At 37.3% G+C, this 57,671-nt stretch carries 41 protein-coding genes and 1 pseudogene (2 of these 42 running past the window's edge); 32 read left to right on the top strand and 10 right to left on the bottom strand.

The window, feature by feature from the left end; translation table 11 throughout:
• The 9 genes from BUA89_RS17360 to BUA89_RS17320 form a co-directional block, all read left to right on the top strand.
• On the top strand, positions 1-968 hold the 3' portion of the coding sequence (locus tag BUA89_RS17360; protein ID WP_072961239.1) for an alginate export family protein. 418 nt of this gene lie to the left of the window's left edge; only the last 968 of its 1,386 coding nucleotides appear in the window; the start codon falls outside the window, past its left edge; it ends in the stop codon at positions 966-968.
• A 442-nt stretch (positions 969-1,410) separates the two neighbouring features.
• Positions 1,411-2,154, top strand: a complete 744-nt coding sequence (locus BUA89_RS17355) for a M17 family peptidase N-terminal domain-containing protein (RefSeq protein ID WP_072961237.1) — start codon at positions 1,411-1,413, stop codon at positions 2,152-2,154.
• The gene (locus BUA89_RS17350) at positions 2,154-4,046 is read left to right on the top strand and encodes an amidohydrolase (RefSeq protein ID WP_228420608.1); all 1,893 of its coding nucleotides are present in this window, start codon (positions 2,154-2,156) and stop codon (positions 4,044-4,046) included. Before BUA89_RS17355 ends, BUA89_RS17350 begins: the two co-directional genes overlap by 1 nt.
• A gap of 10 nt (positions 4,047-4,056) precedes the next feature.
• Positions 4,057-4,482 (top strand): DoxX family protein, encoded by a 426-nt coding sequence (locus BUA89_RS17345; RefSeq protein ID WP_072961234.1) that lies wholly within the window; start codon positions 4,057-4,059, stop codon positions 4,480-4,482.
• A gap of 1 nt (position 4,483) precedes the next feature.
• Positions 4,484-4,957 (top strand): Dps family protein, encoded by a 474-nt coding sequence (locus tag BUA89_RS17340; RefSeq protein WP_072961232.1) that lies wholly within the window; start codon positions 4,484-4,486, stop codon positions 4,955-4,957.
• Between the two features lie 4 nt (positions 4,958-4,961).
• Entirely contained in the window at positions 4,962-5,627 is a 666-nt protein-coding gene (locus BUA89_RS17335; protein ID WP_072961229.1) for a YoaK family protein, read from the top strand.
• Between the two features lie 111 nt (positions 5,628-5,738).
• Positions 5,739-7,943, top strand: a complete 2,205-nt coding sequence (locus BUA89_RS17330; RefSeq protein WP_072961226.1) for a tetratricopeptide repeat-containing sensor histidine kinase — start codon at positions 5,739-5,741, stop codon at positions 7,941-7,943.
• Positions 7,944-7,963: 20 nt separating this feature from the next.
• Positions 7,964-9,313 (top strand): sigma-54-dependent transcriptional regulator, encoded by a 1,350-nt coding sequence (locus tag BUA89_RS17325; RefSeq protein WP_072961223.1) that lies wholly within the window; start codon positions 7,964-7,966, stop codon positions 9,311-9,313.
• Between the two features lie 295 nt (positions 9,314-9,608).
• Positions 9,609-10,229 (top strand): TMEM175 family protein, encoded by a 621-nt coding sequence (locus BUA89_RS17320; protein WP_072961221.1) that lies wholly within the window; start codon positions 9,609-9,611, stop codon positions 10,227-10,229.
• A gap of 132 nt (positions 10,230-10,361) precedes the next feature.
• Here the strand turns inward: BUA89_RS17320 and BUA89_RS17315 are convergent, their stop codons facing one another.
• On the bottom strand, positions 10,362-11,915 hold the full coding sequence (locus tag BUA89_RS17315) for a sigma-54 interaction domain-containing protein (RefSeq protein WP_072961218.1): 1,554 nt from the start codon (positions 11,913-11,915) through the stop codon (positions 10,362-10,364).
• Between the two features lie 117 nt (positions 11,916-12,032).
• On the opposite strand from BUA89_RS17315, the gene BUA89_RS17310 reads away from it, so the two are divergent.
• The 8 genes from BUA89_RS17310 (at position 12,033) to BUA89_RS17275 (ending at position 19,872) form a co-directional block, all read left to right on the top strand.
• The gene (locus BUA89_RS17310) at positions 12,033-12,911 is read left to right on the top strand and encodes a helix-turn-helix domain-containing protein (protein ID WP_072961215.1); all 879 of its coding nucleotides are present in this window, start codon (positions 12,033-12,035) and stop codon (positions 12,909-12,911) included.
• 85 nt (positions 12,912-12,996) lie between these two features.
• The gene (locus BUA89_RS17305) at positions 12,997-14,052 is read left to right on the top strand and encodes an alpha/beta hydrolase (protein WP_072961213.1); all 1,056 of its coding nucleotides are present in this window, start codon (positions 12,997-12,999) and stop codon (positions 14,050-14,052) included.
• A gap of 75 nt (positions 14,053-14,127) precedes the next feature.
• Positions 14,128-14,694, top strand: a complete 567-nt coding sequence (locus BUA89_RS17300; RefSeq protein WP_228420607.1) for a DapH/DapD/GlmU-related protein — start codon at positions 14,128-14,130, stop codon at positions 14,692-14,694.
• Entirely contained in the window at positions 14,684-15,883 is a 1,200-nt protein-coding gene (locus BUA89_RS17295; protein WP_228420606.1) for an NAD(P)-dependent alcohol dehydrogenase, read from the top strand. The genes BUA89_RS17300 and BUA89_RS17295 overlap by 11 nt, the downstream gene beginning before the upstream one ends.
• Before the next feature lie 212 nt (positions 15,884-16,095).
• On the top strand, positions 16,096-16,845 hold the full coding sequence (locus tag BUA89_RS17290; RefSeq protein ID WP_072961210.1) for an SDR family NAD(P)-dependent oxidoreductase: 750 nt from the start codon (positions 16,096-16,098) through the stop codon (positions 16,843-16,845).
• A 241-nt stretch (positions 16,846-17,086) separates the two neighbouring features.
• Positions 17,087-17,506, top strand: a complete 420-nt coding sequence (locus BUA89_RS17285) for a cupin domain-containing protein (RefSeq protein WP_083531720.1) — start codon at positions 17,087-17,089, stop codon at positions 17,504-17,506.
• A 153-nt stretch (positions 17,507-17,659) separates the two neighbouring features.
• Positions 17,660-18,724, top strand: coding sequence for a carboxymuconolactone decarboxylase family protein (locus tag BUA89_RS23330; RefSeq protein ID WP_228420604.1), 1,065 nt, complete (start codon positions 17,660-17,662; stop codon positions 18,722-18,724).
• Positions 18,725-19,101: 377 nt separating this feature from the next.
• On the top strand, positions 19,102-19,872 hold the full coding sequence (locus BUA89_RS17275) for a hypothetical protein (protein ID WP_228420603.1): 771 nt from the start codon (positions 19,102-19,104) through the stop codon (positions 19,870-19,872).
• Between the two features lie 63 nt (positions 19,873-19,935).
• On the opposite strand, the gene BUA89_RS17270 is transcribed toward BUA89_RS17275, so the two are convergent.
• A complete protein-coding gene (locus BUA89_RS17270) occupies positions 19,936-21,675 on the bottom strand; it encodes a RagB/SusD family nutrient uptake outer membrane protein (protein WP_072961202.1) in 1,740 nt (579 codons plus the stop codon).
• Between the two features lie 23 nt (positions 21,676-21,698).
• Complete coding sequence (locus BUA89_RS17265) at positions 21,699-24,464, bottom strand: SusC/RagA family TonB-linked outer membrane protein (RefSeq protein ID WP_083531719.1); 2,766 nt, start codon at positions 24,462-24,464, stop codon at positions 21,699-21,701.
• A gap of 282 nt (positions 24,465-24,746) precedes the next feature.
• Here BUA89_RS17265 and BUA89_RS17260 point away from each other — a divergent pair, with 282 nt between their 5' ends.
• The gene (locus BUA89_RS17260; protein WP_083531718.1) at positions 24,747-25,874 is read left to right on the top strand and encodes an alkaline phosphatase; all 1,128 of its coding nucleotides are present in this window, start codon (positions 24,747-24,749) and stop codon (positions 25,872-25,874) included.
• 2 nt (positions 25,875-25,876) lie between these two features.
• Entirely contained in the window at positions 25,877-27,664 is a 1,788-nt protein-coding gene (locus tag BUA89_RS17255; protein ID WP_228420601.1) for an alkaline phosphatase, read from the top strand.
• Positions 27,665-27,983: 319 nt separating this feature from the next.
• Here BUA89_RS17255 and BUA89_RS17250 read toward each other — a convergent pair whose 3' ends face one another.
• A complete protein-coding gene (locus BUA89_RS17250; RefSeq protein ID WP_072961193.1) occupies positions 27,984-30,803 on the bottom strand; it encodes a T9SS type B sorting domain-containing protein in 2,820 nt (939 codons plus the stop codon).
• A 497-nt stretch (positions 30,804-31,300) separates the two neighbouring features.
• Complete coding sequence (locus tag BUA89_RS17245; RefSeq protein ID WP_072961190.1) at positions 31,301-32,620, bottom strand: aspartate kinase; 1,320 nt, start codon at positions 32,618-32,620, stop codon at positions 31,301-31,303.
• Between the two features lie 374 nt (positions 32,621-32,994).
• On the opposite strand from BUA89_RS17245, the gene BUA89_RS17240 reads away from it, so the two are divergent.
• The 3 genes from BUA89_RS17240 (at position 32,995) to BUA89_RS17230 (ending at position 39,079) form a co-directional block, all read left to right on the top strand.
• Complete coding sequence (locus BUA89_RS17240; RefSeq protein WP_072961186.1) at positions 32,995-33,327, top strand: DUF6660 family protein; 333 nt, start codon at positions 32,995-32,997, stop codon at positions 33,325-33,327.
• A 155-nt stretch (positions 33,328-33,482) separates the two neighbouring features.
• On the top strand, positions 33,483-37,847 hold the full coding sequence (locus BUA89_RS17235) for a CusA/CzcA family heavy metal efflux RND transporter (protein ID WP_072961183.1): 4,365 nt from the start codon (positions 33,483-33,485) through the stop codon (positions 37,845-37,847).
• Positions 37,848-37,849: 2 nt separating this feature from the next.
• Positions 37,850-39,079 carry an efflux RND transporter periplasmic adaptor subunit gene (locus BUA89_RS17230; RefSeq protein ID WP_072961181.1) on the top strand — a complete coding sequence of 410 codons (1,230 nt, stop codon included), beginning with the start codon at positions 37,850-37,852 and terminating at the stop codon, positions 39,077-39,079.
• 615 nt (positions 39,080-39,694) lie between these two features.
• On the opposite strand, the gene BUA89_RS17225 is transcribed toward BUA89_RS17230, so the two are convergent.
• Together BUA89_RS17225 and BUA89_RS17220 are read right to left on the bottom strand one after the other, a co-directional pair.
• Positions 39,695-41,569: a T9SS type A sorting domain-containing protein gene (locus BUA89_RS17225; protein ID WP_072961178.1), complete on the bottom strand. Its 1,875-nt coding sequence runs from the start codon at positions 41,567-41,569 to the stop codon at positions 39,695-39,697.
• A gap of 107 nt (positions 41,570-41,676) precedes the next feature.
• A complete protein-coding gene (locus BUA89_RS17220) occupies positions 41,677-46,596 on the bottom strand; it encodes a PKD domain-containing protein (protein ID WP_083531717.1) in 4,920 nt (1,639 codons plus the stop codon).
• Positions 46,597-46,916: 320 nt separating this feature from the next.
• Here BUA89_RS17220 and BUA89_RS17215 point away from each other — a divergent pair, with 320 nt between their 5' ends.
• A complete protein-coding gene (locus BUA89_RS17215; protein ID WP_072961171.1) occupies positions 46,917-47,666 on the top strand; it encodes a response regulator transcription factor in 750 nt (249 codons plus the stop codon).
• 19 nt (positions 47,667-47,685) lie between these two features.
• Here the strand turns inward: BUA89_RS17215 and BUA89_RS22775 are convergent.
• Positions 47,686-48,434, bottom strand: a pseudogene (locus tag BUA89_RS22775) (transposase).
• A 192-nt stretch (positions 48,435-48,626) separates the two neighbouring features.
• Here BUA89_RS22775 and BUA89_RS17210 point away from each other — a divergent pair.
• From BUA89_RS17210 to BUA89_RS17190, 6 genes are all read left to right on the top strand, one after another.
• Positions 48,627-49,430, top strand: a complete 804-nt coding sequence (locus BUA89_RS17210; protein ID WP_072961168.1) for an enoyl-CoA hydratase/isomerase family protein — start codon at positions 48,627-48,629, stop codon at positions 49,428-49,430.
• Positions 49,431-49,434: 4 nt separating this feature from the next.
• Positions 49,435-50,001 carry an NAD(P)H-dependent oxidoreductase gene (locus BUA89_RS17205; RefSeq protein ID WP_178362470.1) on the top strand — a complete coding sequence of 189 codons (567 nt, stop codon included), beginning with the start codon at positions 49,435-49,437 and terminating at the stop codon, positions 49,999-50,001.
• A gap of 352 nt (positions 50,002-50,353) precedes the next feature.
• On the top strand, positions 50,354-51,175 hold the full coding sequence (locus tag BUA89_RS17200; protein ID WP_072961165.1) for an SDR family NAD(P)-dependent oxidoreductase: 822 nt from the start codon (positions 50,354-50,356) through the stop codon (positions 51,173-51,175).
• Between the two features lie 98 nt (positions 51,176-51,273).
• Positions 51,274-51,522, top strand: a complete 249-nt coding sequence (locus tag BUA89_RS22770; RefSeq protein ID WP_083531715.1) for a hypothetical protein — start codon at positions 51,274-51,276, stop codon at positions 51,520-51,522.
• Positions 51,435-52,499 (top strand): MFS transporter, encoded by a 1,065-nt coding sequence (locus BUA89_RS17195; RefSeq protein WP_083531714.1) that lies wholly within the window; start codon positions 51,435-51,437, stop codon positions 52,497-52,499. The genes BUA89_RS22770 and BUA89_RS17195 overlap by 88 nt, the downstream gene beginning before the upstream one ends.
• Before the next feature lie 57 nt (positions 52,500-52,556).
• Positions 52,557-53,465 carry a helix-turn-helix domain-containing protein gene (locus BUA89_RS17190; protein WP_083531713.1) on the top strand — a complete coding sequence of 303 codons (909 nt, stop codon included), beginning with the start codon at positions 52,557-52,559 and terminating at the stop codon, positions 53,463-53,465.
• A gap of 11 nt (positions 53,466-53,476) precedes the next feature.
• Here the strand turns inward: BUA89_RS17190 and BUA89_RS17185 are convergent, their stop codons facing one another.
• Together BUA89_RS17185 and BUA89_RS17180 are read right to left on the bottom strand one after the other, a co-directional pair.
• Positions 53,477-54,394 carry a helix-turn-helix domain-containing protein gene (locus BUA89_RS17185; protein WP_072961162.1) on the bottom strand — a complete coding sequence of 306 codons (918 nt, stop codon included), beginning with the start codon at positions 54,392-54,394 and terminating at the stop codon, positions 53,477-53,479.
• Between the two features lie 203 nt (positions 54,395-54,597).
• A complete protein-coding gene (locus tag BUA89_RS17180; protein ID WP_072961159.1) occupies positions 54,598-55,401 on the bottom strand; it encodes an SDR family oxidoreductase in 804 nt (267 codons plus the stop codon).
• Between the two features lie 212 nt (positions 55,402-55,613).
• On the opposite strand from BUA89_RS17180, the gene BUA89_RS17175 reads away from it, so the two are divergent.
• The 3 genes from BUA89_RS17175 to BUA89_RS17165 all read left to right on the top strand — a co-directional run.
• Entirely contained in the window at positions 55,614-56,348 is a 735-nt protein-coding gene (locus BUA89_RS17175) for a hypothetical protein (protein ID WP_072961155.1), read from the top strand.
• Positions 56,349-56,378: 30 nt separating this feature from the next.
• The gene (locus tag BUA89_RS17170) at positions 56,379-56,918 is read left to right on the top strand and encodes a carboxymuconolactone decarboxylase family protein (protein WP_072961153.1); all 540 of its coding nucleotides are present in this window, start codon (positions 56,379-56,381) and stop codon (positions 56,916-56,918) included.
• A gap of 189 nt (positions 56,919-57,107) precedes the next feature.
• Positions 57,108-57,671, top strand: partial view of an SDR family NAD(P)-dependent oxidoreductase gene (locus BUA89_RS17165; protein ID WP_072961150.1) — the 5' portion only. Its footprint extends 261 nt past the window's final position; 564 of the gene's 825 nt are visible here — the first part of the coding sequence; the start codon lies at positions 57,108-57,110; its stop codon lies off the right edge, out of view.

Here is a 57,671-nt window from a genome sequence, read left to right as displayed (position 1 = left end):
ATCTTTTTATTGATGTCGATGTCTTAAAAAATCAAAACAGAAAACTGACGGCCAGAATCGGAAGACAGGAATTGGACTACGGCTCAGGAAGACTGATTTCCGTAAGGGAAGGTCCCAACGCAAGGCTTTCTTTTACAGGAGCTAAATTGATGTATGCTCAGAAAAATATCTCGGTCGATGCTTTTGCGATGATGGCAGACAGCATCAATGTTGGAGTTTTTGATAATAAAATGTCAAAGCAGCTTAATCTGTGGGGATTATATTCAAAAATTATTTTTCCAAAAGCGGGAAATTTGGATGTTTATTACATCGGAATCCGAAGAGATGAATCCCAATTTGAAGTTGGAACAGCTAAAGAAAAACGCCACACCATCGGCGGAAGATTCTGGAAATACGGGGGCGGATTTATCTATAACCTGGAAGCAGCCTATCAGTTCGGGACTTTTGGAGAAGATCAGATCAGCGCGTGGACAGGTTCTGTGGATATTGGATATTTATTTGAAAATGTAAAATTCAAACCGAGCATCAATCTTCGAAACGATTATATTTCCGGTGATAAAGGGAAAGACGACGGAAAGCTCCAGACTTTCAATCCTCTGTATCCGAAAGGAGGTTATTTTGGCTTCAGTCCGCAAATCGGACCTGTCAATTTAATCGATATTCATCCTTATATCACGCTGGATTTGACTTCAAAACTCAAAATGCAGATGGATGCCGTGTTCAACTGGCGATATTCCCTGAATGATGGTGTTTACCGACCAAGCGGAGTATTGAACCGTCCCGGAAGCAGCTCAGACAAAAGATATATCGGAACAGCCTATTTAACCAATTTCACATACAGTTTCAGTAGATATATCTCTTTGGTGAGCGGTATTCAGTATTTCAATAAGGGTGCTTTTATCGAAGATATCATCCCGAATGCTAAAAGTGGAGTTTTCTATAATATCCGGCTAGGATTTAAATTTTAATCATTAAAAAATGTAACATTCAAATCTAAAATCCAAAAACACTTTCACTCAAAAACTTATAAGGAGCTTAATCCCGCTTTCCGCACTCGCTATTTTCGTTTGTTTCGGCTCAGCGGCGAAGCCGCCGAGCCGAAACAAACGAAAATGAGCTCAAACAAATGCTGCAATCGGGGCTAGGATGAAAGTCTTCCATTTGAACATCAGCTTCCTGAATGTGAAAACCTCCGTCAGTTCGAGTGTTTTTCGTAATAAAATGAAGAAAAATTTATCGAGAACACTAAACAAAACTTTTCGATACTGTTTTTGCAAAACCTACTCGAAGTGACGACAGTTTATCAATAGAATTTATCGCAGATAAAATCCTTGCGCCTTAAAAACATAATCATTTAAAATAACCTTGCGCCTTTGCGATAAACCAACAAGGCAACAAAAATAATTTATCATGCAACAATCAATTTCAAAATACATTAATTGGTCAAAAACAATGCTAACCGCATTGATTTTAACTACTTCAGCAACGAATTTCGTTTCTGCACAGACAACGGAAACAAAGACAGCGATCGGAACTACCACAACTTGGGGAACCGTTGACGGAGTTTCAATCATAGGGCTTGTTCAGGGACCATCTGCAGCAGTGGCAGACTTGCAGATTGCCTGCGTTTTCGAATATACTGACGGCGATATTTTCAATCCACCCGCTTTGCCCAAAGAACTCAACGGAATGGTTCATTTGGATGATGCTTTAAAAGGAGCGATTACGGATGTCAGAAAAACAGGAAAATTCAAAGGTCATGCCTTGGAAACATTATTAATTGCGCCACCAAAAGGAAGTTTATCCTCTAAGAAATTATTGTTAATCGGCTTAGGAAACAGAAATTCCTTTGATGCTGAATTGATGAAAGAAGTCGGAAGCGTGGCGATGAGAGAAGCCCTAAGACTAAAAGTAAAAACAGTGTCTTTTGCCAGTGATATTAAAGACGCAGGGATCGATTCTCCAACGGCTTTGGTAGCAGAAAATGTCGTTTTGGGAGCGTTTGATGCATATCGTGCCCAATCGTATTTAAACCAAAAACATCTGTCAGAAAAAATGATGGTTCAGAAGCTGATTTTATTAGCAGGGCCTTCATTTTTTACGGTTGCAGGAGGCGGAATTAAAGAAGCCATCACAAAACTGAATACCAAATAATGATGAAAGCAGACCTTATTTTATACAACGGAAAGATTCACAGTTTCAATCAGGAAACACCGGATATTTCTGCGGTTGCCATTAAAGACGGAAAAATCGTTGCGGTTGGAAACGATGGTTTGGCAGAGCAATATTCAGACGATTCAACAAAACTGATCAATCTGAAAAAGAAAAGAGTCGTTCCCGGAATCAATGACTCTCATATCCACCTGATTCGAGGCGGATTGAACTATAACCTGGAATTAAGATGGGATGGCGTACCTTCCTTATCCGATGCATTGAGAATGCTGAAAGACCAAGTTGACAGAACACCATCTCCACAATGGGTTCGTGTGGTTGGCGGTTGGTCAGAATTCCAGTTTGCGGAAAGAAGAATGCCGACGCTGGAAGAAATCAATGCCATTGCTCCTGAAACGCCGGTTTTTATTCTGCATTTGTATGACAGGGCATTGATGAACAGAGCTGCTTTGAAAGCGGTTGGATTCAATAAAAATACCCCGGCTCCCGCGGGCGGACATATCGAAAGAGACGCAAACGGCGAACCAACGGGATTGATTATTGCCACGCCAAACGCGATGATTTTATATTCAACCTTAGCGCAAGGTCCGAAATTGTCGTATGAACATCAGATCAATTCCACAAGACATTTTATGAAAGAATTGAACCGCTTCGGGATTACCAGTGTAATTGATGCAGGCGGTGGTTTCCAAAATTTCCCGGATGATTATAAGGTGGTGAGTGAATTGAATGAGAAAAAACAGCTTACTGTAAGAATTGCCTACAATCTTTTCACCCAGAAACCAAAACATGAATTTGAAGATTTCAGCGAATGGATTGACACGGTAAAATTATATCAGGGCGATGATATGTACCGCCACAACGGGGCAGGAGAGATGTTGGTATTTTCAGCGGCAGATTTTGAAGATTTTCTTCAGCCAAGACCCGATTTACCTGAAAATATGGAAGCCGACCTAGAAAAAGTTGTCCGATTATTGGTAGAAAATCGCTGGCCTTTCAGACTTCATGCAACCTACAATGAAAGCATTACAAGATTTTTAAATGTTTTCGAAAAAGTAAATCAGGATATTCCTTTCAACGGATTACCATGGATTTTCGATCATGCCGAAACTATTGATGAAAAAAATATTGAAAGGGTAAAAATGCTTGGTGGAGGAATCGCCATCCAAAGCAGAATGGCTTACCAGGGAGAGTATTTTACAGATCGTTACGGTTCTGTAGCTGCGGAAACTACACCACCCATCAAAAAAATGCTGGAAATGGAAGTTCCGGTGGGAGGAGGTTCGGATGCAACGAGAGTAAGCAGTTATAATCCCTGGGTTTCTATGTATTGGTTAACGGTCGGGAAAACGGTGGGTGGACTTCAGTTGTATCACGAAACAAGATTAGACCGGAAAACAGCACTCGAATTATACACCAAAGGAAGTTCTTGGTTTTCTCAGGAACAGCAGAAAAAAGGAGATATTCAGGTTGGAATGTTTGCGGATTTGGCAGTTTTAGATAAAGATTTTTTCACTGTTGATGATGAAGAAATTAAAAATATCGAATCGGAAATGACTATTGTGGATGGAAAAATCGTTTATGCAAAAGGAGAATTTTCAACCTTTGCACCACCTTCAATTCCTGTTCTTCCGGATTGGTCACCAACAAATCTTTACAATGGCTATTCTCCTGCCGGCGGACATTTTCAGAAGGAAATTGAGAAAAATGCACAATCTCAGTTGAAAGCACCTTTGATTTCACAAATCCACAGTTGCGCTGGAAGCTGCGATGTTCATGAGCACAATCATAATTCGGCAAGAATGAGCAATCTTCCGGTTAATAATTATCACGCATTCTGGGGAGCGTTGGGTTGTTCCTGTTTTGCTTTTTAAATTAAAAATTATGGAAATTTTAAAACAGATCCTTACCTCAGATTTAGGCGCATCATTTAATGATATTGCAGTTCTGGCCTTTAGAGTTCTTTTAGGAATTGAATTATTCATGGTGCATGGCTTAAAGAAATTCAGGCTGGAAAACGGAAAAAAAGAAATCATCCCAAATCCGCTTGGTCTTCCCGATAAAATGAATGCTCTGGTGGCTTCATTCGCCGATCTGGTTGTTCCTTTTTTAATTATTTTAGGATTGGGAACAAGACTGGCGGTGTTGCCGACGATTGGAGTAACGGCTATTGGATATTTCGTGGTTCACAGAAAAGATTCTCTGGAAGTTCGCGACGTTCCGTTTATGTACACTTTATCATTATTGCTCATTCTTGCATTAGGAGCAGGAAAATATTCACTCGATTATTATTTATTAAATCATATTTAAAATGAAAACATCAATTGGAATTACAAACGAAAATTTGGCAAAAGTTGCTGAAGTATTAATCAAAACATTGGCAGACGAATTTGTATTGTACACAAAAACCAGAAAAGCACACTGGAACGTGGAAGGTGCGGATTTTTACAACAAGCATCTGTTTTTTGAAGCTCAGTATCAGCAATTAGACGGAATCATCGACGATTTGGCAGAAAGAATCAGAACGTTGGGACATTACGCTCCGGCAACGTTAAGAGAATATCTTGAACTTACCCATCTTTCCGAATCTCCTTTGCCGTCTAATGACAGCCTGACGTACATGAAAGAGCTTCTTTCAGACCACGACAGTATCATCATGCATCTTCGTGAAAATATCGAAATTTTTGCGGTTGAATTTAAAGATGCAGGAACCAGCGATTATATCACCGGATTATTGGAGACTCATGAAAAAATGGCGTGGATGCTGCGTTCTCATTTAAAATAAAATAATGGAAATAAAGAATAATATTGGCTTTGTCACCCTTTTGTTAACGATGATCGCAGGTTTCTGTGATACGGTAACTTTTGTGGCGGCAGATGCCATTTTTTCGGCACACGTGACGGGTAACTTTATTGTGTTTGCCTATCAGTTTGTAAAAGGTTCGGATATTCATGCGTGGATAAAATTGCTGACATTTCCGGTATTTATTCTGGCGGTTATTGTAGGAGGAAGAATTGCCGGAAGAGCCAAAAGCCATTATGCTATTTTATGCTGGGAAGGTTTTCTATTATTGTTGAGCGGATGCATCGTTGCTGTTTTAAATTACAATCATGCTTTTGAAGAATGGATGATGTATGCGGTAACCATGATGGCCGTTTTTGCCATGGGGCTTCAGAATGCTTTCGGAAAGCTGTATGCCAAAGAAACGCACGGTCCGACTACGATGATGACAGGAAACGTCACTCAGGCTTCTCTGGATTTCGGAACGTTGCTGAAAAACGGATTTAACCATCCTGAAGCATTATCTAGCCTGAAAAAACAGATGATTACCATTTTGGGATTTTTGGTGGGTTGTTTTTTGGGTGCTTATGCAGGAAAGCAGTTTGGTTTGGTAATGCTTGTATTGCCCGGCTTGGCAATGATTATCTGTTATGTCTACCACCGCGAAAAATAGCTTATAAAAAGGGAAAATAACAGGATAATAGATTATCTTTAAAAAATGAATAAGAGCCCTTGTTTTTTTTATGTAAATCCATTAAAAATATTTTGTTTTTCATTGGTTTTGATGTTTTTAAGTATATCATTAAAAGCTCAGACCAAAGAAAATCCTGCACTGCTGAGAAAACAAATTGCCGCTTCTAGGGAAAATCCTCAGAAAGTTACTTTATTGCAACGGCTGAGTAGTTTTTATTTAAACAAAAAAGGAGAAGTGAAAAAAGATCTCGACAGTGCAGCGATTCTGAATAATCAAGCAATGATTCTAAGCCTGAAGTCTAAAGATAACTTGGGTAGAGGGAAATCTATGCTTTTGGATGCAAAAATAAATAAGGAAAGAGGGAATAAAGAGACTGCATTTTCCAAAATAAAAAATTCCATTACTTATTTTGAAAATCATAAAATGACGGAGCAAACCGGAGAAGCTTATGAAGAGCTTTCATTCCTATACGATGATAGTCCTAAGAATTTTGATGCTAAAATAAAACTTAAAGAAAAAGCTTTGACATTATATAAAAATTCGGGGTCTAAAATAAAGCAGGCATCTGTATTAAAGGATTTGGGCGAACTGTATCTTTCAAAAGATGATTCTGATAAATCGATTGAACTGTTAAAGCAATCATTGTCTGTTTATCAATCGATAAAATTCAAAGAAACACAGGCTGTTTATAATTTCCTTTCACAGGCCGAAATTGAGAAGGCAAACTACGAAGAAGCTTTGAAATACGGTATTGCCGCAGAAAAAATAGCGATAAGCGTAAATGATAATTCTTTGCAGCTAAGTTCCATCTACAGCAATGTGGGGATGGTGTATTATTATCTTCGCCAGAATGATGATGCCATGAGATATTGGGAAAAAGCACTGGAGATTGCCAAGAAAAATAAAGATAACGGTTATGTAAGAACGGTTGCCAATAATATGTCTACCATGTTGATCAGACAGAAAAAGTTTGATAAAGCGATTGCGATGATTAAAGAATACAAGGCTAAATATCCTATTGATGACGAACAGTTTGAAATGAGAGAAGATTATATTCTTTTTAGCACTTATACGATTTTAAAACAGTTTAAAAACGCCGAGACTTATTATAAAAAATTAGTCAGTCATTACGGAGAAAACGGAGAAAAATTTAACAACCAGACTTCATTGCTGAGAAGTTTTGTTTTTTATCATTATCAGACAAAAAATTATCCTGCAATGTATCGCAAAGCCACTTTATTTGATTCTTTGGCAAAGAAAAGCGGAAATGATATGCTGCGTTCCGAAAATTATTTGATATGGTTTAAAGCTGATTCTATACAAGGAAAGTATTTAGATGCTATAGAACACTATCAGTTGTATAAAAAATTTTCGGATTCTGTTTTTAACGGTGAGAAAAGTAAACAAATCAACAGCTTAAAAATTCAGTTTGAAACCGACCAGAAAGATAAAAATATTCAACTGCTGACACAGAAAGGTAAGCTTCAGGAAATACAAATCACCAATGATACATTCATGAAATATATTTTTACAGGAAGTATTATTGTTTTGTTTTTATTTATGTTGCTGATTTACAATCGTTCAAGACTGAAAACAAATGCCAATAAAAAATTAGAATTAAAACGAAAGCAAATCGACGAACAGAATGAACAGCTTAAAAAATTGCTTGCCGAAAAAGAATGGCTGTTAAAGGAAATTCACCATAGGGTAAAAAATAACCTGCAGATTGTCATTAGCTTACTGAATACACAGTCGGCTTACCTGGAGAATGAAGATGCATTGTTGGCAATTCAGAACAGTCAGCACAGAATGCATGCGATGTCGCTGATTCATCAGAAATTATACCAGTCGGATAATCTTTCGATGATCGATATGGCGTGGTATATTTATGAGTTGATTACGTATATAAAAGAATGTTATTCATCAGAAAAGAATATCAATTTTATTTTGGATACGGAAAAGGTGTTTTTAGACGTAGCGCAGGCTGTCCCGATGGGACTTATCGTGAATGAAGCGATTAATAATACCGTAAAATATGCATTTCCCGGAGATACAAAAGGTGAGGTTAGTGTTTCTTTTAAAAATACGGAAAAAGATCTTTACCAGCTAGTCATCTCCGACAATGGAGTAGGACTTCCTGATGATTTTGATATTGAGGAAACCGAATCTCTGGGAATGAACTTAATGAGAGGCTTGGCCGACCAGCTGGACGGAACATTCACTCTTGAAAATAAAAATGGTCTGAAGATCATTATTACCTTTAGAAAAAATACTGAAATCGAAACTTCAAATTAAGAAGCGGAGATTGAATGATTATGAAAGAAAAAATTTTAATTGTAGAAGATGAATTTATCGTAGCCAATGACCTGAAACTGATGCTCATCAAAGCCGGTTATCTCGTTACGGGAATTGCATCTTCCGTCGTTCAGGCTAGAAAATCTATCGCTGAAAAAAAGCCCGATTGGGTATTGCTGGATATCATGCTGAAGGGTGACCTTACAGGTATTGATCTTGCGTGGGAACTGCGTGAAATCCATCTGCCTTTTCTTTATATTTCTGCCAACACCAACCAAACAACACTGGAAGCAGTAAAAGAGACTCAACCTTACGGTTTTATGGTAAAGCCTTTTCGGGAGCGTGATTTGATCGTGATGCTGGATATTGCCAAATACCGTTTTGATCTTGAAAAAGGCTGTGATTTGATTAAAAATACAGATCATGACATTATTGAAGGAATTATCGGAAAAAGCAAGGTTTTAAAAGATGTTGTCGAAAAGATACAGATTGTGGCGCCAACCGACACTTCTGTTTTGGTGGTGGGAGAAAGCGGAACAGGGAAGGAAAAGGTAGCACATTCGGTGCACGAACTTTCTGACCGCAAGGATAAACCGATCGTTGTTGTAAACTGCGCCGCTTTGCCTCATTCTTTAATTGAATCTGAGCTTTTCGGGCACGAAAAAGGAAGCTTTACCGGAGCCAATACACAGCGCATCGGAAAATTTGAACAAGCCAGTGGCGGAACCATTTTTCTTGATGAGATCGGTGAGCTGCCATTGGATTCCCAGGTGAAATTATTAAGAGTTTTACAGGAAAAAGAGATTGAAAGATTAGGCGGAAATAAAACCATCAAAGTGAATGTAAGAATCGTTGCCGCAACCAACCGTTCGTTGGAAAAGGAGGTGGCGGAAGGCAGATTCAGGCTGGATTTGTATTACAGACTAAATGTTTTCCCGATCGAATTGCCGCCTTTGCGTGAAAGAAAGGAAGATATCGAATTGCTGGCGAATTTTTTCCTTAATAAATATGCAGCGGCTTCCAGAAGAAATATTACTGCGATCAGCAAAAATGCTTTAGAACAATTGTTAAATTATCATTGGCCGGGAAATATCCGCGAATTGGAACATTTAATAGAAAGAAGTGTTCTTTTGGCAAAATCTTCTGAAATAGAACATTTTGAACTGCCAAAAACCATAGAAAAGCCTTCCGAAAACCCGGGACAGTTAAAATCAATGGAAGAAATGGAAAGAGATCATATCCTGAATGCTCTTCAAAGTTGCAACGGAAAAGTCTCAGGAATCGGTGGAGCCGCAGAATTATTAAAGATTCAGCCTCAGACTTTATACTCCAAAATGAAAAAACTGGGGATTGATAAAGGGTATAAGTAAGGTATAACTAAGAATTTATTCGATAGGAGCGGACTTTAGTCCGCTTTCAAAAAATATTGCATTAAGGCTTTAGCCCAAACATATTTCAACTTTTAAATCTCACCTATTAAATTAAGTGGAAGAGTTTTGTTGTATCATCAACAATTCGTCTGTTCGAGTAATTTTTCGGAACAAAGTGGAAAAAATTGTATCGAGAACCTACTAGAAGATATCAAGCTTTATATGAATAAATCCTCAATAAAAACTCTTTCAGAATTTCACTCAAACTGACACTAGCAATCCTAATAAAAAGATCATGGAAAAGGAAACAGGCAGAATAGAAGGTTTCAGCGACGGCGTTTTTGCCATTGCCATCACACTTTTGGTATTAGACCTTCACGTTCCTGAAAAAGATTCGATAAAAAGCGGAAATGATTTGTTGATCTTTATCAAAAATCAGTGGCCGACATTTTTGGCGTTTATACTCTCATTTTTCAGTATTTTCATTATGTGGGTGAATCATCATAAAATTTTTAAGCAGATTTATACCCGGAATACAGGGATTATGTTTGCTAATGGATTGATTCTCTTTCTGGTTTCCGCAGTTTCTTATCCTACGGCTTTATTGGCGCAATATTTCAATGATGAAGCATCTTCTGCCGTCGTTGCGATCTATACGGGAATTTTTGTATTAATCAATCTTGCCTTTAATTTACTTTGGTATCTGGCGAGTAAAAATAAAAAACATTTACGCCCCGGTATTTCAGATATTGCCATCAGAAAAATTCACAATAATTATCTGTATGGACTTCCGATTTATATTTTTGCATTGGTGTTTTCTTTCTGGATTCCTGCTATTTCTCTATTAATTATTTTAGGACTTTGGATTTTCTGGGCCTTATCTTCCGGAAAAATTGAAATGAGTATGAAAGAATAACTGTTTTGAACCGTTAAGATTTTGATGAAGAAGTTCAGAATTTTAAGATTAGCTTACAAAGACTTAATAAAAATTGATAAAATTTTTCTTCATTAAACTTAATAACTTAAATGTTCTTAAGGGTTCAAAATATTATTTATTCTTAAAATGATGCTTCTTCTCAATTCCCAGTTTCTGCATTTTTGAAATTAATGTAGTGGGAGGAAGTCCCAATAACTTTGCAGCGCCGTTTTCACCGAAAATTTTTCCGCTGCATTTTTGTACTACTTTTAGAATATATTCTTTTTCAAACTCACGAAGGGTTCTCAACTGAAAATCCTGTGCAGTATTTTGTTGGGTCATCATTTTCGGGAAATCCATTTCTTTAATTATATGGCTTTTAGCCGTGAGCATACTTTTTTCAACCATATTCTCCAATTCACGGATATTTCCCAGCCAGGAATTTTCGATCATAGACTTTATCACTTTCGGAGAAAAGCCATTGATTTTTTGTCCTGTTTTTACATACAATTTCTTCAGAAAATATTCTGCCAACAACGGAATATCTTCCTTTCTTTCTCTCAGCGCTGGAAGCCGGATCGGAAATACATTTAGCCGGTAAAACAAATCACTCCTGAATTTCCCGTCTGAAACTTCCTGTTCAAGATTTCTGTTGGTCGCCGCAATCACTCTTGCATTCACTTTAATGCGTTTGTTTCCACCGATTCTTTCCACTTCTTTTTCCTGTAAAACCCTGAGCAATCTTCCTTGCAATTCCAGAGGAAGTTCACCGATTTCGTCTAAAAATATTGTACTGTTGTGAGCGAGTTCAAATTTTCCTTTTCGCTGTTCCGTAGCTCCTGTAAAGCTGCCTTTTTCATGTCCGAACAACTCAGATTCAATGAGGTTGGCAGGGATGGCAGCGCAATTGATACGGATCATTTTTTTTCGGGAAAATTTTGAAAGCCGATGAATAGCCTGGGCAACCAATTCCTTTCCGGTTCCCGTTTCACCATAAATAATAACATTGGATTGCGAAGGAGCAACCTGTGAAATCTGTTCGAAAATTTCCGTCATAAGTGCACTTTTACCGATAATACCCTGAAAACCTTGTTTGCTTTCATTGGTTTGAATCGTTTCTTCCTGATGAAGAATAGGATTGCTTTGAAAATTTTTCAATTGATCGCCAATCATAATATTGTGAATGGTAATTGAGAGTTGAGTTGAAATACCGGCTAAAATCCTCTCCGGAATATTTTCTGATGATATAAAATGTTTATAAAAAATAAAAAGAACATTTTTACTGTTCCGAACAGAAGGTAATCCAAATCCCACAGCAATCCGCATTCCTGATTTCTTGGCTTCAATAAAATAGGAAGGCAGTGATCCCGATAATTCTTTAAGATCAAAAATCAATGGCTCGGCAGATTGCAGACATTCTTCAAAATAAGCGTTGCTTCCCGTTGTATCATTTTGATTTGGAAAAGAACTGAAGAATATTTCAGTGTGATTACCGGAATCTTTAATGATCGTGATATCGTTGTATTGAAATTCAGTTTTAAAAGATTTATTTACAATAAACTGAAATTCATTCTTGTCTAAAACAGCAGAAAATTCTTTCGTTAAACCGGAAATAATGAGCTGTTCTTTTTGCATGTATTGCAGCCGTTTCATCATTTCTGTGTTCTGATCGGAAAGTTTGCTCATAGAAGTTATAATTGAAAGTTTAAAGATAAGGAAATCGATACAAATGTTATAAATGGAGTGTTTGATTAATCTGTTAATCGCAATATTGATTTTGTTTGAATTTCTTAACTTTGAAAAATGAAAGAAAAGGTAAAAAGAGTTGTTTCGGAGTTTAATACAGAATTAAAGCTGAAAGGTTTCCGTGCATTTCAAATCGAGCAGGACGGAAGCGACACCCGCGTGTACAGCAGAAAAGAATTCTATAAAATCTGCCTGACGACGGGGAAAAGTAAAATTCATTATTCTGATAAAAGCTTCGAGCAGGAAGGAACCGTTTTGTTTTTCGGAAATCCGCATATTCCGTATTCCTGGGAAACGATTTCAACGACTTATAAAGGTTATACTATTCTTTTTTCTGAAGAATTTTTCAAAAATTCTGAACGTTCCGAAAGCTTACAGCAGTCTTCTTTCTTTAAAATCGGTGGAACTCCTGTTTTGAAAATTACCGAAGAACAGAGACTTTTTCTCAATACCATGTTCCAAAAGATGATTGCAGAGCAGGAAAGCGACTATGTTTACAAAGATGAGCTGATTCGCAATTACATCAGCCTGGTCATCCACGAATCTCTGAAGCTGGAACCTGCCGAAAATTTCGACCAGAACAAAAATGCAGCATCAAGACTGTCATCCGTTTTTCTGGAACTGTTGGAAAGACAATTTCCCATCGAAACAACAGACCAATCTCTGCAATTGAAATCAGCTCAGGATTTTGCAAAAGCTCTGAATGTTCACGTCAATTATCTCAATCGTGCTGTAAAAGAAGTGACAGGAAAATCCACAACGGCTCATATCACGGAACGCATTCTCACGGAAGCAAAGGCATTGTTGCAGCACACCGACTGGAATATCTCGGAAATCGCTTTCGCACTCGGATTCGATTATCCGACGTATTTTAATAACTTTTTTAAAAAACAAACCGGAACCAATCCGAAAGCATTCCGTTTGACCGAGGTTTGATTTTCTTAATTTTTGGTTTGATTATCATTAACTGTTAGCTCCTCGCTGTTTCTAATTTTGTGTCAGTAATTTTTTAAACATTCAGATGAAAATAGTAGCAACAGTGGTGGCCTTGTCCTTTCTTTTCATCGGACAGGCATTTGCGCAGAATAAAAAATCAAATCAAACAAAAATGAATGCAACAGAACAAAACGAACATTATACTTTCCAACTCAGTGATAAAGTAACCCGAAAAGCGGTTACCTTCAAAAACCGTTACGGAATAACACTTTCCGGAGATTTATACCTTCCAAAAAATACAGGAAATGAAAAACTGGCAGCATTGGCAATCAGTGGACCGTTTGGTGCCGTGAAAGAACAGTCTTCCGGTTTGTATGCCAATCAGATGGCGGAAAGAGGTTTTGCCGTTATCGCTTTCGACCCTTCTTACAACGGCGAAAGTGGAGGCGAGCCGAGAGACATTGCTTCACCCGACATCAATACCGAAGATTTCAGCGCGGCAGTTGATTTCTTAGGGCTTCAAAAAAATGTAGATAGAAACAAAATCGGAATCATCGGAATCTGTGGCTTTGCCACTTTTGCCTTGAATGCGACCATTGCCGACAAACGGGTGAAAGCAGTGGCGACGACGAGTGCTTATGATATTTCAAGAGTAAGTGCCAAAGGATATTATGATAAAATGACTCCCGAAGAACGTACGAAAGCTTTCGAAACAATGAGTCTGCAACGTTGGGTGGATGCTGAAAACGGAAAACCAGAATATCCGGCAACCCATTTGCCTGAAAAATTAAACGGTGATGAACCTCAGTTTGTAAAGGATTATTTTGATTATTATAAAACGCCGAGAGGATATCACAAACGTTCTTTAAACTCAAATAAAGGCTGGACGAAAACGAATTCTCTATCTTTTGCCAATTCGGTAATGTTAAGTTACATTAAAGAAATTTCACCAAGACCAATGCTTCTGATTGCAGGGGAAAATGCACACTCCAAATATATGAGCGAAGACATTTACAAAGTGGCTTCTGAACCGAAAGAATTGATGATTATTCCAAATGCGGTTCACGTGGATTTATACGATAAAGTCGATGTAATTCCTTTTGAAAAGCTGGATCATTTCTTCAGAACCAATTTGAACTAATTGAATAGTGCAATAGCTGAATCCGCATCTTTAGAAATGACGGATTTAGCATTTTATTTCTCTAAATATTTAATAATGAGCCTTAATGAAGATATTTTCACCAGGTTAAAAAATGGTGAAACAATAATGCCCAACGACCCGGAAATTCACAAATTGCTGGTGGCTTCTTATGAGGTTAAGAAAAGACTTCTTCAACTAAATAATTCCACAGAACCGGATGAGATTTTAAACCTATTAAGTGAAATTGTCGGTAAAAAACTGGAGAATGTAGCAGTGTTTACGCCGATTTACATCAACTATGGAAAAAATCTAAACATCGGTAAAAATGTATTCATCAATTTCGACTGCACCTTTCTGACTTTGGGCGGAATTACGATTGAAGACGATGTTTTAATCGGTCCGAAAGTAAGTCTGATCACTGAAAATCATCCTTTAGAACCTCAACACAGAAAAGGATTGATTGGTAAATCAATTTTAATCAAGAAAAATGCGTGGATTGGAGCCAACGCAACCATTCTTCCAGGAGTTACGATTGGCGAAAATGCGGTGGTTGCAGCCGGAGCCGTGGTTTCAAAAGATGTTCCGGACAATGTTGTGGTAGGAGGAATTCCTGCAAAAATCATTAAAACAATTGAATCATAAAATATGGAAGAAAACAACAATCAGAATTCGAGAAGAAAAATTTATTCAGCAGTCGGCTTTGGCTGGTGCAGGCTTAATGCTGCTGAATCCTTTAGACATTTTAGCACAAAATAATCCATCAAAAAATATGAGTAAAAATATAAAATCAAGAGGCTACGCCGGAAAAGATGAAAACGGAAAGCTGGAAAGCTGGAGTTTTGAACGCAGAGCCGTGGGCGACAATGATATTTTAATTGAAATTAAATATTCAGGAATCTGTCATTCGGATATTCATACCATTAAAGGACATTGGGGAAAACAAGCTTATCCACAAGTTCCGGGGCACGAAATCGCTGGAATTGTAACAGCTGTCGGGAAAAATGTAACCAAATTTAAAGTAGGGGATAAAGCCGGAGTTGGCTGTATGGTCGATAGTTGTATGAAATGTGAAAGCTGTAAAAACGGCGAAGAACACCACTGCGAAACCACAGGAATGATAGGAACGTACGGCGCTCCGGATAAAACATCGCCTTCAGGAATTACGCAGGGTGGCTATTCCAACAACATTGTGGTAACGGAACATTTTGCCATTAAAATTCCGGAAAATATCGATCTTAAATATGCTGCACCATTGCTTTGCGCAGGAATTACGACCTATTCGCCAATGATGAAAATCAATTTCAAAAAGGGTGATAAAATTGGGGTGATTGGTATTGGAGGTTTAGGGCATCTTGCTGTGAAATTGGCTGTTTCAAAAGGTGCGGAAGTCTATGCTTTCACCACTTCACCTTCAAAAGTAAACGACATTAAAAGTTTCGGTGCCAAAGAAGTGATTGTTGTAGAATCGGCTGAAGATTTAAAGCCTCATAAGGGCAAATTAGATTTTATGATTTCAACGGTTCCTTATGCTTACGATATGTCGCCTTACGTCGATTGTGTGAAAAAATACGGCTATTTCACACAGGTTGGGCAGCCTATAAATGGAGAATTGACGATTAATAATTTTAATATGATTTTTAATCGTGTCAACTTCAACGGTTCCCTGATTGGCGGAATTCCTGAAACGCAGGAAGTGATGGATTATTGCGCGGAAAACAAAATCTATCCGCAAATTCAGGTTATTAAAGCTAATGAAATCAACAATGCGTGGGACAAAGTGGTGAATAAAGAAGCACGTTACCGATATGTGATTGATGCGACAACATTTTAAATTAAGGCGAAATTAATTTAACCACAAATCAAAGATTCGACGGAGTCAAAAGTGACAAAAGATATTCTTCCAGCTATTATTAGATAATAAAAGCACACAACAGTTTTTATAAAGATTTACTTTAAATAAGGCTATTTATTCTTTTGCATCTTTTGTGGTTAAAAAAAAATTAAACAAGTTTTTAAATATAAATTACAAAATCAAAAATAAAAATGGAAAATCAAGTAGTATTCGTAACCGGTGGTGCAATGGGAATGGGCGAAGCAGTTGCAGTTATGGCAGCCGAAAGAGGTGCAAAAGTAGTGGTGGCAGACATTAATGAGGAAGCAGCACTAAAAACGGTAGAAAAAATCAAAGCTAATGGAGGTGAAGCTTCTGCGGTGAAATGTGATGTTTCTTCGGCAAAAGATGTAGAAGCGGCCATCAATTTCGTGGTCGAAAAATACGGAAGATTGGATGCAGCGTTCAACAATGCTGGAATCCAGCCAAGACCTTCCAAACTTGCCGATTTACCTGAAGAAGAATATGATAAAGTGATGAGTATTAATCTGAAAGGAACTTTATTAACGATGAAATATGAGCTTTTACAGATGCAGAAACAGGGAAGCGGAGCAATTGTCAACAATTCATCTATCGGCGGATTGGTTGCTGGAGCTGGAAGAGCAGCTTATCACGCTACAAAACACGGCGTTTTGGGGCTGACGAAAAGTGCGGCGGTAGAATATGCACCGGAAGGAATCAGAATCAATGCGGTTTGTCCGGGAGTAATAGAAACACCGATGGTTGATGAAATGTTTGCTTTGGGCGACCTCGACGAAAGTGCTTCTCAAGATTGGGCACCCATCAAAAGATTAGGCAAAGCAAGCGAAGTGGCAGAAACAGTACTTTGGCTGTTCAGTCCGGCTTCCAGCTATATTATCGGTCAGCCGATTTCTGTGGATGGCGGCATCAGCATTACATAAAATTAAAGGGTTTGTTTCGGCAGGCCCTTATCTGTTTATCCCTTCAAATCAGTAAAAATGGTAAGCAATTCCGTAATCGATATAACTATAAATGATTGTATTGTTGGATTTTTGCTATATGGTTGATTTTAAGTAAATTAAATTTAAAATAGTGAAATATTTAATTATTATTCTTTTAGCGATCAGTCCAACTGTAATCGCACAAAATAAAATACATTTAAACAAAATAAAATCTAAGAAAATGAGTACAAATATCCCTAAAATAAGTGATTTTCCGACAGGTGAAGAAAACACGGCTTATGCACAATATTTTATTGGCAAATCCTATTTAGCACCTTTGACAAGCAATAAAGAATTAAATATTCCCCTTTCCAATGTTACATTTGAACCGGGCTGTCGCAACAATTGGCATAGTCATACCGGCGGACAGCTTTTGATTGTGGTGGGTGGCGAAGGTTTATATCAGGAAAGAGGAAAGCCTGTCCGTCGTTTAAAACCTGGTGACATCGTAGAAATTGCTCCGAATGTTGAGCATTGGCACGGTGCAACTGCCGAAAGTTGGTTCTCGCATTTAGCAACGAACGGAAATCCAAAAAGCAATGAAAATACTTGGCTGGAAGCTGTTTCAGATGAAGAATTTGCTGAAGCTAATAAAAAATAATTTGAGGTTAATTTAAATGCAAAAGTATACTTTTATAAGCGATAGCGGCTTTGTGAGCCTAAAAGCATTTGTTTTAAAAATAAACTTCGTGCGCTTTGTGTTAAAATTATTTTCAAATAAATATTAAAAAAAGAAACCAAAAAATAATTTTCTATGATGAGCAAAAACAAGTTTCTGCAATGGATGATTCTTTTTGTTCTCACATTAAGTATGACCAAAATGAATGCACAGGAAAATAAAACCCATCAAAATCTGAATGCTAAAGAACAAAGTCTGGTAAAGATTTCTTCACTCACAGCAACTGGAAATCTTGAAAATTTGAAAGTTCAGTTGAATGCTGGATTAGATTTGGGTTTGACGATTAATGAAATCAAGGAAGCTTTGGTTCAATTGTATGCGTATTGCGGTTTTCCGAGAAGTCTGAATGCGATTAATACCTTTAAAACTATTTTAGATGAAAGAAAAGTGAAGGGTATTAATGATATTGAAGGAAAGAAAATCGTTGTAGAAAATAATGTTGTCGATAAATATGAACGAGGCAGAAAAACGTTAGAAACATTAACGAAAACGCCGCAAACCAAACCAGCACCAGGTTTTGGTGAATTTGCACCACGAATTGATGCTTTCCTCAAAGAACATTTATTTGCCGATATTTTTATGAGCGAAGTTCTCACTTATCAGCAAAGAGAATTGGTGACGATTTCGGCCTTGGCTTCTTTGGATGAAGTTGAAGGGCAGTTGCAATCTCATATCAATATGGGAAAAAACATCGGAATTACCGAAAATCAGTTGGTACAATTGGCTGATTTGGTTCAGGAATCTGTTAACAAAACTCAGGCAAATACAGTTCGAAAGATTATTGGAAAACCGCTAGTTCCGATAATCGAAAATGATATGATGGTTCGTATCTCCGAAATAGAAATTATCCCTGAATTTTTAGAAGAATATAATTCGATTCTGAAAGAAGAAGCTTCAGCGTCGATAAAATTGGAGAAAGGCGTGATTGCGATTTTTCCAATGTATCAGAAGGAAAATCCCACTCAGATAAGAATTGTAGAAATCTATGCCAACAAAGAGGCGTATCAGTTTCATTTGCAGACGCCACATTTTTTGAAGTATAAAACTTCGACTTTGAAAATGGTAAAATCGTTAAAATTAATAGATATGGAAAGTCTGGATAAAGAAACGATGTCTGAGATTTTTGAAAAGATAAATTGAGTAATCAAGACATATTAAATTTAGAAGGGTTTGTTTTTTAGCAAGCCCTTATCTTTTTATCAGTTAAAATCTAATGTGACTGATATATTTAGGCTAAAAGTTTAAACAAGTTTTTCTGATTGTCCGCAATATGTTATAATTGAATGCTGTTTGCTGTAATCATGATTATTTTTTACCACAACGTACACTAAGGTTATCCACAAAGTTCACAACTATTGTGTTCCTTGTGTAATCTTTAGTGCGCTTAGTGGTTAAAATCAAAGTATGATAAATAACGTATATCCTGACAAGTTTTTAATAAAGATCTCTGTTCAGGTAACTTATTCCTAGTTTTTATCTTTAATTTTGAAATGATTAATGATGAAATCAAAAATACTATGATTAAGAACACCGACTCAATAATAAATGTGAATTTTTCTTATTTGAAAAGAACACTTTTCTTCGCTCTTTTCCTTCTTTTTTCAAACTATACATTTTCGCAGAATTTTCCCAAACAGGTAAAGTTGATAGAAGATTTTGTCCCAAAAGGGTGGAAGGTGATTTATCATACACAGGGTGACCTCAATAAAGATCAGCTTGATGATCAGGTCGTTATTATTGAAGATACAAATCCTAAAAATTTCAGGAAAAATGAAAATTTTGGTTCGGATCAACTGAATCTTAATCCCAGAATTATTTTAGTTTTCTTTAAAAATAAAAATCAAGGGTATACACTTGTCGCGAAAAATAATAAAGGTTTTATCCCAACTGAAAATAGTGAGATGAACCCTTGTCTCGAAGATCCTTTATTGGAAACCGGCGGGATTTCTATTGAAAAAGGCCTGCTGAAAATCTCTTTCAGATATTGGTTAAGCTGCGGATCCTGGTTTGTCAATAATGCTGATTATACTTTTCGTTTTCAAAACAACCGGTTTGAGCTGATTGGTTTCGAACATTCAGAATTCCATCGTGCTACGGGCGAAGAGTCTTCCACGAGCATTAATTTTTCTACCCGGAAAAAAAGTGAAACCACAGGTGGAAGCATGTCTGATGATCATCCGGGGAATGAAAAAACGGTGTGGAGTACCATCAAGCCTAAGAAAATTTATGATCTGCAGAATATGGTTGATGAAGATTATTTTGAAATTCTGGGAATTGAAAGAAACTGAGAATTAACAAAAACTGCCGGTACATTTGCCGGCAGTTTTATTGAAAGTATAAAGTAATAAAAATTAATATCCCTGATTCTGAACCAGATATCCGGGAACGCTTGATGCTCCGTCAATTGCTGATTGCGGAATAGGGAAAAGCCTTTTTCTTACATCGGTATTGGTTTTAGAAGTGTATGGATCTTCGTAATGACCAAAACGGATCATGTCTGTTCTTCGGGAATATTCCCAATAGAATTCAAAACCTCTTTCTCGGTAAAGTGTATTCAAATTAATTGAAGTTAAAGCAGGAGGTGTTACGGCAGGTCTTGCTGTTCTCGATGCTCTTACCAAGTTTACATCTGTTAAGGCTGCTGCTGCATTTCCTTTTCTCAATTGAGCTTCGGCTCTCATTAAATAAATATCCGCTAAACGTAAAAGTACGATATCTGCATTTCCTCTGTTTCTTCCGGTATCCGAAGTTCTGCTGAACTGGTATTTAGAAACCCTGTATCCGTCTGTATAATCTTTATTATTGGGATTTTCAAGATCAATTTCCAACGTGTGATTCACATAGTTAACATATCCGTTTCTCTGTTCAATAATTGGATAGATTTTATATTGCCCGTTATCACCCACCTTGAAAGGTTGTCCGTTTGAGGCATTTCGCAACCCCCATTGGATTCCTCTCTGAATTCCTCTGTTGATCTCATACGTAGAACCATCCACAAGGAAGTAATGATTAGCATCGTTTGCCGGAGTTATCCCTGTTAAATCTTTTAAATTATCAGGAATGATCAAGTTTTCTTTGTAAAATCTGGCATCTGCTTTTGCCGGGTCTGTGCTTCCGTAAGCCTGAACCCACGTCTGATAGAAATCAGAGGTAATAGCAGGTCCGTCTGTTCCGTTAGCTTTTGGAAAAGCGGCTAATGGATATTGACTTCCAGATAATGACCAATACCCTAATCTGTTGTGTGATGTATTAAGATCCTGACGCTGATCGATAGCAAAAATAAGTTCTTTATTAGAATGATTATTATCGTCAAAAATCGCAAAATATTCAGGAGATAAAGCAAATTTTCCGCTGTTGATGACCTTGTTGGTATATTCAATGACTTTATCCATATCCGTTGCAGAGAAGGAAGGTGTTCCGTAAGGATCTCTGTATACCGCGGCATTAAGATAAAGTTGTGCTAAAAATCCATTTACGGCAGCCTGAGACATTCTTCCCGGTCCTTTTGTATTATCAAGATCATTTACAACGGCAAGAAATTCACTTTCGATATAGCTGATGGCTTCTTGCTTTCTTAAAATCTGAGAATTCTCTCCTGCTGATTCCTTTTTAAATGCAATTCCCCAATAATCCAGCATCAGCATATTGTAATACGCTCTCAGTGCACGCATTTCGGAAAGTGCTTTAGCGGCATTAGAATCTGTAGAGGCAAGAGGCTGTAGCTTATCAATAGCTGTAACCGTTCTGGAAAGCATCAGCCTGAATGCATCCCAGGTCTGTTGTACAACAACATTGGTGGTTGTCGTAGTATGCTGATGAAGTTCAATATATTTTCCGCCGTCGTACCAGTCATTATTACTTCCTCTTGGAGGAAGAATTGCCTGATCCGAACTGATGAGCTGAAGACCATAGTTTTTTGTATGAGTGAATGCATCAGGAAGTGGACCATAAGCCGGTGCAAGTACAGATTCAACAATATTTGCTGCTTGTACTTCTAATGACTCATCAATAACCTGCTCTTCAAGGTTTGTGCATCCAATGGCTACCAATGCACTTAGACTTAATATAGAGATTAAAAATTTATTTTTCATTGTTTTCTTTTTTAGATAATTAATTAAAATGCTACGTTCACACCGAATACAAAGCTTCTTGCTTTAGGGTAAGTGGTATAATCAATTCCGAAAGACTGGATTCCTCCCTGAGAAAGACCTGTATTGATTTCCGGATCAAATCCTGAATATTTGGTGATCACAAATAGATTCTGAGCGGTTACCGAGAACCTGATGTTTCTGATGTGTTCACCGATTCCTAACACTTTAGGGTTAAGGCTATATCCTAAGGTAGCATTGTTTAATCTGAAGAAATCTCCTTTTTCAAGGTATCTTGTAGAGATCACATTGGTGTTGTTGGCACTTTCGTTAGAAAATTGTGTGGCAACATCGGTAGTATTATTTGACAATGCCAATCTACCTCTTGAGAATAAAGTAGAAGCGGTATTATTGTAAATCATATTTCCGGCAACTCCGTTGAAATTTAATCCAAGATCAAAGTTTTTATAGGCTGCTTTCAGATAGATATTGTAGGTGAAATCCGGCAATGCGCTTCCGGCAGCTACTCTGTCGTTATCTGTAATAATTCCGTCACCGTCTACATCTCTGAAGATATTGGTTCCGTTTGAATTTAATCCTAAAAACTCTCTTACATAGAAAGTCCCGATAGGCTGTCCGTTAATATACCCGTTAATCACTGCATTGGTCGTTCCCGGTCCCTGCGCTTCACCTGTAGAAATTACCCGATAAGGAGAATCTTTTACTTTATTTTTAATGAAAGAAGTATTTCCTCCGATGCTGTAGGTAAATTCTCTGTTAGGATTACTGTTATAATTTAAAGATATTTCATAACCTGTATTGTTGATGGTCATATTCGGGATATTCTTCCACATCGTAGGAGCCGGTTCGATCGGGTCTACAGGGTTGATTTCCATAAGGATATTATCGGAAACTTTTCTGAAGAAATCTATACTACCTGTTAATCTGTTATTTAAAACCCCGAAATCTAAACCAATATTGGTTTGCGTGGTAACTTCCCACTGAAGATCCGGGTTGTCTACTCTTACCAGATAAACTCCTACAGGATAATTTCCACTGTCGTTCAGAGGGTAAGTTGCCTGTGCAGTTCCGTTGGAATCAGCTTTATAGCTTCTTTTGGTAATTTTACTCGGGATTTCCTGATTTCCTGTTCTTCCCCAGCTTGCTCTCAGTTTTAAATTGCTGATGGTACTTACATTAGCCAAAAATTCTTCTTTACTGATATTCCATCCTGCGGCTACTGAAGGAAAAATCCCGTAACGGTTGTTTTCTCCGAATTTGGATGAACCGTCTGCTCTTAAAGTTGCTGTTAAAAGATATTTGTCTTTATAATCATAATTTACCCTTCCAAACCAAGACTGTAACTCATTTTTATTAGCGATAATAGATGTAGTCTGGTTAGCTGCTCCTGCCGCCGGAATCTGATATTGAGGTTCAATTCCGTTGATTGGGAAATTCTGATAATACCATCCTCGTGACGTAAGCATTAATCTTTGATATGAATGTCCTGCCATTACATTAAAATCATGGCTGTTGATTTTAAATTTGTAGGTTAAAGTATTTTCTACAAGCGTATTATTGTTGGCATAGGTACTTAAATTTAAAGTTCCGATTTCCAGAGGAATAGCATGCGGCATATTTTGAATCACTCTTTCTGCGGAAGAATAATCTACGCCTAAGTTTAATTTATACGTTAAACCTTTAATAATTTCTACTGATGGCGAAAAATTGGCTAATATTCTGTTGTTTGTTGTAAAATCTTTGTAAATATCGCGACGGATAAGCGGGTTGAAAGCTCCATTGTTGAAAACCGTTGTGGGAGCTCCATTGGTGTATGCTGGATAAGTAGGATTCCATGTTAGCATACTGTTAACGACACTGCTTGCGTCCGGTCTGTTATTTTCCGTCCTTGTTCCGTTTAGATTGAAGTCGATATTTACTCTGCCATCAAAAGCTTTTTGTGAAACATTTACACGCCCGGAATATCTTTTTAAATTACTGTTGTAAAGAATTCCTTCCTGATCTTCATAGCCTAAAGCTGCATAATAATTAGAATTCTCTGTGGCTCCAGATGCCGAGAAATTGACGTTCTTTGAAACGGCCGTTCTTGTCAGTTCGTCCTGCCAATCGGTATTTCCACCCATATCATCCAGTTTTCCGCCTATCGCCGTAACCTGTCTTCTGAATTCGTCTGCACTGAATACATTCATTTTATTGGCAAGGCTGGAAATGGTAAGGTTGGACGAAAGATTCATCTGGGTTCTTCCTTTTTTACCTTTTTTAGTCGTAATGACAATAACCCCGTTTGCTGCTCGTGCTCCGTAGATTGCCGCAGCCGAAGCATCTTTCAGAACATCAATGGATTCAATATCCTGAGGATTGATAAAGTTCATCGGGTTGTTGGCAACTCCTGTATTGCTGTTATCGATCACAAAACCGTCGATTACATACAATGGAGTAGTTCCCGAACGCAAACTTCCCACCCCTCGGATGACAATATTTTGGTTGGCTCCCGGTTCACCGCTCACATTGGCAACATTTACCCCGGCCACTTTTCCCTGCAGCAACTGTCCTACGTTGGCAACCAGACCTTTGTTGAAATCTTCACTTTTTACAGATCCTACAGATCCGGTGACATCAGATTTTTTCTGAGAACCGTACCCGATCATGACTACTTCTTCAATATCAGTGAGTTTGCTTTCACTCTTAATGGTGTCGGATTTTTTCTTTTGTGCAAATGTTAAGCTGACACAGCCCATCAAAACAGTAGGCACGAGGTAAATACGCTTCATTCCTTAATTATTTTCGTGCAAAATTAGGGGCAATGAAAGCCAACTTTCGTTAAATTACCGTTAAGTAACCGATTTTTAAAATTAACAAAATGTAAATTTTGTTGCGAAAAATTAAATTTAGGTGAATTAATTGTTAAATGATTTTATGTAAACGTCTTTTGATAAGCGAATTACTTGTTAATATTGGTTTTAATGATTTTAATTCCACTATTTGAGGTTGATTATTTCTGTAATTTTGCCCGTTGTTTTTGAAAATAATTAATTATTAAAATAATAATCATTATGAATTATGTTTGTAAAAACCTTAATTTTAAAGGGTTTGTGGTTCTTTTTATGCTTCTTTTTGAATCATTAATCTGTGCTCAAAGTCAGAAACCTGTCAATATTATTTTCATGATCGGAGACGGAATGGGGGTATCGCAGGTAACTTCCGCCTTCTATTTTGGAGAAGGAAAACCGAATTTTCAGAATTTTAAATATGTAGGGCTGTCAGAAACGTCCAGCACCAGTGACAGGATCACAGATTCGGCAGCAGGAGCAACGGCTTTATCAACCGGACAGAAAACCTATAAAAGAGCCATTGGGCTGGACAAAGATTCTGTAGCGATCCCGACTATTCTGGAGCAACTTCAGGATAAAGGTTACAAAACCGGACTGGTAAGCTTAACGAGTATAACCCATGCGACTCCGGCTTCTTACTATGCGCATGTAAAAGACCGTGATCTGCATGAAGATATTGCATTAGACTTCATAAAGTCAGATGTTGATTTTGCTGCAGGCGGAGGACTGAAATTTTTCAATAAAAGAAAAGATAAAAAAGATTTACTGAAAGAATTAACTCAAAAAAATTACAGAATAGATACCGCTTCTCTCTCAAAACCTATTTTGAGGAAGAAAAATCTTTATCTGATGGCGCAGGATGAGCTTCCCAATAAAGTGCAGGGGCGAAAAGATTTTCTTCCTGAAGCTACTCAGATTGCCCTGGATTTCCTTTCCCAGAAAGATCAGCCGTTTTTTCTGATGGTGGAAGGTTCGTTCATCGATTGGGGTGGGCATGCCAACGACGCTAAAATGATGGTGGAAGAGGTGCTGGATTTTGATAAAACAATCGGTGTGGTGATGAATTTTATTAAGAAAAATCCGAACACATTATTGGTGGTGACGGCCGATCACGAAACGGGAGGCGCAAGCATCGGAAAATTCATGGAAAAAGATCCGAATAGCGGAAAAATGAAAGAAGTGAAGGATAAAGTTCAGATCAATTTTATTGATGGGCAGCATACGGCGGCTTTGGTTCCTGTTTTTGCGATGGGGAAAGGTGAGGAATTGTTTTCGGGAGTATATCCAAATCATACGATCTATCACAAATTGGTTGAGGCGTTGAAAAAATCAGGAGTTAATATTAAGTAAAGATGAGTATGTTTTTAAGTCTAAGAAAAATAAGCCTTACGGTGGCAATAACGGTCGGAAGTTTGGCTTTTGCACAGAATTATTCGGCACATTCGCATAACGATTACGAACAAAAAGTACCTTTCTGGTATGCTTTAGGAGCTGGCGCAACATCCATTGAGGCTGATGTTTATCTGGTTGATAATGAATTATACGTTTCGCATGAAAAGAAGGACATCTACAAACAAAGAACTTTTGATAATCTGTATTTAAAGTCTATTGAAAAAGCGCTGGAACTGGGGATTATTAAAGATCAGCCGATCCAGATTTTGGTTGATCTGAAAACGGAAGGAGAATCTACTTTAAAAAAGATTGTTGCCGAGATTTCAAAATATCCTAAAATTACGGCTCAGAAAAACATAAGCTTTGTCATTTCGGGAAATAAGCCGTCTCCTGAAAAGTTTACCGCTTATCCTGATTTCATTCAGTTTGATTATCAATCATTGCAAAATCTTACGCCACAGCAATGGCAGAAAGTAGGTTTGCTTAGCTTAAATTTTAAAGATTATTCTGTCTGGAACGGAAAAGGCGGGCTGACAGAAGAAGATCTTCCCAAAGTGACCGAAGTCATTAAAAAAGCGAAATCTTTCAAAAAACCGTTCAGATTCTGGGCAATTCCGGACGGGAAAACGTCATGGGAATTTTTTGCGCACGCCGGAGTAGATTTCATCAATACCGATCATCCGAAAGAATGTGCAGAATATCTTAAAAATTTAGACAAAAGAACTTTTAGGAATACCTTAACAAGCGAAGTATATCAGCCTAAATTTTTATATGAAAACAAAAATATTCCGGTAAAAAATGTTATTCTTTTGATTGGTGACGGAAACGGTCTGTCGCAGATTTCGTCTTCTGTTCTGGCGAATAAGGGGCAATTGACTTTAACCCAGCTTAAAAATATCGGATTAATTAAAACCACGGCTGCAGATAATTTCACCACGGATTCCGCGGCCGGAGCCAGCGCTTTTGCGACAGGAAAGAAAACCAAAAACCGTTTTATTGGTGTAGATCCTTCAGGAAAAGCAGTTCCGAATATGACGGAGATTCTTTCTGAAAAAGGCTTCAGTACAGGAATTATTACAACAGATGAAATTGTAGGTGCCACACCTTCTGCCTTTTATGCCCATCAAAAAGACAGAGGAATGGAAAAGGAAATCGCTAGTGACTTGGTGAAATCCAGGCTGAACTTTTTTGCGGCAGGAGGAAAATCCAAAGTTTCCGGGCTGAATAATTTTCAGGTTGCCGAAAATGCTAAAGAAATTGCGGACAATACAGCAGAACGTTTGGCTTATTATTTCTCTGATAACGGTGTTCCACAGATATTGAAAGGTCGTGGGAATCTTTTGGCAGAAACGGTAGAAAATGGTCTTGAATTTTTAAAAAATAAGAAAAAGCCATTCTTCATGATGATTGAAGGGGCACAGATTGATAGCGGAGGACACGCCAATAATGTCGGAACGATAGTCACTGAAGGAATTGATTTTGACCGGGCAATTACCAAAGCCATTCAGTTTGCAGACCAGAATCCGGGAACTTTAGTCGTGATCACAGCAGATCATGAAACAGGTGGTTTCAGCATTCCGCATGGTGATATGGCGACAAGTACTATCGAAGGAGATTTTACGACAGACGATCATTCAGCGACATTAATTCCTGTATTTTCTTACGGTTCCGGAGCCGAAAATTTTACCGGAGTCTATGAAAATAATGAGATTTTCCATAAAATATTAAAATCTTTAAAAATAAAATAATTGGAGCTGAGCCCAATATTTGATTGGAAACATCTGCAGATCTGCGGGTGTTTTTTTATTTTAATGGAAGTTTAAACCTTTGTATAATCACATCAGTCACATTAGATTTTAAAATGATCATTACACTGCATATCAGAACACATCAGTTTCTGAAAGTCTTTGATTTTCTATCTTATGTGATCTTTATTTTTTCCAAGCTTAAATTAAAAACTAATGTGACTGATATGATTAAATTTAAAATATTTAAACAGACTTATTATAAAAATAGCGCTATTTAATAATAAACGGCGCTATTGTTTTCTAAAGTTTTGATAAAATTTTATTCGAAATTCTTCACAAGAACCCAACCTGTGTATCTTGTGATTGTCTGTGCTTTGTTTGGTTCCGTCCAGCTTATTTCGTACCAGTATGTGGCTGTTGATACCTTTTTACCGAACATTGTTCCGTCCCATTTATAGCCGTTGAATTTTTTGGCTTCATGAATTTTATTTCCGTATCGGTCATAAATATTGAAGATCAGATTCTGTTTATAGGCTAGCTCAGAGTAATCTAAATAATCATTTTTCAGGTCTCCGTTAGGGGTAATTGCATTGATCAGATTAGGAACGGTAACTGTAATATGGGTAGGTTCACAATTATAATAATCTTTTACAAAAATTTTATTTTCTCCTCTGGGTACGTTGGTGAAAATATTGGATTCCTGCCAGTTCACACCGTCTGATGAATACAGATAAGGAGCTCTTCCTCCGATAACATTTACCGTAATCGTATTGTTTTTGATTTCAATGCTGGAAATGACAGGTTGTACAGCTACCAGAACTTTTACATTCTGAATGATATAACATCGTTCTTTGCTCAGCTTTACTGAATATTCTCCTGCTGATACTAAAATGGACTGTGTGGTTTCGCCTGTGCTCCATTCGTAACCATCATAACCCGGGCCGGCATCCAATATTGTTTTATCTCCGATACAGATAATTTTATCCTGTAATAAAGCAGAACTTGGTGTTTGTATAACAACCAGTGAAATTTCTGTAACGCTGTAACATCCTTTTGAATTGATCACTTTTACATAGATTGTATTGCTGGGCGAAATATAATTGGTCGGGCTGATTTCATTGGTTTGGTTATTCAGATCCGTCATTGTCGCATAGTACTTCTTTACAACACCCGGATGTGATGTGATCACGGCATCTTCAAGGTTGAATAGAGCGGTATTGGGATTGGTAATTAAAGCACATGATTTTAAAACAGCTTTATTGACCACAGGAGTAGGATCTACACTCAGATGTACCGTTACCTGTTCACAGTTTAATGTAGGGACATCGCTGCAAAAATGGAAAACCAATGCATCATCACCAATAAATCCGGAATTCGGAGTATAGGTAACCACGCCTGTAGCAGGATTTATTGTAGCGGTTCCGTGAGTGGGGGAAACATCAATGGTTATTGTCCCCAAACTTACCGCAGGATAGGTTGGATTACTGAACTGAGGAGTTATTGTTACTTGATTTTCGCAAACAGTTAAATTTTTTACCGTTTGGATATAGCAGGATTCTACCACATATTTGAGTGTCGTGGCAGAGCAGCTTCCCATAGTAACAACCACTGTATAATCACCGCCCTGAATTGGTGCGTATGTGTTTGAATGGGCTCCGGCAATCGGATTGTTATTAAGATACCATTGATAAGATTCAAAATGATCATCAACTTCTAAAACAATTCCGGGAGCGCAGTCACCGCTTTTTTTAGAAATCACGGGCATTGAAGAAAACCCTGCAAAATAGCCTCCGTAGCTCAAGGTGTTGTATCCTCCGTTTATTCCGGCTGTTACTGCTTTGGTAGACGCAATTGTAACATTCCCTGCTATTCCGGTAATGGCATAAGTTTCCCATAAAGTATTTCCGGTGAGAGGAAAAGGCCCCTGACCCGGAGTAGTGGGATTGCTGTTTATGGTGACAGTTGCTCCCGCTTCTGTTAAAACATTGAGCTTAACTGTATTGGTGGAGCTAAAAATAGCCATTTCATTAATTTTACCGATTTCATCAATTTTTTTAGGCAAAAAACAATTGAGCGGAGGCATGTAATTATATCCTCCTGAGCCGGCAGTCTGCGCTCCGACCAATTGGTAGAGGTATACGTTCTTAGTCGTTCGTATATACATATTGTAATGCTCGCTGCCCTGGTCGATATAGCCGCTGTTTAAAATTCTGTAAAATTCTCCTTCGTTAATAACTGCAACGGGTAAACCTCCGTCATTCAGATAAATTTCTGTATTGTCTTCTGTAGCAACGATAATTCCGCCTTCTTTATCATAATGATTGGTTTGTGGAGTAAGACTTCTTACCATGGCAAACTCGTTTCCCAAACGTTCTACCGGAACCGACTGATCCAGAATAAGATCGTTTCCGAAATTATTAGCACCTATACCTGTTGTAACGTTTGAATTGCCATTAGTGACGGATATTGGTTTTGTGGAAGTGATTTTGGCTCCGATAAACCCCGACTGATTGGCTGTTATATTTCCTGTTCCTACCAGCAGGTAAGATTGCCCTTTATTTAAAATAAATGTAATTGACGGAGGTGGAGCAGGATTATTAATAAAGCTAACGCTGGGATCGTAGCCGGTAACCGTTACTTCGGTGTTGTCTTCGGTAGCAAGAATTCCTGTTGTAAAATTAGATTCCGAACTATTTGAGCCAATGGGTACAGCTGCGGCATAAAATTTTTTGCCTAAGCCTGCTTTTCCTTTTGAAGTAACAAATTCTCCGTGCGCAGGATCACATATCCTTAATGATACATAATAAGGTTTGTCTGCTTTGGTATAAACTCCCAGGTTAATAGGAGTTGCAGCACTAAGAACATCGGTTGTATTGATATACTGAGAGGCTAAAGCAAAATACTGAGGATCTCCTTTACTGATCGTTACAGTACCAATAACTGTATTATTGCTGTAAATTGTAACTTCAAAAGGAGTCATAGAATCTGTTGAAAAGTACAATCTGTGCCCGTAATAGGTAGGACTCGGCCCATGATGAGAATCAAAATAAGGGGCGAACCAATGATCGGTATCTCTCTGGGCGGAAATTCTCGAAATAGTGAATAGAAAGAGTAAAAAAAAGTAAAAATGTTTTTTCATAAATATGGTTATAGTTTTGTAATGGTTTAAACAGACCGATAACTTTAGGTAACGGTCATCTGATATTTGTAAATAATAAATAATCAGAATGTTAAATATATTACAAAACCTTCATATTTGCAAATGGAGATGTAGAAGGAGGTAAAGAAAAAATTGTTTTTTTTGTTCTGGAAGGCGTTGTAGCAGAGATTTAAAGTATTTTTAAATTTCATCACATATCTCACAGAAGATTTTAAAAATAATCATCAAATTATACAAAAGAATATTAATTTCTGAAAATCATAGATTTTCTGCCTGATGTTATCTGCTGTTTTTTAAACTTAAAATGGCAAACTCAATAGTTTCTGAAGCAGGGAAATATATCACTTTTCCAAAAATGATTTCTTAATTAAAGGAATATCAAAAATCACTTAATTAATTCATTATAAAACAAAAAAATAAGTGATTTTTGATAAAGATATGGGTATTAATAATAGTTAAAATATACAGGTAATGTATTAAAACAACCTATTATGCAAAGACCTCAAAGCTTCAATTTTATAAGAAGATGAAATCAGTAAGGAAATATTATTTTCGCTTCCGCCGTAAGAAATCATTCTTATCGGGATGTGTTTTACGGCTTCAGAGACGATAGTTGCATAGCCGTGATTGTTTTTTCTGAAATCTCCTACGATACAGACAATAGACTGTTCATTATCAATTTCAACAGCTGCAAACAGTTCTAATTCTTTAACAATTTCAGACAGATATTCAGTTTGATCAATCGTAAGCGACACCGCAACTTCAGAAGTCGTAATCATGTCGATCGGAGTTTTGTAGCGTTCAAAAACTTCAAAAACTTTTCTCAGAAATCCGTATGCCATCAACATTCTGGAAGACTGAATACGAATGGCAGTGATTCCGTCTTTGGCTGCAATGGCTACAATCTGATTTTGGTTGGTAGTTTCTCCAGAAATCAATGTCCCCAATGCGCTTGGGTTCATCGTATCTAATAATCTGACCGGAACATTGTATTTTCTTGCCGGGAAAACGCTTTGAGGGTGAAGGATTTTTGCTCCAAAATAAGACAATTCTGCAGCTTCATCAAAACTAAGATTAGCAATAGATTTTGTATTCTGAACATATCTCGGATCATTGTTGTGGAAGCCATCAATATCTGTCCAGATCTGGATTTCCTCCACTTTCAGTGCTGCTCCCAACAGTGAAGCTGTGTAATCTGACCCTCCTCTCTGAAGATTATCAATTTCACCTTCGGCATTTGTACAAATGTATCCCTGGGTGATAAATAGATTTTCTTCCGCATATTTTGCAATTTCCGAAGCGGCATGTTCTCGGATATAATCAATATTTGGCTCTTTATCTTCATCAATCAACATAAAATCTAAAGCGGATAGTAATACAGAAGGAACTTCTATTTCCTTTAAATACAAGTGAAATAAAGTGGTGGACAAAATTTCCCCCTGGGCCAGAATAATACGTTCTGCACTTGAGCCGAAGTTTTTATTTTTAAATTGATAGAATAAATCGAATATTCTGTCGATAAAAGCTAATGCTTCCAAAATGCCCTCTTCTGTTTTAAATAAATCATTGACGAATTTTTTGTATTTGCTGTATAGTTCATCAATATGCTGGTAAGCTGCTTCAATATCTTTATTTGCATACAATGCTGATAATTTTACCAAGTCGTTGGTCGTTCCGGAAACAGCCGATAAAACAACCAGATGTTTATCCGTTGCCTGAGATCTGATAATGGGTAATAACTGCTCGATTCTTTCCGGGCTTCCTACTGAAGTGCCTCCAAATTTTAATACTTTCATTATAGTTTATATTGTTAAATAATTTCCAAAAAAAAGAGCTTGTCGTGATGACAAGCTCCTGATGTATTTTAGTTTCTAACCAAAGGAAAATGACTCACGACGTTCGGCGTAAGTTCTGTTTCTTTCCCTTTTTTAAGCTAGATAATATCATTTCTAATTTTTGCTGGGCAAATATACATATTTTCATAATATACAATAAAAATTTTTCAAAAAAAATTAAAGTTCACTGGTGTTTGACTTCAAAAAGGATCTGGCTGAATATTTTTATTTTAAATAATTTTCATCCTTATTTTAAACCTTTATCAATAACTCTGAAAATCTTAAAATTATACCAAAAAACCTTTTAGATTAAATTTTATTTCTACATTTGTCAGATGAATTTTCTAAAACTGCTACTAACAATCTATTTCATCGTACTTTCTGTAGTGCCTTGTAATGATGTTCATGCGCAGTCTCCGGATAATTCAAAAGAATCTTACGGTGTTTTAATCAATTCAGACGATAATCACTCCAAAGACCAGGGAGATATCTGTTCTCCGTTGTGTACCTGCAACTGTTGTCAGATAACGGTTGCTTCTTTTAAAATGGATTCTTTACTGTCTTCCCCTCAAAAGACAACCGAGTATTTCTCAAACAAAATTCATTTTCAGAAAAACGATTTTGCTTATTTGGTGTACAACCGGATTTGGCAACCTCCTAAAATTTAATTTTTTATTGATTTGATGGGAGACCTGTGTCTTTCATCCATTTGTCGTGGAAGCTTTGCAATACCATTGCAACGTATTTCCGTTCATTTTTTGTCGTTCATTATTCATCTTTTTTGAGATGAAATAATTGTGACATTCAATAAAAATTAAATTCAATGTTAAATAATATCATACGATTTAGCATCAGGAATAAAATTATCATTGGGATAATGACCTTGATGCTGGTCATTTGGGGGACCTGGAGTGCCACCAAACTACCGATTGATGCCGTGCCTGATATCACAAACAATCAGGTTCAGATTATTACCGTCTGTCCAACACTTGCCGGACAGGAAGTGGAACAGTTAGTCACATTTCCCATCGAACAGAGTATTGCCAACGTTCCGGATATTGAGGAAACCAGGAGTATTTCCCGATTCGGACTGTCTGTCATAACCGTTGTTTTCAAAGAAAATGTGAACATTTATTTTGCCCGTCAGTTAATCAGCGAGCAATTAAAACAGGCTTCCGAAGAAATTCCAAAAGGGGTCGGAACTCCTGAAATGGCGCCTGTAAGCACTGGTTTGGGCGAGGTTTATCAATACATTCTCCATCCCAAAAAAGGAAGCGAAAAAAAATACAGCAGTAAAGACCTTCGAACAATGCAGGACTGGATTGTCCGAAGACAGCTTAACGGAACACTCGGCGTTGCAGAAATCAACAGTTTTGGCGGGGAGTTAAAACAATATGAAGTTGCGATTAACCCGAACCGTCTGAAAGCAATGGGAATCAGTATTACTGATATTTTTACGGCTTTAGAAAAGAATAATCAAAATACGGGCGGTGCTTATATTGATAAAAAACCTAACGCTTATTTTATTCGTGGAATCGGGATTGTAACCTCGATTGAAGACATTAAAAATATTGCCGTAAAAAATGAAACAGGAAGCGTCCCTATTTTTATAAAAGATGTTGCCACTGTGGGGCTTGGTCACGCTGTCCGTTACGGAGCTTTGACATATAATGGTGAAGTTGACGCCGTTGGAGGTGTTGTAATGATGCTGAAAGGAGCAAACAGTAATGAAGTTGTAAAGAGTATAAAAGATAAAATCCCAACCATTCAGAAATCGCTTCCGGCAGATGTCGTGATTGAGCCGTTTTTAGACCGAACAGATTTGGTCGGAAGAGCAATCAATACCATTGAAAAAAACTTAATTGAAGGGGCATTAATCGTCATTTTTGTCCTTGTCCTTTTTCTTGGAAATTTAAGAGCGGGATTGATTGTCGCATCAGCCATTCCACTTTCATTATTATTCGCTTTAGGAATGATGAACGTTTTTGGAGTAAGCGCCAATCTGATGAGTTTAGGAGCAATCGATTTTGGTTTGATTGTCGACGGAGCCGTAATTATTGTTGAAGCAACATTACATCATTTAGGGTTAAGAAAAACCAATACAATCCTTACCCAATCTGAAATGGATGAAGAGGTTTTCCTTTCTGCATCGAAAATTAGAAGCAGTGCTGCATTCGGAGAAATCATCATCTTAATCGTTTACATTCCAATCTTAACTTTGGTTGGTGTTGAAGGAAAAATGTTCACACCCATGGCAAAAACAGTAGGATTTGCCATTTTGGGAGCATTGATTTTATCATTAACCTATATCCCGATGATGAGCGCATTGTTTTTGTCTAAAAAGCCAATGAACGAAGTAACTTTTTCGGACAAAATGATGAATAGGCTCCAGAAAATTTATCAGCCTTTACTCGAAAGATCTTTAAAGATAAAATATTGGTTTGTAGGAATAACGGTTGCACTATTTGCCATTTGTCTTTTGCTTTTTAAAAATATGGGAGGCGAATTTATTCCTCAGTTGCAGGAAGGTGATTACGCTTTTCACTGCATTCTTCCACAAGGAAGTTCACTGAGCCAAAGTATTGAAACCTCGATGCAGGCGTCAAGAATTATTAAACAGTTTGATGAGGTTAAAATGGTGGTCGGAAAAACCGGAGCAGCAGAAGTTCCGACCGACCCGATGCCACCTGAAGCATCAGACCTGATTGTCGTTTTAAAACCTCAGAAAGATTGGAAGACAAAAAAATCCTATGAAGAATTAGCCGATGAGATTTCAGAAAAATTAGAAAATATTCCGGGAGTTTTCTTTGAGAAAAATCAGCCAATCCAAATGCGTTTTAATGAATTAATGACCGGAATTCGACAGGATGTTGCCGTGAAAATTTTTGGTGAAAATTTAGATTCTTTGACAATTTATGCGGACAGAACCGCTAAAGTCATTCAATCAGTAAAAGGTGCAACTTCGCCACAAATCGAACGGGTAAGCGGTCTCCCTCAAATCAATGTGGAATATGACAGAACCAGAATGGCAAATTATGGTTTGAATATCGAAGATGTGAATAATGCGGTAAGTATGGCTTTTGCAGGGAAATCTGCGGGGCAGGTTTTTGAAAATGAAAGACGGTTCGATTTGGTTGTACGTCTCGACAGTCTGAACCGAACTAATATTGATGATGTCAATAACCTGATGATTGCCACGAATTCCGGCGCACAGATTCCTCTTTCTCAGGTGGCAAATATCAGTTATAAACTCGGTCCTGCGCAAATCAGCCGTGAAGCGGGGAAACGCAGAATTGTGATTGGTTTTAACGTAAAAGACCGTGATGTGCAAAGTGTCGTTGAGGAAATTCAACAAAAATTAGATGAAAAAGTCAGGTTACCTTCCGGATATTATTTCACCTATGGTGGTCAGTTTGAGAATTTACAGGCAGCGAGCAAAAGATTGATGATTGCCGTTCCGGTTTCTTTGTTGTTGATTTTCCTGCTGCTATATTTCACATTCCATTCTTTCAAACAGGCAGCTTTGATTTTTACGGCCATTCCGATGAGTGCAATTGGTGGTGTTTTCGCTTTGTTACTTAGAGATATGCCATCCAGTATCAGTGCGGGAATAGGGTTTATTGCTTTATTTGGAGTTGCTGTCCTCAATGGAATTGTGTTGATTGGAACTTTCAACCAACTTGAAAAAGAAGGTGAAACCGATATTCTGAAACGAGTAGTGGAAGGAACAAAAACCCGATTAAGACCGGTTTTAATGACAGCAACGGTCGCTTCATTAGGATTTTTACCAATGGCAATTTCTACGGGAGCAGGTGCGGAAGTTCAAAAACCTTTGGCGACGGTTGTCATCGGAGGTTTGGTCACAGCGACTTTCCTCACTTTGTTCGTTTTACCGATGCTCTATATTATTTTTAATTCTAAAATCAATTTTAAAAATTTTAAATCTAAAACTGCTACAACCGTAATTATTTTTGGGGGGATATTCGTCGGACAAAATTTTAATGCTCAACAGGGAAATCCTTTGACGGTTCAGCAGGCAACTCAGATAGCTTTGGAAAACAGTTATCTAATAAAATCGAAGGATTTAGATATTCAATCATCTGAAGCTTTGAAACCGACATCAAAAGAACTTCCGAAAATGAATGTTGATGCACAACTGGGACAATACAATTCGAGAAAATTCGATCAGTCGTTTGCGATTTCTCAGACGATTCCGTTTCCTACTTTGTTTAAAGCAAGAAAAGAATTGATTAATGAACAAATCAAAGGAAAGCAAATCAACAAGGAGATTTCGGTAAATGAATTGGCAAAACAAGTGAGATCCTATTATTATCAGATTGAATATCTGCAATACAACCAATCAAAACTGAAAAATTTAGACAGTTTGTACAATGATTTTATCCGGATTGCAACGGTAAGATTTAAAGCGGGAGATATTAAGAAAATTGAAATTAATACTGCTGAAACTCAAAAAGACGAGATCAATTTATTGTTGAAGCAAAATGAAGTATATCTGGCAAATGCTTACAAAAATTTAAAAGCAGTTTTAAACACCTCAGAAGATATTGTGGTTCCGTCTGACCAAAATTATCAACCTTTAAAAGCAGATTACGTTTTAGACAGTTTGACAATTGCGAAACATCCTTTGGTGAAAGCTTTGTATCAGGAAATGGAAATTGCGGAAAAGAATAAAAATGTCGAAAAATCACAGGGACTTCCTGAATTCACAATCGGTTACACCAATCAATCGTTGATTGGCTTTCAGAATGTGAATGGAATGGAACAGTATTTCAATGGTGGAAACCGTTTTCATTCGGCAACAATCGGTGTCTCGATTCCTTTGACTTTTGGGGCAACAAAGGCGAGAATGCAGTCTTTTGATTATCAGAAACAGATGGCGGAATCAAATGCAAAATTCCAGCAAAAACAATTAGAAGCACAATTGGAAAATGCTTTGAACCAATATCAGCAAAACGTAAAACAGTATGAATATTACGTAAATCAGGCAATTCCTAATGCTGAAAAAATTACAAAAGCCGGACAGCTGGGATACAAAACAGGAGAAATCTCTTATGTGGAATATCTTTTCGCTTTACAGACGGCAACCAATATTCAGTTAAAATATCTGGAATCGATTCAGCAGGTGAACGAATCCGTTATTGTCATTAATTCAATTATAAATCAATAAAAATGCAAATTAAATATAAAATCATCGCGTTAGTATTCATCTCACTTTTCGCCATGAGTTGTGGGAAAAAAGAGCAAGAAAAAAGTGAAATTAAAACCGAGCAATCGGAAGAAAATCACGACGAAGCTCCTCAAACCATTGCAAAATTAACCGAAGAACAAATGAAATCTGTAGGTGTAACTTTGGGAACGGTAGAAATGAAAGAACTGACTTCAACCATCAAGGCCAATGGTTTGTTGAGAGTTCCGAACAATAAAAAAGCAACCGTAACATCTTTGTATGGTGGAGTTATTCAGACCATTAAAGTTCAGATAGGAGATTTTGTAAGAAAAGGTCAGGTTTTGGCGACGATCAGTAATCCTGAATACCTTCAGATTCAGGAGCAATATTTGACGGTAAACAGCAGAATTTCCTTTGCTGAGCAGGAATTCCGAAGACAGAAAGAATTGTTTGATAATGATGCCGGAGCGAAAAAAAATCTTCAAAGTGCCGATGCAGAGCTGAAAAGCCTGAGAACGCAAAGAGCTTCTCTGCAAAGACAGTTGCTGCTGATGGGAATCAGTCCGGGGAAAGTCACAAACGGAAATTTACGTTCAGGATTGGTCATCACTTCACCGATTAGCGGAACCATAAGCAATATCAATGCGCAGATTGGAAGTTATGTGGACGTTTCATCGCCGGTTTTGGATGTTATTGATAACCAATCGATTCATCTTGATCTGCAGGTTTTTGAGAAAGACTTACCAAAAATGAAAGTCGGACAAGTCGTTCATTTTAAACTCACGAATAATCCAGAAACGGAATATGATGCAAAAATTTACAGCATCGGTTCATCCTTTGAGAATGAAAGCAAAACAATTTCTGTTCACGCCAATGTTACAGGAAATAAAACAGGTCTGATTGACGGAATGAACATTACAGGGATTGTAAGCCTTGATAAAAGTACAACTCCAGCAATTCCCGATGAAGCGATTGTGGAAGCTGATGGAAAATATTATGTTTTTGTTCAGACGAATAAAAAAGCTGAGGAACATCACGAAGAAAATAATAAAGGCAAAGAAGAATCTCAAACAACAAATTTCGAAAAGATTGAAATCGTAAAAGGCTCTTCTGATATGGGTTATACAGCGATAACTCCAGTTACGCCAATTCCTCCAAATGCAAAAATTGTGGTGAAAGGAGCATTTTTTGTGAATGCAAAACTGTCTAATTCAGGGGAGCATGAACATTAATCTTGATGCCTCTTATAGCTCATTAAAATGGCGCTGACTATCTTTAGTTGGTGCCTTTGTTATTTGTAAACTTACCCGTACTTTAAATCACATAGATAATGTAAGGCATCTTTGTGAAAAGTGAAAGATAATTCATATTGATAATTTATAATTTCAGATTCCGGTTGAAAAATTAGATTTCTTTTCGAGAATTACAGGATTTAATTATCTGCATTTTTACAACGTACAGTACTTTAGGAAATAGACTGTCACAAACCTTTTAAGGTATTTGAATGAGATTTTTCAGAAAATGTGAATTGCATTGCGTTGGTGAAAGATTCAAAGTCTTTTTACTGGAAAATCCCGCCAGTGGTTGGATCCTATTACGACATCGGAATTTACAGAAACTGTGTGTCAATTCGGTAAAAGATTGAGAAAGTTTTTCGTTTTGTGAAAATCTTTTGAGCTGAAATGTTTTTATCAATGTTGACTGAATTATTAAATGTTAGAAAAGGATTATTAAAAAGAATTAAGAATATCAAAATTAAATCCCAAGCAAAGATGTTTTGCTTGGGATTCTTATTTAGCAATCTATATCAGAATTATCTTATTCAGATATTTTGTTTGCTGATGATCTTATTTTTTAATAAATTTTTCAGTGATGGTCGCTTTTGCTGTTTTAATTTTTATATAATAAACTCCGGTATTTAAAGAAGTTGTATTGATAGAAGATTGAGGAGAATTTAAACTGCCTCTTGTGACAAACTGTCCCGTAGAAGAATATATTTCAAAAGCCTGAAGATTTTCTTTGCTGTTGATGTTTAAAACTTCCTGAACCGGATTGGGATAAATCTTGATTCCTGCTTCAGCTGCTGTTTCCTCCACAGAAAGTGCACTGCAGGCAGATTTTGCCAATTTTGCCACAAAAAACTGAGATTTCCCACTGTTTCCCGTTGCGGTTAAAGTATTTATTCCGTCTGCCGGATCTGTAAATAATTGATTATGGAAAAAGCCTCCGACAATATAATTACCATCGTTATCAACAGCCACGGAAGTCAATTCATCCTGAAAACCAAAATTGCTCTGAATTTCATTGGTGCCAAGTACGGTTCCATCATTTTTATTAAAACGAATCAAAAGCGGATCGGCAAGATCATTCTGGGGTCTTGTCATGGCAAAATTTCCCCAAATGTCGGATCGGCTTCCTTTTACAAAAGCTAATTCATTTCCGTTAATGACCAGATTGCCTTTCATAAAACGGTACCCAACATTGTTATTCGGAGATAAGCTTTCTGCTATTTTTGCCCACTGAACGTTTCCGCCAGAACCCAATTTCATCACAAAAGGATTATATCCTGTATTCAATGGTAAAGGAAAATTATAGTTGCCAAAAGTTGCGATATCATTGGCTGTACCTCGGTAATAAAATCCGGAAAGGTAAATGTCAGAGTTGCTGTCTTTTACAAGACCAAAAATCTTGTCATCCTGAAGAGAAATGTTCGGAGTATAGAGCTCTCTTCTCCAAACTTCATTACCATTGGCTCCGTTGATGGCTAAAATAAATCCGTCATTATTAACCGGATTAGAATTGTATGAAACACTTGTAGGGGTTACTGGATTCAGGTTTTTAGATCCTGCGATATAATATTGGTTCAGGGTTTCATCATATAACATTTGTATTTTTCCTGCAGTCATTCCGGCTGTTAGATTTCCTGTGATCGGCAACAGCAAAGGATTTGCTTCCGGTGTCATGCTTCCTCCTGCAAAAGAAAATTTCACGAGGTAATACTGAAAAGTACTCACAAATGTGGAAGGCACTGTAATGAGCCCATTTAAATGGGTACCCGCTGTAAATCCTATGATGGCGTGTATATTCTTAGCATTGTCCATGCACCAGATTCCGTTGTCTGAAGATCTTAAAGCATAGTTTACAGCACCCTGTAAAGGTTTTTGCCATGCTAAAGAACCATCTGATGTATTATATTTCAGGAGAAATGCCGTATTAATCCCCGGGTCAGGATCAGGACTGTTATATCCGACTGCAACGATGGGCATTGAAATATTGGTATCAAAGTGTATTGGCGTGTAATTTGACGGTGCGCTGACGTTAGCCTGATTTACAACATTTACCATAATATACAACCCTCCGCTGTTATCAACCTCAAGTTTCCAGGCATGTTCCAAACTTCCATAGCCTCCGATAGTCTTGCTCCACCGTAGATTTCCCTGACAATCTGTTGAAAACAGCACAAGATCTCTTGCATTATAGCTCGTCACGGCTTGTCCGTCTATGGTTGGGGAACCTTCGAAAACAGTACTCAGATAGTAATGATTGTTTTGATTATCCACGACAACACTTCTTATCATTTCGTCGGTAGTGTCGGTAAAGCCCGTCCCACTCGAACCACTGTTGCCACCTCCTTGCTTGGCCCATTGCCATTGATAAGTCTGAGAAAATATAGAAAAGGGAATAAAAAGAAATAAAAGTTTAGAATAGATTTGGTTTTTCATATTAATAATTTGTTCGTGAATTTATAAAAATATAATGATTTATTCACAATGTGTTGATAAAAACTGAAGGTTGTACCAAGTACAACCTTCAGAATAATTTTAAAAGATTATTTTTTGAGGAGTTTTGCCTGTAATGGCTTATCTGTGGTGATCACATTTACGATATATACTCCTTGTAGCCATTGGGAAATATCAATATCAATTTTACCTGAACTTGATTTTAATTCCTGACGGTACTTTATTGTTCCGGATGTATCATGAATGGTTAACAATTTTGCTTTGATCTCAGTATTACCGGTGTCAAATGCAACCTGAACCTGATGTTGGGCAGGATTTGGTGTCAGCTGAATTGTTTTTATGGACTGCTGTCCTTCACTCATTTTAGATCCATACTTAGGAAACTCAATCGGTTCTTTTACTTCACATCCATAACCCTGCACCACAATTCCGTCCGTACCTCCAGGGAAGCTTGAATTTGGTGTGAACAGGAGAGGATTTGCCCACATATCATACATGCCACCGGCAGGTATTGTGATGGTAGACGGACTGTAAGTACCATATCCAGCTGAACTGGTGATGGTTAAAGTAACCGGGCTTGCTGCATAATTATAGATTGCACCATACACAATATAATTCGGGATGCCATTTCCTCTTACTCCTTCAATATGCACAGTAATTTTGCACGGTTCAAGCTTACATTTTTCAGGATTAGGATTTACGTTCATGGTTCCGCTGGTCAGTGTACATGGTCCCTGAGTAATTTGCAGATTGTAGTTTCCTGCCTGATTAATTAATAGAGGATAAATGAAATCATTAGTGCCGCTCTGAATATTCGCGTTGTTCAGTTGCCAGTGATGTCCATCATAAAGCCCTCTTGGCCCGATGATATACGAAGTTCCGTCTGGACATACATCGAAACATCCTGTAGGGAAAATCCACATCAGACTTTCAAGACTTTGAGGGACCTGAATATCATTTTCTACCGAGCATCCTGAAGGGGCAGTATATGTTACGCGGTACGCACCACCGTGATTCACTGTTATGGTCTGGCCTGTCATTCCGTTGCTCCAGTTATATTGTCCGTTGGAAGGTCCTGTAGCAGTAAGCTGAACCTCATAAGGCTGGCAGTTAAGTATTGTGTAACTTACACCGATCTGAGAAGGTGGATTGCTTACAGTAATGGTGAAGTTTTTAGAACTTTCACATCCAGGATCACTTGCCGGCCTTACTTTTAAGGTATATGTGTAGGTTCCTGCAGCCAGATTACCTGTGTTTAAAGTAATCGGATAAGGAGCGTTTGCCCAAGCCGTTACCTGAGAATTATTCTTCAGCCATTGGTACTGCAAGGTGTTGTCGGTTACAATTCCGTACAGGGTAGTAGATTGTCCCGCACAAATATTTGCAGTAGCTGATATGTTAACATAAGGCTTAGGTCTTACAGTAACTGCCACAGCTTGAGAGGCCAGATCATAAACTTTGCATCCGGTTGCTCCAACCAATACCGGCCAGTAATTTCCGGATCCCGTAGGTGTGAAGGTGCTGATGTTCGGTGCTCCTATCACTTCCTGATCTCCGTTCATCCAAATATATGAGCTTGGTGTTAAAGATCCGGCATTTACCTGATATGTTAATACAGGAACTACACCGCTGCCCTCACAAATATTGGTATTCATGGCAGTAATGAAACCACTGAAGTCTTCTTGATTCACAAAAGTATTTTGTGGTTGACTGGTGTAAACGCAGTTTTGCGGCGTGGTAACTTCAAGCACTACTTGCTTATTACCAAAATTATTTAATGAAATTTCGGCTCCGCCTCCTGATCCCGGAGGGGATACATACGAGGTTCCATCAAAATACCAACGGTATGTGTTAGCCGGATTATATCCAACTACATTCAGATTTATTGTTTCACCTTTACAGACGATAGGCGATAATCCCGTAAAGCTCAAATTAGGTGCAGGATCAATTACAAATGTTTCAGACACTGTACAAGGATAATTACCACCTGAAGCTAGTGTTAAGGTAAATGTATAAGTTCCCGGTGAAAGATTACTGTAAGTAACGGTCTGGCCATTTTGATTAGGAAGACCTGTTCCTCCAAATGTAAAATTGATGTTATTCTGATTAATATCAAATATCAGCGAATTGTTGTGCAGGGTAACGTCGAATGTACCATTGCTGCTGCATGACTGTGTAATATTGAATTTTGGCTGATAATGTTTTTTAATCTCAATAGTTTTACTGAACCAGCAGTTGCCGAATCGTAAACGGACGGTTACCAAATGCACTCCCGGAACATCCGTGGTAAATACCGCATTATTGGTACCTTGTCCGCTCAGAAGAGTCAATATCGAATTCGAAAGCCATTCTACCTGGTCGGGAGTTGCTGAATAAGATGCCTGGGCTGCCAGCGTATTGCATCCTGTCCAGTTGGCATTAACGGTGATTATAGGTTCAATTACTCCAAAACAGCTGGTATCTGCACATTTCTGTATGACAGTAACAGATTGTGATCTTACCCAGCAGTTGTTTCCGTCTTTAACTCTTACAAAATAAACTCCATACGGATCATTTCCCTGGATGGTGTAAGAATCTGATGCAGCCCCTGGTATTATTACATTATTCTTTCTCCATTCAAATACCGTTGAAGGGGTAAGCCCTGTTGAAATATTAGCATACAACGTATGAGGGATGTAATTATTAGGATCACAAATCTCTAAATTTGCGGTAGGTGTAATCGTAATTTTAGTTTCAGGATACACAATGAAGTTGGCATTTGCCGTAGGTTTATAAGTACAGTTAAATGCTCCATTGATTGTTACTGTTACAGTCTGTGTAATATTGGCTCCCGTGTTGTTCTGGATATATCCCGAATTGATAAAACTGTAATTCCCTGAAAGATTGAAAGGTTCAATATGTGGAGGAGAGCCGTTTGAAAATGTAAATGTTACATTTGTAGCGCTGGTGATTCCTCCCTGGTCAATTGTGAAACTTAGATTAGCTTCTCCCAGACAGATATTCTGAATATTGGTAAAGCTGACCACCGGAAGCTTATATAGTTTTACAGTATAATCGAAGAAAAACTCCTGTCCGCATTTTACTACTTTAAGACGAAGATTCGTGGTATCAATATTATTGGATATTTCATTAAAGTTGACAACGATTTGATTAGTTCCTTGCCCGGATACAAAACTACCAAAGTTAGGACTCGCAAAAGACCACTCCATTTGGTCTGCAACAATACCTCCCAGATCAGCCGTGAAAGTCATCGTAGAACTCGGGCAATAAGGGCCTACTGAAGCTGGAGTGATAATGGCAGACGGGATTGCCTTTTGTACCGCAAGTGTTAGCGGAGCAGATAAACATCCCAATGGATCCAACGATTTGTTTCGAACAGAAACCGTAAAACTGGTGGCTCCTACGTTAAAGATCACTGTAACACTCTGTCCTGAGTTGCTTCCCTGAATACTTCCATTGGTAACTTCCCAAACAGGAACGGTTCCAGGTGCTATAGTGCTTAGAGTATATACATAAGGTACACCTGCGCAAACTTTTAATTCACCTGTAATATTTCCGGATGGAGCAGGTGGTGTTGCTACTACTTTTACAATTTTAGGCTCACCGGTGCAGCCTCCTGGTTTAGTTGCTGTGATCATATATACACCAGCACTAGAGAATAGGTAATTGGAAAGTGCCGTTGCAGGAGTAGGCGAGGTATAAAGTACCGTGTTATCTTTCGTCACCTGCCAGATGACAGCAGTATTTGGATTAGAGGTAAATGTCAAAGACGAATTTGAGCATATTTGATCTGCTCCACCCTGTATTTGTACAGGCTGATCTACATTAATCTTTAGTTCAGCACGTCCTTCACAACCTAATACCGTATTTTTATAGGTACACCAAAGGAGATAGGTTCCCGGAGTGTATGCTGTTAAGAAAACTTCATTTCTATGTTCGTTATAAGTAAGCTGCGCTCCCGAAGGTCCTGAAATATTCCATTGCAGGCTGGTAGAAGGCCATTGAGGAAGTGCATATTTATATTGTTTGCCAACACAAATTGCCTGTTCACCTTTTATTTCTACCTTGCCAAGGACTACAGGTACTTTTACGGTTACCCATTCAGGGCAGTTACAGTGTGATCTGTATAAAACATATCCGAACCCTTCTGCAGGATCTACATGATCCCATTTAACCTGAATAGAAGTTCCACTGTTGGAGATTATTGTTCCACCTATAACTTCCCAGTCTCCTCCACAGTTGTCATCTGCTGTGTAAGTAGCAACGCTTCCTTCGCAGACTACCGAAGGACAGCTGATTTTAACAGGTTCAGACTTTACAACCTCAACCTTCATACTGTACTTATGAGAGCAGTTACATTTATTGGTAACCGTTAATGTCACATTATAAACTCCCGGATCTGTAAACGTATGAACAGGCTCAAATGCTGAAGAAGGCGGAGTGCCATCATCAAAATCCCAATGATAATATACGATATCAGATCCTCCGTTTTGTTCAGATAAATTAGTGAAGTAAACAGGAGTATTTCTACACACCCGTGGTTCTGCATTGCCAGCCAGAATAAACCTTGCTCTCGGGCTGTTAATTTTATCAATACATAAAGACCGATTTTCGGTAGTTCCGTTTGAATAGGTAATGGTAATCTGGATTGCTCCGGTTCCTACTGATCCCCATTGTATTATTGCTATAGAATTTCCTGCTCCGGAAGTGCTTTGCAGAGAACCTCCGGAAACGTTCCATTGTACATTAGAGATATTGGTACCTTCAACGGTATAAGTAACAGTGCTGCCCTCGCATACACGGATGCACTCAGAGCGTTCGATATTTTCAAAGAGAACACCGTTATCATTTTTCGGATCATATTCGGAAGCATTCTCCGCGCAGCCCACCTGGAAATTCCATTTGATATAGGTTCCAGAGTTTTGTGCAAAATATATGACCGGCAAGACTAAAAGCCACATGAAGATGAGCTTTCGCAATATAAATTTTGATGTATTAGTTTTTGTCATATTAAAAGTATTATTTTTTTTGATGTAATGAATATTTATGAAGATAAAAGGTCATAATCTTAGAACAGGATTATGAATAATACGGTTTCGGAATTTTATCATATAAAATATTGTTATGTAAAAAGTGCGTGAAATGGAATATCTATATCATTAATTATTCTAAATTGTGGGATGTAAATATTTTGGAAATGTAATATTTTCATATTATACTGTTGAATTTATGTATGGTAATTGATTTTCCATTAAAAATAAATCAATAAAGTTTGAATTATGCTACACTTTTGTGTAGTTTTACAGAAACCAATGAATTCGAATTTTATATGAAAAATAACTATCAGCTTCCCGCTGAGGTAAGTAAGTTTGTTACATCAGACATTGCACCTCTCGAGGATTATACGTTTTTTAGAACAATTCAGGCCGCTAACAAGTTTACCAATGGAAATATATTTATCATTGATTATGAAAAAGGAACGACCATTCATCTTAAAAACTCTACCTATTATCTAAGTAATATCAATGATGAAGTTTCTAATATTTTAAATATATACGAAAAAGCGACGGTTCCTCAGGATCTTAATCTCTTTAGCAGTATCGGGATGATATTTTTCAATTTTTTGAAAAGGTTTTCGATCAGGGAAAAATCAGAATATATGATAGGGTATGATTTTCATATCGTTGATGAGTTCAACAAAAAAATCCTTTTAAATCATAAGATAACACCACTTTCTTTCAGAAAAGACGGCCAGATGAAAACTGCACTTTGCAATGTATCACTATCGCTATCAAAATCTTCCGGAAATATTACGGTCATATCAAACAAATCTGATTCTGTATGGAAATATTGCCACAACGAAAAAAAATGGCTGGAAGAATCTAAGATCCGTCTCACAGATAGAGAAACTGAAGTAATAAGGCTGTATCTGCAGGGGTATAGTATAAGTGAAATTGCTTCTCAGCTATTTATTTCCATAGACACCGTGAAGTGGCATCGGCGAAAACTTTTTGAAAAGCTGAATGTTAAAAATATCATGGAAGCTATTGCTCATCTGGTTATTAATGGGATTTTGTAATTATTTTATCTTTATCATTTTATGTAATACTTACTTTTAAGTTATTGATGTTTCTATTAAAGTAAGCCCTGTTAATAAATTGTAAAACGGTTAACGTTGTTATTTTAGCTAATAATCTGGTTTTAAATCCTTCAAAACTTTTTGCGTAATTACGTCTAATCATAAATTGGTCGCAAAGTTGTGAGAAAAGAGTCTCAATTCTTTTGCGTTATTTTTTGAAAAGATAAAACTGTGGTTTATAATCTTTTTGATTTAGTCTTGTAGGGGGTTCCAATTCAATCTGTGCGTAATTGAACAAATCAATTTGAATTTCAGATGATAAATTTTTTATCACCAAGTAAGATGCAATCTGATCATTGTTCTCTAATATCTTTTAAATAATGAATATCATGAACAGAAGCAGGACTTAACAGTATTGAGTATCTTTACAGATTTTTTAAGTATTGCTTCTGGATATTTTACAAACCTTAACAGGTATAATATCAATAATGAATAGCTTCTCAAAATTCATTAAAACTTTGTGCTAATTTCAATCGTATTTCATTAATCTTATAACCGATCTACGTTTGCGTCGATTATAGATACTCCGGTCTATTTTTGTTCAAGTGTATCGGATAGATATCGAAATATATGGTTTTCACTATCAACCCCCATGGATTCATCGGTTAGTACAAGACTAATCAATTCCAAATCTTTTAGTTTCGGTACTAGTCTTTCATAAGACATTGTAAATGTTTTGTGGTAAAAACAATTTACTGCTTTACCAATTAGGTTTTACAAATGTTCCTTATTTCTCCAGGTTTTTTAAAAAGATTAAAGGCATTTCTCCTACAGGCATCAGAAATCAGAGAAAAGGATAAGATATTCCCCGATTTGTGTTAAAAATCCAGCATTTGTGCAATTAATTTTGAACAGACAAAAAAGTTATGTCTAAGATTTACATCAATTAAAAGTATTACTATGATTTTTACAACACAAAAAATAACAGAAAGCTATTGGAAAGTAGCCATCAATCATCCTCCCGTAAATGTATTCGATCCTGAATTTTCGGTTCAGTTAAGAACATTAATGGATGAATTGGAAGCCAACGAAAATTTGAAAGTAGTGGTTTTTGAAAGTTCCAACCCGGATTTTTATGTTGCTCACGCAGAATTGGTTAATATTTTTGATTTTCCAAAGGGTGAGGGAAAAACAGGGCTTTCAAAATCTTGGCCCGATATTGCCAAACGTCTCGAACAGGCTCCGTTTGTAAGCATTGCATCGATCAGAGGAAGAGCGAGAGGCTTGGGAAGCGAGTTTATCCAGGCTTTCGATATGCGTTTTGCAAGCAAGGAAAAAGCCGTTTTTGCACAACCCGAAATCGGAATCGGTTCTTTTCCAGGTGGCGGCGGACTGGAACGTCTCCATTTATTGACAGGAAAGGCAAGGGCTTTGGAAATTATTTTGAGTGGTGACGATTATGATGCACAAACTGCCGCTGATTATGGTTGGGTCAATCGAGCGTTTCCGGATAATGAACTGGATGCATTCGTAGAAAATTTAGCCAGAAGAATCGACTCATTTGATTTGAAAATCATCAAGAAAATAAAGGCAACGATGAACGAAAGGGTAATTATTCCACAAAATGAACATATTATGGAAACGCAGATAGCCTTCTTCGCATCATTAACAGAACCTGAAGCAAGAACCAGAATTAAAAAACTATTAGACCAGGGATTACAAACCTATGGCGATGTTGAACTTAACCTTGGAAAATATTTATAATTCAATGAAAGCATTAATCATCAACGGGCACATCAAATGGCCGCAAATTGCAGAAGGAAATCTTAACAAAACCATTTTTGAGAAAAGTAAACAGGCTTTCAACGTAAAAGGATACGAAATTCTGGAAACAGTCATTGATAATGGCTACGAAATTCCACAGGAAATCGAAAAATGGGTAAATGCTGATGTCATCCTGTTTCATTTCCCGGTCAACTGGTTTGGAATGCCTGCCAAAACAAAAGATTATATCGATAAAGTTCTGATGAGCGGCTATGGAAAAATCTATGCCGGAGACGGCAGGAATAGTGGCAGAAACTACGGAACTGGCGGTCTTCTGAAATCTAAAGGAATCATTGTGAATACCTGGAATGCTCCCGAAGAAACTTTTGGAAATGAAGGTCAGCTGCTTGAAAGTTTTTCGATGGAAGAATTTATCAGACCTTTCACAGCGACACTTCAGTTTGTGGGCGTTCAGCCATTACCGACGTTTGCTTTTTATGATGTTTTCAAAAATCCGAATATTGAACAGGAACTGGTTTCTTTTGAGGAACATCTTAGAAATCATATATAAACTTATTTAAACTGATTTCAGAATTAACCGCAAAAGTCACAAAAGATCATTACGGCAGTGAGTAGAATATTTAAAGTTCTCAAAAGAATAAAAATCGAAGATTTTTTTAAACTATTGTGATCTTTCTCTTTTAGAGTCACCAACTTTAAATAAAAGTTTAGCTTATCTTTTGATACTTTTGTGGTTAAACAAAAAGTTTAAACAGACTTATTAAATATTTAATTTAAACAAGCCATAAAGCTTCCGTAATTCTGTGCTATTCTTCCGCTGATTTGAGCTACAGGTTTGGCTCCGATGCGAGATAACTTTGTCTTATCAAAATTAAAAAACAAAACAATTAAAATTTTTAAAAATGGAAAAGACAATTTTTATCACAGGAGCATCAAGAGGATTCGGAAAACTTTGGACAGAAGCTTTCCTTAAAAGAGGAGATAAAGTAGCCGCAACATCAAGAAATATTGAGGCTTACAAAGATTTGGCAGAACAATATCCTGACTCTTTCCTTCCTATCTCTTTAGATATTACAAACAGAAAAGCGGTTTTTGAAGCGGTAAATGAAGCGAAGAATCATTTTGGAAATCTGGATGTTGTAATTAATAATGCCGGCTACGGTGTTTTCGGAGCGGTGGAAGAAGTGGGTGAGAAAGTTACAAAAGATGTTTTTGAAGCCAATGTTTTCGGGACTCTTTGGGTTACTCAGGCGGCTTTGCCGATTTTCAGAGCGCAGGGAAGCGGTCACGTGATTCAGCTATCAAGTGTTTTAGGTGTTTGGAGTTTGCCGACTTTAGGAATTTATAATGCGACAAAATTTGCAGTGGAAGGCTTCAGCGAAGCTTTAGCAACAGAAGTAAAACCGTTCGGAATTAATGTAACGATGATTGAGCCCAACGGATATACAACCGATTTCGGTGGAAGTTCAGCCGTTCACGGCGATGCCATTCCGGCCTACGATGCTTTGAAATCAAGTTTGGGAGAAGCAGAAGGTTTATTGCCGGAAGATTACGGAAAACCGGAAGCAACGGTTCCTGCGATTTTGAAATTAATAGACAGTGAAAATCCACCACTTCGTTTATTCTTAGGAAAAGTAGGATTGAGAAAAACGGAAAGAGTGTATGCAGAAAAACTTCAGGTCTGGAACGATTGGAAAGAGGTTTCCGAAGCTGCGCACGGATAATTTAAAAACGTGAAAAATTAAGTAAATCCGACTTAAGATTGGATTTACTTTTTTTGTTTAAAAATGTAAGGGTTTTCCACATAAAATCAATTATCACGATGAAATTTCAAAATACAAAATATTTATACATCAGTACATTGCTGGCATTTATACTCATTCCGTTGGGTGGATTGACAACGGATATTTACATTCCGTCACTTCCGGCGATGGCAGAAGATCTGAATGTTCCGGTTGAAAAAGTGCAGATTTCGTTGCTTTTATTTATGGTAAGTTCGGGATTCAGCAGCTTTTTATCGGAAGTATCCTTGACAGTTTTGGAAGGTACAGAATCAATATTTTTGCATTGATTACCTTTTCTTTGGCAAGTTTTATTATTGCTTTAGTTCCGGAAATTTATGTGATTTATTTAATGAGAATCGTTCAGGGAATCACGGTTTCATTAATTATCGTAGGGAAAAGAGCTTTTTTTGTTGACCTCTACAAAGGTGAAAAACTGAAACACTACACCAGTCTTTTTTCGATTGTCTGGGCAACTGCACCCATTGTTGCGCCATTTATCGGAGGTTACTTGCAGGTGCTTTTCGGATGGCAGTCCAATTTTTATCTCTTGGGAATTCTTACCGTCATCATTTTATTGTTTGAACTTCGGTTTACAGGAGAATCTCTACAGAATTTTCAGGTATTTAAAAGAAAAGAAATCACAGCAGTCTACAGAAAAATGCTGGGAACGCCTGATTTTTATTTGGGATTAATAATTATTGGTTTAAGTTATTCACTTCTTGTGATTTATGGAATGGTAAGCCCGTTTATCATCGAAAAAGTATACGGATTTTCACCTGTTGTTACAGGATACAGCTCGTTGGCTTCAGGAATTGCTCTGATGAGTGGCGGAATTATTTCTAAATTAATGATTAAAAAAGGACTTTTCGCAAAAATAAATGCTGCAATTATTTTGCAGTTAATCATCGTTTTTGCAATGTTTGCCGTTACTTCAAAGTATGACGGATTGGTATTTTTAATGGGATTCACTTTATCACTACATCTTTTATCGGGTTTCATTTTCAACAATGTTTATGCGTACAGTTTGCAGAGATTCACGACAAATGCGGGTATTGCAAGCGGTTTGACGGGCGGTGGTGTGTATGTGGTAAGCTCAGTTGCAGGTTACGGATTAATCAATTTATTTGAAATTAAAGATATTCAGACATTTTCGCTGGTTAATTTTATTATTGTGGTAACATTGTTTATAGTTATTTTACTATTTAGAAAAGCAATTGCCAGCAATACAGAAATTCCCTCTCATCTTATAAAATCCAAGATATAAAAGCTCCTTTTTATTTACTAAATTTGATCATACTTAAAACTTCTAACCCCAATAAATATGGAAAAAATCAATCACTATAAAAGCATCACTGAACTTCACGAGAAAAGCGGTTTCGAACCTCCGAAAAATCCTCTTTTGAGTTTGATGACCTGCAAAGAACTGATGACGTATTCTGTTGGTGAAGACCGTTTTACCGGAGATTTTTATATGATTGGTTTAAAGAAGATCAAATCCGGTTACGTGTTGTATGGAAAGACCAAGTACGATCACAACAACGGTTCCGCCGTTTTTATGAAGCCCAGACAGATTATTGAGGTGCAAAATGTACAGTTTGCCGAAAAGGGTTTTGTAATGTTTTTCCACGAAGATTATCTGTCGGGACATCCGTTGAATGAACAGATCAAAAAGTACGGCTATTTTGAATATGAAATCAATGAAGCCCTTCATATTTCGCCTTCGGAAGAAGTGATTATGTGGGAACTTTACGAGAAAATCAGAAGAGAGTATGAAGAAAATTCTGACGAGTTCAGCCGAGAAATTATTCTTTCGCATATTGATTCTATTTTAAAATATTCTGACCGTTTTTACAAAAGACAGTTCATAGATCGAAGTTCCAACGTTTCCGGAACAATGGTTAAAAAATTCATTACGGTTTTAGATAATTATTTTAAGAAAAACAAACACGTGGAAGATGGTTTGCCTACCGTCAATTTTATGGCGAATGAATTAGCTGTTTCTCCTCGTTATCTCAGCGATATTTTGAAACAGGAAACCGGAAAAACGGCATTGGAGCACGTTCACATTTACTTAATTAAAGAAGCAAAAAATCTCTTATTGAGCTCAGAAAGCAATGTCGCAGGAATTGCCTACGATTTAGGCTTCGAAAGTCCGTCTTACTTTACCCGATTATTCAAAAAAGTGGTGGGAGTAACGCCTGTTCAGTATAAAAAAGAAGCGGTTAAGTAATTTTAAATGTTTCAATTTTGCTCAGGAAACTGTTTTCTGAAGTGTAACGGAGAAATTCCGGCTTTAGTTTTAAAAATTTTGGTAAAATGAGAGGGATGCTCAAAACCGAGTTCATATGCAATTTCGCTTACCGGTTTTGTCGTTCCCAAAAGGATGTTTTTTGCCTTGTCGACCAGCTTCAGATGGATGTGTTCTATCGTCGTTTTGCCTGTGAATTTACTGAGCAAATCTGATAAATAGTTGGAAGAAAGATTCAGTTTTTCGGCAAAATATTTTACTTCGGGAATTCCTTTTTCTATCAGATGGTCATCATTAAAAAAATCATTAAGGAGACTTTCAAAACGTTGTGTTATATCGTTTCCTGTTTTGTTGCGGGTAAAAAACTGTCGGTCATAAAATCGGTCGGAGTAATTCAAAAGCATTTCAATCTGATTTAAAATCAATCCCTGCGTATGACGGTCGATATTCTGGGAATATTCTTTTTTAATTCTTACAATAACCTCATCAAGCAAAATTTTTTCATCTTCCGAAATGTGAAGAGCCTCATTATTTTCGTATTGGAAAAAGCTGTATTTCTGAATTTTTTTGCCTAAATCTGAACCGGAAATAAAATCAGGATGAAATGCCAGAAACCAACCTTCCTCAATCTCTGTATCTGCACTCGGACTCATCACCTGATTCGGAGCGGTAAACATCAAAGTTCCTTCCTGAAAATCATAATTTGAACGGCCGTATTTTAAACTTCCTTTAAATTTTTTGTAAACAATCGTGTACAAATCAAGGGTGTACAGATAGTCTGCGAAATTTTCGTCGGATCGGCTTACGTTTTTCAGATCAATCACCGTAATCAAAGGATGTTTTGGATTTCCGTAATTGTAAAAACGATGAAGGTCTGCAACAGATTTTATGGAAATAAAAGCTTCTGACATTTTTCTGATTTTAGTTAAATTTAAAGATAATATTCATTACAGTACATTTTTTGCCGCAAAAGTCTCAAAAGAAATGTTTGAAAAGGGAATTCAAAAGTTTACAAAATGTTATGATTGATTTACTTTATTAAAGTTTTGTTAGCTTTTTAAAGCTTATTCAATATTAAAATCTTTTGTGACTTTTGCAGTTTAAAATACAATGATTAATTCTGCATCAGTTTCAGAAAATCTTCCTCAGAATTTTTATTTTTCAAATCAATGTAAAACTGCGCATCTTCGCCAATCACATATCTTAATTTGGAAAGCCGGTCGGTTGCAGCGCCGAAAATAGTTGCAGCAACTTCTTCTGCGCTTGCTTTCGGAAGATGTTCTGTCCGTTTGGTGAATTTTGGGATAAATGCTGCCAATTCCGTGTTGTATTCTTCAATCGTATTTTGAATTATCTCGATTCCGCTTCTGAAATTAGTAGCAATGCTTCCTGGCTCTACAATTTTCACATTAATTCCAAATGGAGAAACTTCAAAATGCAATGCTTCGGAAAATCCCTCCACCGCAAATTTCGAGCTGTTGTACAAACTTGCAAACGGTCCCGCTGTAATTCCTCCGAACGAAGAAATATTAATGATGGTTCCTTTTTTCTGGGTTCGCATTATCGGCAAAACGGTTTTGGTAACATTCATCAGACCAAAAACATTGACTTCAAACTGTTTCTGAATTTGTTCAGGATTTGAAGATTCGAAAACGCCCATCAATCCGTAGCCTGCGCTGTTTAACAGAACATCGAGTGAGCCAAATGTTTCTGTTCCTTGTGTTATCGCTTCCTGAATTTGCTGTGGATTGGTGACATCCAGTTTTACCAACAGAACATTTTCAAGAAGATTCAGTTCTTTTTCGTTTTCCGGCGAACGCATTGCGGCGATGACATTCCATCCGCTTTGCTGAAATAATTTAGCGCTTGCTTTTCCCAATCCCGATGACGCACCGGTGATGAATACTGTATTTTTCATAATGAATTTGTTTTAGAATTTCTTAGACAAAGTTCCAATAAGCAAAGACGAATCGCTTGTCGATTTTACGGAATGTCTTATACATTTCTACGATTTCAGTTGGTAATTCTGTGCTATTCTTCCGCTGAAATGAACTACACTTTAGGCTTGAAGCAGATTTAACTTTGTATCAACAAAACGAAACAATTTAATCATACTTAAAAATTAAAAAAATGGAAACTTCAACTCAAACATTGGTCAATAAAATTTTAAACGCTCACGGAATTAAAAGTGCTGCGGAATTTCAGACGGTAAAAATCCATACCCAAATCGGTGGCGCGGTGTGGGGAATGAAAGGACACGAAAATGCATTAAGCGATGTACTGTTTATCGGTTCCTTAAAAGAGCAGAAAAGCATATGGGAAAATATTTTTAAAGAAAATTATACCTCATCTTTTGAACCCGGAAAAGTTCAGTTATTTGACGAAAACGGACAACTTATAGAATCTTTGGAAAACCCGAGAGAATCTTTTAAAGGCCATACGGTGGAAACGCCTTGGACAAAGGCTCAGCTTATTTATTTCTCCAGCTATGCAACCTGGAATTACGCAACGGCTCCGTTTAATTTTCTGGTTCCGGGAGTGGAAATTAATCATCTTGGATTTTGGAATGAAAACGGTGAAATATTGGATAGATTAGAAGTGATTTATCCCGATGGTTTCGCTACGCACAGCAAAAGACAGCTCTTTTATTTTAATGAAGACGGACTTTTAAAACGCCACGATTATTGGCCTGAAGTGTTGGGCGGTTCTTCTGCAACACAGATTATTGAGGACTACAAAGAATTTGAAGGCATAAAAACCGGAACTAAAAGAAATATTTATGTTCTGAATGATGAAGATAACTCTTACAACAAAGATTTTGTACTGGTTTCCATAGATATTCTGGATGTAAAATTTGAAAAATAAATTATAAAAAATAACATTAAAAATCATAAAATGAAAACAATTTCAGTACCTGAAAAAGAACAGCTAAGTTTTGGTGCACAGAGCATTTTAGAATCTGTAGAGAAAAAAATGGGGAAAATTCCCAATTTGTATGCAACCATTGGTTATTCATCATCCGCTTTAAAATCGATGTTGGAAACTGAAGCTTCTCTGGCTCACGATTCATCATTTACCGCAAAAGAAAGAGAAGCTATTAATCTAATTGTTTCACAAGTCAACGAATGTGATTACTGTTTGGCGGCACACACGACTTTAGCGAAAATGAGAGGCTTTACAGAAGATGATACGCTGGAAATCAGAAAAGGAAGTTTTTCAGAGGGAAAATTAGACGCTGCGATTAAGTTGGCTCAGTCTATTGCGAACAATAAAGGCAATGCAGGAAACGGAGCTTTAGAAAATTTCTTCAACGCCGGATACGACGAAAAAGCATTGATTGAACTGACAGCTTTGGTGGCGCTGAGAAGCTTTACCAACTATGTATTTGCCAACACTCAGATTCCTATTGATTTTCCTTTGGCACAGGCTGTTTAAAAAGTGTTTTAATAATAAGTATTTAGTTTTAAGTGGAAGTCTTCCGGATGTATTTTCGGAAGACTTTTTTTATTGAGAAATTTTTTCCAAAACGTATTTCTGTGCTATTTTTCAGCTAAAATGGGCTACCTATTCGGATGGGTTTGATGATAACTTTGCTTCATTCAATAACACTAAAAAATTAAAACAATGAGTAAAATAGTTTTTATCACAGGAGCATCAAAAGGATTCGGAAAATTATGGGCAGAAGCACTTTTGGAAAGAGGAGACAAAGTAGCGGCAACAGCAAGAAACGTTTCTGCCTTACAGGATTTGAAAGATAAATATGGAGACCATATTCTTCCTTTGAAGCTGGATGTCAACAACCGTTCAGAAGTTTTTGAAGTAACGGAACAGGTGGAAAAACACTTCGGAAGAATTGATGTTTTGATCAATAATGCAGGTTTCGGTTTATTCGGAACGACGGAAGAAACAACGGAACAGCAGGCGAGAGAACAGATGGAAACCAACTTTTTCGGTTCACTTTGGGTAGCACAGGCCGTTTTACCCGTGATGAGAAAACAGAAAAACGGACATATCATTCAGATTTCCAGTTTTTTGGGATTAACAACTTTACCGCTTTTAGGATTGTACAACGCATCAAAATTTGCAGTAGAAGGTTTAATTGAAACCATCGGTTCGGAAACCGCACATTTGGGAATCAAAACCACTTTAATTGAACCTAACGGATTTGCCACAGATTGGGCGGGAGCT

It is taken from the genome of Chryseobacterium arachidis (assembly GCF_900129245.1).
Lineage (GTDB): Bacteria > Bacteroidota > Bacteroidia > Flavobacteriales > Weeksellaceae > Chryseobacterium > Chryseobacterium arachidis.
The sequence above is the reverse complement of the archived record's forward strand: the minus strand, read 5'-3'. Positions and strand labels throughout refer to the sequence as shown.

What these genes read in the sequence shown, in the direction of transcription:
- BUA89_RS17300 (WP_228420607.1), top strand. Translation starts at nt 14,128, where the DNA reads ATGAGCCTTAATGAAGATATTTTCACCAGGTTAAAAAATGGTGAAACA.
- BUA89_RS17245 (WP_072961190.1), bottom strand. Translation starts at nt 32,620, where the DNA reads ATGAAAGTATTAAAATTTGGAGGCACTTCAGTAGGAAGCCCGGAAAGA.
- BUA89_RS17250 (WP_072961193.1), bottom strand. Translation starts at nt 30,803, where the DNA reads ATGAAAAAACATTTTTACTTTTTTTTACTCTTTCTATTCACTATTTCG.
- BUA89_RS17340 (WP_072961232.1), top strand. Translation starts at nt 4,484, where the DNA reads ATGAAAACATCAATTGGAATTACAAACGAAAATTTGGCAAAAGTTGCT.
- BUA89_RS17285 (WP_083531720.1), top strand. Translation starts at nt 17,087, where the DNA reads ATGAGTACAAATATCCCTAAAATAAGTGATTTTCCGACAGGTGAAGAA.
- BUA89_RS17315 (WP_072961218.1), bottom strand. Translation starts at nt 11,915, where the DNA reads ATGAGCAAACTTTCCGATCAGAACACAGAAATGATGAAACGGCTGCAA.
- BUA89_RS23330 (WP_228420604.1), top strand. Translation starts at nt 17,660, where the DNA reads ATGATGAGCAAAAACAAGTTTCTGCAATGGATGATTCTTTTTGTTCTC.
- BUA89_RS17335 (WP_072961229.1), top strand. Translation starts at nt 4,962, where the DNA reads ATGGAAATAAAGAATAATATTGGCTTTGTCACCCTTTTGTTAACGATG.
- BUA89_RS17225 (WP_072961178.1), bottom strand. Translation starts at nt 41,569, where the DNA reads ATGAAAAACCAAATCTATTCTAAACTTTTATTTCTTTTTATTCCCTTT.
- BUA89_RS17350 (WP_228420608.1), top strand. Translation starts at nt 2,154, where the DNA reads ATGATGAAAGCAGACCTTATTTTATACAACGGAAAGATTCACAGTTTC.
- BUA89_RS17290 (WP_072961210.1), top strand. Translation starts at nt 16,096, where the DNA reads ATGGAAAATCAAGTAGTATTCGTAACCGGTGGTGCAATGGGAATGGGC.
- BUA89_RS17205 (WP_178362470.1), top strand. Translation starts at nt 49,435, where the DNA reads ATGAAAGCATTAATCATCAACGGGCACATCAAATGGCCGCAAATTGCA.
- BUA89_RS17270 (WP_072961202.1), bottom strand. Translation starts at nt 21,675, where the DNA reads ATGAAAAATAAATTTTTAATCTCTATATTAAGTCTAAGTGCATTGGTA.
- BUA89_RS17235 (WP_072961183.1), top strand. Translation starts at nt 33,483, where the DNA reads ATGTTAAATAATATCATACGATTTAGCATCAGGAATAAAATTATCATT.
- BUA89_RS17275 (WP_228420603.1), top strand. Translation starts at nt 19,102, where the DNA reads ATGATTAAGAACACCGACTCAATAATAAATGTGAATTTTTCTTATTTG.
- BUA89_RS17230 (WP_072961181.1), top strand. Translation starts at nt 37,850, where the DNA reads ATGCAAATTAAATATAAAATCATCGCGTTAGTATTCATCTCACTTTTC.
- BUA89_RS17190 (WP_083531713.1), top strand. Translation starts at nt 52,557, where the DNA reads ATGGAAAAAATCAATCACTATAAAAGCATCACTGAACTTCACGAGAAA.
- BUA89_RS17180 (WP_072961159.1), bottom strand. Translation starts at nt 55,401, where the DNA reads ATGAAAAATACAGTATTCATCACCGGTGCGTCATCGGGATTGGGAAAA.
- BUA89_RS17310 (WP_072961215.1), top strand. Translation starts at nt 12,033, where the DNA reads ATGAAAGAAAAGGTAAAAAGAGTTGTTTCGGAGTTTAATACAGAATTA.
- BUA89_RS17210 (WP_072961168.1), top strand. Translation starts at nt 48,627, where the DNA reads ATGATTTTTACAACACAAAAAATAACAGAAAGCTATTGGAAAGTAGCC.
- BUA89_RS17185 (WP_072961162.1), bottom strand. Translation starts at nt 54,394, where the DNA reads ATGTCAGAAGCTTTTATTTCCATAAAATCTGTTGCAGACCTTCATCGT.
- BUA89_RS22770 (WP_083531715.1), top strand. Translation starts at nt 51,274, where the DNA reads ATGAAATTTCAAAATACAAAATATTTATACATCAGTACATTGCTGGCA.
- BUA89_RS17175 (WP_072961155.1), top strand. Translation starts at nt 55,614, where the DNA reads ATGGAAACTTCAACTCAAACATTGGTCAATAAAATTTTAAACGCTCAC.
- BUA89_RS17200 (WP_072961165.1), top strand. Translation starts at nt 50,354, where the DNA reads ATGGAAAAGACAATTTTTATCACAGGAGCATCAAGAGGATTCGGAAAA.
- BUA89_RS17305 (WP_072961213.1), top strand. Translation starts at nt 12,997, where the DNA reads ATGAAAATAGTAGCAACAGTGGTGGCCTTGTCCTTTCTTTTCATCGGA.
- BUA89_RS17260 (WP_083531718.1), top strand. Translation starts at nt 24,747, where the DNA reads ATGAATTATGTTTGTAAAAACCTTAATTTTAAAGGGTTTGTGGTTCTT.
- BUA89_RS17240 (WP_072961186.1), top strand. Translation starts at nt 32,995, where the DNA reads ATGAATTTTCTAAAACTGCTACTAACAATCTATTTCATCGTACTTTCT.
- BUA89_RS17265 (WP_083531719.1), bottom strand. Translation starts at nt 24,464, where the DNA reads ATGAAGCGTATTTACCTCGTGCCTACTGTTTTGATGGGCTGTGTCAGC.
- BUA89_RS17220 (WP_083531717.1), bottom strand. Translation starts at nt 46,596, where the DNA reads ATGACAAAAACTAATACATCAAAATTTATATTGCGAAAGCTCATCTTC.
- BUA89_RS17255 (WP_228420601.1), top strand. Translation starts at nt 25,877, where the DNA reads ATGAGTATGTTTTTAAGTCTAAGAAAAATAAGCCTTACGGTGGCAATA.
- BUA89_RS17320 (WP_072961221.1), top strand. Translation starts at nt 9,609, where the DNA reads ATGGAAAAGGAAACAGGCAGAATAGAAGGTTTCAGCGACGGCGTTTTT.
- BUA89_RS17345 (WP_072961234.1), top strand. Translation starts at nt 4,057, where the DNA reads ATGGAAATTTTAAAACAGATCCTTACCTCAGATTTAGGCGCATCATTT.
- BUA89_RS17215 (WP_072961171.1), top strand. Translation starts at nt 46,917, where the DNA reads ATGAAAAATAACTATCAGCTTCCCGCTGAGGTAAGTAAGTTTGTTACA.
- BUA89_RS17355 (WP_072961237.1), top strand. Translation starts at nt 1,411, where the DNA reads ATGCAACAATCAATTTCAAAATACATTAATTGGTCAAAAACAATGCTA.
- BUA89_RS17330 (WP_072961226.1), top strand. Translation starts at nt 5,739, where the DNA reads ATGTTTTTAAGTATATCATTAAAAGCTCAGACCAAAGAAAATCCTGCA.
- BUA89_RS17170 (WP_072961153.1), top strand. Translation starts at nt 56,379, where the DNA reads ATGAAAACAATTTCAGTACCTGAAAAAGAACAGCTAAGTTTTGGTGCA.
- BUA89_RS17325 (WP_072961223.1), top strand. Translation starts at nt 7,964, where the DNA reads ATGAAAGAAAAAATTTTAATTGTAGAAGATGAATTTATCGTAGCCAAT.